This is a genomic window from Bradyrhizobium sp. 137, from assembly GCF_023074095.1.
Classification (GTDB): domain Bacteria; phylum Pseudomonadota; class Alphaproteobacteria; order Rhizobiales; family Xanthobacteraceae; genus Bradyrhizobium.
The window spans coordinates 1-55412 of sequence record NZ_JADPKU010000055.1 but is presented as its reverse complement, the minus strand read 5'-3'; the positions used below and the strand labels follow the sequence as shown (position 1 = coordinate 55412).

The 55412-nt window shown below is 65.2% G+C and carries 56 protein-coding genes, 1 tRNA gene and 1 riboswitch; of the genes, 35 read left to right on the top strand and 22 right to left on the bottom strand.

Annotated elements, in window-relative coordinates; translation table 11 throughout:
- Positions 1 to 227: 227 nt before the first annotated feature.
- Complete coding sequence (locus IVA78_RS16695) at positions 228 to 740, bottom strand: GcrA family cell cycle regulator (RefSeq protein ID WP_247281831.1); 513 nt, start codon at positions 738 to 740, stop codon at positions 228 to 230.
- A 468-nt stretch (positions 741 to 1208) separates the two neighbouring features.
- Between IVA78_RS16695 and IVA78_RS16690 the strand changes: the two genes are divergently transcribed.
- From IVA78_RS16690 to IVA78_RS16680, 3 genes are all read left to right on the top strand, one after another.
- Positions 1209 to 2417, top strand: coding sequence for an aspartate aminotransferase family protein (locus IVA78_RS16690; RefSeq protein ID WP_247466567.1), 1209 nt, complete (start codon positions 1209 to 1211; stop codon positions 2415 to 2417).
- Positions 2417 to 3340 carry an ornithine carbamoyltransferase gene (argF, locus tag IVA78_RS16685; protein WP_247281829.1) on the top strand — a complete coding sequence of 308 codons (924 nt, stop codon included), beginning with the start codon at positions 2417 to 2419 and terminating at the stop codon, positions 3338 to 3340. The genes IVA78_RS16690 and argF overlap by 1 nt, the downstream gene beginning before the upstream one ends.
- A gap of 155 nt (positions 3341 to 3495) precedes the next feature.
- Positions 3496 to 4503: an Hsp33 family molecular chaperone gene (locus tag IVA78_RS16680; RefSeq protein WP_247281828.1), complete on the top strand. Its 1008-nt coding sequence runs from the start codon at positions 3496 to 3498 to the stop codon at positions 4501 to 4503.
- Positions 4504 to 4690: 187 nt separating this feature from the next.
- On the opposite strand, the gene apaG is transcribed toward IVA78_RS16680, so the two are convergent.
- Entirely contained in the window at positions 4691 to 5083 is a 393-nt protein-coding gene (gene apaG, locus IVA78_RS16675) for a Co2+/Mg2+ efflux protein ApaG (protein ID WP_176945497.1), read from the bottom strand.
- A gap of 197 nt (positions 5084 to 5280) precedes the next feature.
- On the opposite strand from apaG, the gene IVA78_RS16670 reads away from it, so the two are divergent.
- Genes IVA78_RS16670 through IVA78_RS16660 form a run of 3 tightly spaced genes read left to right on the top strand, consistent with a single transcriptional unit; the run spans position 5281 to position 8312 of the window.
- Positions 5281 to 6537, top strand: a complete 1257-nt coding sequence (locus IVA78_RS16670) for an OpgC domain-containing protein (protein ID WP_247281827.1) — start codon at positions 5281 to 5283, stop codon at positions 6535 to 6537.
- Positions 6537 to 7316, top strand: a complete 780-nt coding sequence (locus tag IVA78_RS16665) for an SGNH/GDSL hydrolase family protein (RefSeq protein WP_247281826.1) — start codon at positions 6537 to 6539, stop codon at positions 7314 to 7316. The genes IVA78_RS16670 and IVA78_RS16665 overlap by 1 nt, the downstream gene beginning before the upstream one ends.
- 12 nt (positions 7317 to 7328) lie before the next feature.
- Complete coding sequence (locus IVA78_RS16660) at positions 7329 to 8312, top strand: SGNH/GDSL hydrolase family protein (protein WP_247281825.1); 984 nt, start codon at positions 7329 to 7331, stop codon at positions 8310 to 8312.
- A gap of 170 nt (positions 8313 to 8482) precedes the next feature.
- Here the strand turns inward: IVA78_RS16660 and IVA78_RS16655 are convergent, their stop codons facing one another.
- Positions 8483 to 9670, bottom strand: a complete 1188-nt coding sequence (locus tag IVA78_RS16655; RefSeq protein ID WP_247466564.1) for an O-succinylhomoserine sulfhydrylase — start codon at positions 9668 to 9670, stop codon at positions 8483 to 8485.
- A gap of 73 nt (positions 9671 to 9743) precedes the next feature.
- A riboswitch (SAM riboswitch) is annotated at positions 9744 to 9823 on the bottom strand.
- A gap of 110 nt (positions 9824 to 9933) precedes the next feature.
- Between IVA78_RS16655 and IVA78_RS16650 the strand changes: the two genes are divergently transcribed.
- From IVA78_RS16650 to IVA78_RS16635, 4 genes are all read left to right on the top strand, one after another.
- Complete coding sequence (locus IVA78_RS16650) at positions 9934 to 11040, top strand: 2'-deoxycytidine 5'-triphosphate deaminase (RefSeq protein ID WP_247281823.1); 1107 nt, start codon at positions 9934 to 9936, stop codon at positions 11038 to 11040.
- Positions 11041 to 11220: 180 nt separating this feature from the next.
- Complete coding sequence (locus tag IVA78_RS16645; RefSeq protein WP_247281822.1) at positions 11221 to 11634, top strand: PAS domain S-box protein; 414 nt, start codon at positions 11221 to 11223, stop codon at positions 11632 to 11634.
- Between the two features lie 104 nt (positions 11635 to 11738).
- Positions 11739 to 12791 (top strand): hypothetical protein, encoded by a 1053-nt coding sequence (locus IVA78_RS16640; protein ID WP_247281821.1) that lies wholly within the window; start codon positions 11739 to 11741, stop codon positions 12789 to 12791.
- A gap of 162 nt (positions 12792 to 12953) precedes the next feature.
- Positions 12954 to 14399 carry an MATE family efflux transporter gene (locus IVA78_RS16635; protein WP_247466561.1) on the top strand — a complete coding sequence of 482 codons (1446 nt, stop codon included), beginning with the start codon at positions 12954 to 12956 and terminating at the stop codon, positions 14397 to 14399.
- Here IVA78_RS16635 and IVA78_RS16630 read toward each other — a convergent pair.
- From IVA78_RS16630 to IVA78_RS16605, 6 genes are all read right to left on the bottom strand, one after another.
- On the bottom strand, positions 14396 to 14884 hold the full coding sequence (locus IVA78_RS16630; protein WP_247450598.1) for a hypothetical protein: 489 nt from the start codon (positions 14882 to 14884) through the stop codon (positions 14396 to 14398). The genes IVA78_RS16635 and IVA78_RS16630 overlap by 4 nt on opposite strands.
- A 99-nt stretch (positions 14885 to 14983) precedes the next feature.
- On the bottom strand, positions 14984 to 15385 hold the full coding sequence (locus tag IVA78_RS16625) for an SRPBCC family protein (RefSeq protein ID WP_247281818.1): 402 nt from the start codon (positions 15383 to 15385) through the stop codon (positions 14984 to 14986).
- 244 nt (positions 15386 to 15629) lie between these two features.
- Entirely contained in the window at positions 15630 to 15989 is a 360-nt protein-coding gene (locus IVA78_RS16620) for a VOC family protein (RefSeq protein WP_247281817.1), read from the bottom strand.
- Positions 15990 to 16097: 108 nt separating this feature from the next.
- Complete coding sequence (locus tag IVA78_RS16615) at positions 16098 to 16376, bottom strand: hypothetical protein (protein WP_247281816.1); 279 nt, start codon at positions 16374 to 16376, stop codon at positions 16098 to 16100.
- Between the two features lie 100 nt (positions 16377 to 16476).
- Positions 16477 to 17316: an AraC family transcriptional regulator gene (locus tag IVA78_RS16610; RefSeq protein ID WP_247281815.1), complete on the bottom strand. Its 840-nt coding sequence runs from the start codon at positions 17314 to 17316 to the stop codon at positions 16477 to 16479.
- Between the two features lie 9 nt (positions 17317 to 17325).
- A complete protein-coding gene (locus tag IVA78_RS16605; protein ID WP_247450657.1) occupies positions 17326 to 17904 on the bottom strand; it encodes a methylated-DNA--[protein]-cysteine S-methyltransferase in 579 nt (192 codons plus the stop codon).
- Between the two features lie 171 nt (positions 17905 to 18075).
- Here IVA78_RS16605 and IVA78_RS16600 point away from each other — a divergent pair.
- A tRNA-Gly gene (locus IVA78_RS16600) sits at positions 18076 to 18149 on the top strand.
- A gap of 4 nt (positions 18150 to 18153) precedes the next feature.
- On the opposite strand, the gene IVA78_RS16595 is transcribed toward IVA78_RS16600, so the two are convergent.
- Positions 18154 to 19146 carry an alpha/beta hydrolase gene (locus IVA78_RS16595; RefSeq protein WP_247281814.1) on the bottom strand — a complete coding sequence of 331 codons (993 nt, stop codon included), beginning with the start codon at positions 19144 to 19146 and terminating at the stop codon, positions 18154 to 18156.
- 176 nt (positions 19147 to 19322) lie between these two features.
- Here IVA78_RS16595 and IVA78_RS16590 point away from each other — a divergent pair, with 176 nt between their 5' ends.
- Together IVA78_RS16590 and IVA78_RS16585 are read left to right on the top strand one after the other, a co-directional pair.
- Entirely contained in the window at positions 19323 to 19904 is a 582-nt protein-coding gene (locus IVA78_RS16590; RefSeq protein ID WP_247281813.1) for an XRE family transcriptional regulator, read from the top strand.
- A 42-nt stretch (positions 19905 to 19946) separates the two neighbouring features.
- The gene (locus IVA78_RS16585) at positions 19947 to 20411 is read left to right on the top strand and encodes a GNAT family N-acetyltransferase (protein WP_247281812.1); all 465 of its coding nucleotides are present in this window, start codon (positions 19947 to 19949) and stop codon (positions 20409 to 20411) included.
- A gap of 55 nt (positions 20412 to 20466) precedes the next feature.
- Here IVA78_RS16585 and IVA78_RS16580 read toward each other — a convergent pair whose 3' ends face one another.
- Entirely contained in the window at positions 20467 to 20997 is a 531-nt protein-coding gene (locus IVA78_RS16580) for a DUF1003 domain-containing protein (protein ID WP_247281811.1), read from the bottom strand.
- Positions 20998 to 21106: 109 nt separating this feature from the next.
- On the opposite strand from IVA78_RS16580, the gene IVA78_RS16575 reads away from it, so the two are divergent.
- From IVA78_RS16575 to IVA78_RS16540, 8 genes are all read left to right on the top strand, one after another.
- Entirely contained in the window at positions 21107 to 22150 is a 1044-nt protein-coding gene (locus tag IVA78_RS16575; RefSeq protein WP_247281810.1) for a LacI family DNA-binding transcriptional regulator, read from the top strand.
- Positions 22151 to 22232: 82 nt separating this feature from the next.
- Positions 22233 to 23687 carry a xylulokinase gene (gene xylB / locus IVA78_RS16570; protein WP_247281809.1) on the top strand — a complete coding sequence of 485 codons (1455 nt, stop codon included), beginning with the start codon at positions 22233 to 22235 and terminating at the stop codon, positions 23685 to 23687.
- On the top strand, positions 23688 to 25010 hold the full coding sequence (gene xylA, locus IVA78_RS16565) for a xylose isomerase (protein ID WP_247281808.1): 1323 nt from the start codon (positions 23688 to 23690) through the stop codon (positions 25008 to 25010).
- Positions 25011 to 25022: 12 nt separating this feature from the next.
- Positions 25023 to 25781: an ATP-binding cassette domain-containing protein gene (locus IVA78_RS16560; RefSeq protein WP_247281807.1), complete on the top strand. Its 759-nt coding sequence runs from the start codon at positions 25023 to 25025 to the stop codon at positions 25779 to 25781.
- On the top strand, positions 25781 to 26863 hold the full coding sequence (locus IVA78_RS16555; protein WP_247281806.1) for an ABC transporter permease: 1083 nt from the start codon (positions 25781 to 25783) through the stop codon (positions 26861 to 26863). The genes IVA78_RS16560 and IVA78_RS16555 overlap by 1 nt, the downstream gene beginning before the upstream one ends.
- Before the next feature lie 95 nt (positions 26864 to 26958).
- The gene (locus IVA78_RS16550; RefSeq protein ID WP_247281805.1) at positions 26959 to 27891 is read left to right on the top strand and encodes a sugar-binding protein; all 933 of its coding nucleotides are present in this window, start codon (positions 26959 to 26961) and stop codon (positions 27889 to 27891) included.
- Between the two features lie 107 nt (positions 27892 to 27998).
- A complete protein-coding gene (locus IVA78_RS16545) occupies positions 27999 to 28976 on the top strand; it encodes an aldo/keto reductase (protein ID WP_247281804.1) in 978 nt (325 codons plus the stop codon).
- 3 nt (positions 28977 to 28979) lie between these two features.
- A complete protein-coding gene (locus tag IVA78_RS16540; protein WP_247281803.1) occupies positions 28980 to 29822 on the top strand; it encodes an amidohydrolase family protein in 843 nt (280 codons plus the stop codon).
- Positions 29823 to 30020: 198 nt separating this feature from the next.
- Here the strand turns inward: IVA78_RS16540 and IVA78_RS16535 are convergent, their stop codons facing one another.
- From IVA78_RS16535 to IVA78_RS16520, 4 genes are all read right to left on the bottom strand, one after another.
- Positions 30021 to 30386, bottom strand: a complete 366-nt coding sequence (locus IVA78_RS16535) for a nuclear transport factor 2 family protein (RefSeq protein WP_247281802.1) — start codon at positions 30384 to 30386, stop codon at positions 30021 to 30023.
- 110 nt (positions 30387 to 30496) lie between these two features.
- Positions 30497 to 30847: a RidA family protein gene (locus IVA78_RS16530; protein ID WP_027575148.1), complete on the bottom strand. Its 351-nt coding sequence runs from the start codon at positions 30845 to 30847 to the stop codon at positions 30497 to 30499.
- A 131-nt stretch (positions 30848 to 30978) separates the two neighbouring features.
- Positions 30979 to 31896: a PHB depolymerase family esterase gene (locus tag IVA78_RS16525; protein WP_247281801.1), complete on the bottom strand. Its 918-nt coding sequence runs from the start codon at positions 31894 to 31896 to the stop codon at positions 30979 to 30981.
- A gap of 3 nt (positions 31897 to 31899) precedes the next feature.
- Positions 31900 to 33558: an FAD-binding dehydrogenase gene (locus tag IVA78_RS16520; protein ID WP_247281800.1), complete on the bottom strand. Its 1659-nt coding sequence runs from the start codon at positions 33556 to 33558 to the stop codon at positions 31900 to 31902.
- 264 nt (positions 33559 to 33822) lie between these two features.
- On the opposite strand from IVA78_RS16520, the gene IVA78_RS16515 reads away from it, so the two are divergent.
- The 5 genes from IVA78_RS16515 to IVA78_RS16495 all read left to right on the top strand — a co-directional run bounded on the left by IVA78_RS16515 (position 33823) and on the right by IVA78_RS16495 (position 38312).
- Positions 33823 to 34293 (top strand): hypothetical protein, encoded by a 471-nt coding sequence (locus tag IVA78_RS16515; RefSeq protein ID WP_247281799.1) that lies wholly within the window; start codon positions 33823 to 33825, stop codon positions 34291 to 34293.
- A gap of 194 nt (positions 34294 to 34487) precedes the next feature.
- Positions 34488 to 34682, top strand: coding sequence for a hypothetical protein (locus IVA78_RS16510; RefSeq protein WP_346275304.1), 195 nt, complete (start codon positions 34488 to 34490; stop codon positions 34680 to 34682).
- Positions 34683 to 34705: 23 nt separating this feature from the next.
- Positions 34706 to 35296, top strand: coding sequence for an SCO family protein (locus tag IVA78_RS16505; protein ID WP_247281797.1), 591 nt, complete (start codon positions 34706 to 34708; stop codon positions 35294 to 35296).
- A 247-nt stretch (positions 35297 to 35543) separates the two neighbouring features.
- Positions 35544 to 36479, top strand: a complete 936-nt coding sequence (locus IVA78_RS16500) for a transporter substrate-binding domain-containing protein (RefSeq protein WP_247281796.1) — start codon at positions 35544 to 35546, stop codon at positions 36477 to 36479.
- A 192-nt stretch (positions 36480 to 36671) separates the two neighbouring features.
- Complete coding sequence (locus tag IVA78_RS16495) at positions 36672 to 38312, top strand: lysine--tRNA ligase (protein ID WP_247281795.1); 1641 nt, start codon at positions 36672 to 36674, stop codon at positions 38310 to 38312.
- 103 nt (positions 38313 to 38415) lie between these two features.
- On the opposite strand, the gene IVA78_RS16490 is transcribed toward IVA78_RS16495, so the two are convergent.
- Positions 38416 to 39069: a helix-turn-helix transcriptional regulator gene (locus IVA78_RS16490; protein ID WP_247281794.1), complete on the bottom strand. Its 654-nt coding sequence runs from the start codon at positions 39067 to 39069 to the stop codon at positions 38416 to 38418.
- 281 nt (positions 39070 to 39350) lie between these two features.
- Between IVA78_RS16490 and IVA78_RS16485 the strand changes: the two genes are divergently transcribed.
- Both IVA78_RS16485 and IVA78_RS16480 read left to right on the top strand, forming a co-directional pair.
- A complete protein-coding gene (locus tag IVA78_RS16485) occupies positions 39351 to 39695 on the top strand; it encodes a DUF952 domain-containing protein (protein WP_247281793.1) in 345 nt (114 codons plus the stop codon).
- Positions 39692 to 40789, top strand: coding sequence for a quinone-dependent dihydroorotate dehydrogenase (locus tag IVA78_RS16480; protein ID WP_247281792.1), 1098 nt, complete (start codon positions 39692 to 39694; stop codon positions 40787 to 40789). The genes IVA78_RS16485 and IVA78_RS16480 overlap by 4 nt, the downstream gene beginning before the upstream one ends.
- A 129-nt stretch (positions 40790 to 40918) precedes the next feature.
- Here IVA78_RS16480 and IVA78_RS16475 read toward each other — a convergent pair whose 3' ends face one another.
- The 5 genes from IVA78_RS16475 to IVA78_RS16455 form a co-directional block, all read right to left on the bottom strand.
- A complete protein-coding gene (locus IVA78_RS16475; protein WP_247281791.1) occupies positions 40919 to 42244 on the bottom strand; it encodes an MATE family efflux transporter in 1326 nt (441 codons plus the stop codon).
- A 1-nt stretch (position 42245) separates the two neighbouring features.
- On the bottom strand, positions 42246 to 42980 hold the full coding sequence (locus IVA78_RS16470) for an MBL fold metallo-hydrolase (protein ID WP_247281790.1): 735 nt from the start codon (positions 42978 to 42980) through the stop codon (positions 42246 to 42248).
- Between the two features lie 21 nt (positions 42981 to 43001).
- On the bottom strand, positions 43002 to 43307 hold the full coding sequence (locus tag IVA78_RS16465) for a DUF6460 domain-containing protein (RefSeq protein ID WP_247281789.1): 306 nt from the start codon (positions 43305 to 43307) through the stop codon (positions 43002 to 43004).
- Positions 43308 to 43534: 227 nt separating this feature from the next.
- On the bottom strand, positions 43535 to 45451 hold the full coding sequence (locus IVA78_RS16460; RefSeq protein ID WP_247281788.1) for a cisplatin damage response ATP-dependent DNA ligase: 1917 nt from the start codon (positions 45449 to 45451) through the stop codon (positions 43535 to 43537).
- Positions 45448 to 46485 carry a ligase-associated DNA damage response exonuclease gene (locus IVA78_RS16455; protein WP_247466744.1) on the bottom strand — a complete coding sequence of 346 codons (1038 nt, stop codon included), beginning with the start codon at positions 46483 to 46485 and terminating at the stop codon, positions 45448 to 45450. Before IVA78_RS16455 ends, IVA78_RS16460 begins: the two co-directional genes overlap by 4 nt.
- A gap of 199 nt (positions 46486 to 46684) precedes the next feature.
- Here IVA78_RS16455 and IVA78_RS16450 point away from each other — a divergent pair, with 199 nt between their 5' ends.
- The 4 genes from IVA78_RS16450 (at position 46685) to pdeM (ending at position 52495) form a co-directional block, all read left to right on the top strand.
- Positions 46685 to 47611, top strand: coding sequence for a methyltransferase domain-containing protein (locus IVA78_RS16450; RefSeq protein ID WP_247418602.1), 927 nt, complete (start codon positions 46685 to 46687; stop codon positions 47609 to 47611).
- A 114-nt stretch (positions 47612 to 47725) separates the two neighbouring features.
- Positions 47726 to 48955: an ABC transporter substrate-binding protein gene (locus tag IVA78_RS16445; RefSeq protein WP_247466555.1), complete on the top strand. Its 1230-nt coding sequence runs from the start codon at positions 47726 to 47728 to the stop codon at positions 48953 to 48955.
- Positions 48956 to 49184: 229 nt separating this feature from the next.
- Positions 49185 to 51770 (top strand): ligase-associated DNA damage response DEXH box helicase, encoded by a 2586-nt coding sequence (locus tag IVA78_RS16440; protein WP_247281785.1) that lies wholly within the window; start codon positions 49185 to 49187, stop codon positions 51768 to 51770.
- 53 nt (positions 51771 to 51823) lie between these two features.
- Entirely contained in the window at positions 51824 to 52495 is a 672-nt protein-coding gene (gene pdeM, locus IVA78_RS16435; RefSeq protein WP_247281784.1) for a ligase-associated DNA damage response endonuclease PdeM, read from the top strand.
- Here the strand turns inward: pdeM and IVA78_RS16430 are convergent.
- Positions 52492 to 53355 carry a LysR substrate-binding domain-containing protein gene (locus IVA78_RS16430; RefSeq protein WP_247281783.1) on the bottom strand — a complete coding sequence of 288 codons (864 nt, stop codon included), beginning with the start codon at positions 53353 to 53355 and terminating at the stop codon, positions 52492 to 52494. The genes pdeM and IVA78_RS16430 overlap by 4 nt on opposite strands.
- Positions 53356 to 53450: 95 nt before the next feature.
- Here IVA78_RS16430 and IVA78_RS16425 point away from each other — a divergent pair, with 95 nt between their 5' ends.
- The 3 genes from IVA78_RS16425 to IVA78_RS16415 all read left to right on the top strand — a co-directional run.
- Positions 53451 to 54362 carry a DMT family transporter gene (locus tag IVA78_RS16425; protein WP_247281782.1) on the top strand — a complete coding sequence of 304 codons (912 nt, stop codon included), beginning with the start codon at positions 53451 to 53453 and terminating at the stop codon, positions 54360 to 54362.
- Positions 54363 to 54374: 12 nt separating this feature from the next.
- Positions 54375 to 55148: an MBL fold metallo-hydrolase gene (locus IVA78_RS16420; RefSeq protein ID WP_247281781.1), complete on the top strand. Its 774-nt coding sequence runs from the start codon at positions 54375 to 54377 to the stop codon at positions 55146 to 55148.
- Between the two features lie 72 nt (positions 55149 to 55220).
- Positions 55221 to 55412 (top strand): hypothetical protein (locus IVA78_RS16415; protein WP_247466552.1); only part of this gene is annotated, 192 nt, incomplete at its 3' end.

Sequence of the window (55412 nt, the reverse complement as noted above, 5' to 3'; positions counted from 1 at the left end):
CGGACAAGCGTAGCTCCCGGCAACGCGCAGCGTTGTCCGGAGCGAAGCGCCGATCCGGACGCATAGCCACAGGACGTGGTTGTTGCGCGAAAAGGTAACTCCGAGTCCCCGTAACCACGGCTTGCGGTGGCTATCGGTCCCGGTCCGGCGCTTCGCTTGTCCGGGACGACGTCGGGTTTGTTGCGCCGTCACCGCGTGACGGCTGCCGGTTCGATCTCAGGAAATAATCACCGCGTGCTCGGCTTCGGTGCCGCCCGCCGGCGATCCGCTGCCGGCTGATAGGCGACGCGCGAGTGCTGGGCGCAGTAGGGCAGGCCTGACAGCGCCTTGCCGCCACAGAAGAAGAAGTCCGGGCTGGAGGGATCGCCGACCGGCCAGTGGCACGTCGCCTCGTTCAATTCCAGCAGCGACAGCCGCTGACTCATCGGCACCACGTTGTCGTAGGTGACCGGTTCGGCCTCCACCTCGACCTCGAAGGCCTGCGCCAGCGCGGTGTTGCCGCGCGAGATCGGCCGGGTCACCCGCATCATATGCTGCGCGGGCCGCGCCTTGCGCGGCCGCGGCGCTGCCGATGAAGGGCTCTTGGCGCGGCCCGACAGGCCGAGCCTGTGCACTTTGCCGATCACGGCATTGCGGGTCACATTGCCGAGCTCGGCCGCGATCTGGCTGGCCGAAAGTCCGGCCTCCCAGAGCTTTTTCAGCTGCTCGACGCGATCGTCGGACCAGGTCAAAACCGTCATTGCACCCTTTCCCTCGTTGCGCGCCGCCATCCTGGGGCCTCACAGCGAATGCTTAAGCCTTGAAAAACCCGTGCCGTCAGAATCCCTTAAGGCTCGCCGGGCGCGTGACTGACGCCCGAACGTTTACGCCGGTACATGAGGACTCTTGGGATCAGAACCGCTGCACGAGATGTCGTATCTGACAGTCCAAACGCTACAATATGGCGTGACTCCCGCGCAAGAGTCCGCCGACTCGCTTCCACATGTTCCGTGGTGAAAACCCCGCAAGATCGGCACCGCAAGACTACGGATTTCGCGTTTCGCGAGGCTTTCCGGGCGGCATTGACACCCGTCTTGCCAGGCATAAGATGGTGACGCGTGCCGCCCTTAAAAGGCGGCACGTTTCGTTTTCCGGACCGGTCAATGGTGCGCTGCGCAAGGCATGCCAGGCAGGTCTCAACGTCCAAATGCAACATCCACGTGATGGTCATGACCAACAGCGCCGCGCCGCATCTGCTTCCCGTTTTCGCCAGGGCGGACCTTGGCTTCGAGCGCGGCGAAGGCTGCTGGCTGATCGCGACCAATGGCGATCGCTATCTCGATTTCACCTCGGGCGTCGCCGTGAACGCGCTCGGCCACGCCCATCCTGCGTTGGTCAAGGCATTGCAGGAGCAGGCGACCAAGCTCTGGCACATGTCGAACCTGTTCCAGAGTCCCGATGGCGAACGGCTTGCAACGCGTTTGTGCAACGAAAGTTTCGCGGACTTCGTGTTCTTCTGCAATTCCGGCGCCGAAGCGTTGGAATGCGTGATCAAGGTCGTGCGGCGCTATCATGCCGCCAAAGGCCATCCCGATCGCTATCGCATGATCACCTTCGAAGGCGCCTTCCACGGCCGCACGCTGGCGACGTTGGCGGCGACGGGCTCGGCAAAATATCTTGAAGGTTTCGGCCCGCCCATGGATGGCTTCGACCAGGTCCCGCATGGCGATATCGAGGCCGTGAAGAAGGCGATCGGTCCGCAGACCGCCGGCATCCTGATCGAGCCGATCCAGGGCGAGGGCGGTGTGCGTTCGTCAACACCCGCCTTCCTCAAGGCGCTGCGTCAGCTCTGTGACGAGAAGGGCCTGTTGCTCGCGTTCGACGAGGTGCAGACCGGCATGGGCCGCACCGGCGATCTGTTCGCGCATCGCCGTCTCGGCGTCACCCCCGACGTGATGTCGCTGGCGAAAGCGCTCGGTGGCGGCTTCCCGATCGGCGCTTGTGTTGCCACCGCGGAAGCGGCCTCCGGCATGACGCCCGGCTCGCACGGCTCGACCTTCGGCGGCAATCCGCTCGCGATTTCCGCTGCGAACGCCGTGCTCGACGTCATGCTCGAGCCCGGCTTTTTCGATCACGTGCAGAGGATGTCGCTGCTGCTCAAGCAGAAGCTCGCCTCGGTGATCGATCGCTATCCTGATGTCGTCAGCGAAGTCCGTGGTGAGGGGCTCCTGATCGGCATCAAGGCGGTCGTGCCTTCGGGTGATCTCGTTACCGCCCTGCGCAACGAAAAGCTGCTCACCGTCGGCGCCGGCGACAATGTGGTGCGCTTCCTACCGCCTCTGATCGTCACCGAAGCCGAGATCGAGGACAGCGTCGGGCGGCTCGAGCGCGCCTGCGCGGCGATCTCGTGCAGTCAGACCAAGCGGGCGGCAAGCTGATGAGCAATTCGCCAAAGCACTTCCTCGACATCAACGAGCTCCCGCTGTCGGAGCTCAAGCGCATGCTCGCCGCATCCTCCGCCATGAAGGCGAAGCAGAAGGCGCATCAGCCGGTCAGGCCGCTCGAAGGCAAGACGCTGGCGATGATCTTCGAGCGCCCCTCGACGCGGACGCGGGTGTCGTTCGACGTCGCCATGCGCCAGCTCGGCGGCGAGCCCATCATGCTCACCGGCGCCGAAATGCAGCTCGGCCGGGGCGAGACCATCGCCGACACCGCGCGCGTGCTGTCGCGCTATGTCGACGCCATCATGATCCGCATCCTCAATCACGAGGCGCTGCTGGAGCTTGCGGCCCATGCGACCGTGCCCGTCATCAACGGCCTGACGCGCCGTTCGCACCCTTGCCAGGTGATGGCCGACCTCATGACCTATGAGGAGCATCGCGGCCCGATCGAGGGCAAGACGGTGGCCTGGACAGGCGACGACAACAACGTGCTGGCGTCCTGGGCCCACGCCGCCGAGCGCTTCAAGTTCCAGCTCAACGTCGCAACGCCGCCGGAGCTCGCGCCGAAAAAGGCGATGCGCGATTGGATCAAGATGACCAATGCGCCGATCGTGCTCGGCACCGATCCGGAAGCCGCCGTGAGGGGCGCCGACTGCGTCGTCACCGACACCTGGGTGTCGATGGGCGACAAGGAAGGCGAGCACCGCCACAACGTGCTCAAGCCCTACCAGGTCAATGCCAAGCTGATGTCGCTGGCCAAGCCCGACGCGCTGTTCATGCACTGCCTGCCTGCCCATCGCGGCGAGGAGGTCACGGATGAAGTGATCGACGGCCCGCAATCGGTCGTGTTCGACGAGGCCGAAAACCGCCTGCACGCGCAGAAGGGCATTCTGGCCTGGTGCTTTGACGCGGTGAAGTAGCGCAGCCTGGTGAAGGCGAAGTGGGTTTGGTTCGTCGTCCTGGCGAGAAGCCGGGACGACGCCGAACCAGCAGTATCGTGTGTGATCATAACTGCCTCGGGAACACTCCCTCGCGCCCCCTTCCATTTCCCACCTCCGACCCCAGATACACGGCCATGGTTTCCCAATCCCCTGACATGAAAACCGGGCCAGAAGGCCCGGTTCGCGCGCCATCACCGGTTCCGATCGATGACGCCGTGCTGCCCTACGAGGTCGACGCACTCGACGTGCGCGGCCGCTTGGTGCGGCTCGGTCCGGCGCTCGACGACATTCTCACCAAGCACGATTATCCCGCTCCCGTCGGCAAGCTGCTCGGCGAGGCCATCGTGCTGACGACGTTGCTCGGCTCGGCGCTGAAATTCGAGGGCCGCTTCATCCTCCAGGCCCAAACCGACGGTCCGGTGTCGTTCCTTGTCGTCGACTACATGGCGCCGGATCGCCTGCGCGCCTATGCGCGTTTCGATGCCGCGCGTCTCGGTAACGCCAAAGATTCCGGCACGCTGCTCGGCCGCGGTCATCTCGCCATGACCATCGACCAGGGCCCCGACATGAGCCGTTACCAGGGTCTGGTCGCGCTCGACGGTGGCAGCCTGGAAGAGGCCGCTCACGAATATTTCCTCCGCTCCGAGCAGATCCCGACGCGCGTGCGTCTTGCGGTCGGCGAGGAGTGGCGCAGTAGCGACGGCGGCAAGCATCGCTGGCGCGCCGGTGGCATGTTGATGCAGTTTCTGCCCAAGGCGCCGGAGCGCGCGCGGCAGGCGGACCTGCATCCCGGGGATGCGCCCGAAGGCAGCGAGGTGCACAGCGTCGCCGAAGACGACGCCTGGGTCGAGGCGCGCTCGCTGATCGAGACCGTCGAGGACGTCGAGCTGATCGATCCCGAGCTCTCCGGCGAGCGGCTGCTGTTTCGCCTCTTCCACGAGCGCGGCGTGCGCGTGTTCAATTCGCAGGTTCTGGAAGCGCGGTGCTCCTGCTCGCGCGATGCGGTTGCCTCGATGCTCAAGAGCTTCTCGCCCGACGATCGCGCCGCGATGGTCAAGGACGACAAGGTCGTCGTCACCTGCGAGTTCTGCTCGTCGGTCTACCAGTTCACGCCGCACGAGGCGGGCGTGGAGGACGCCTAGGCATCGCGCATAGCTAGGCTAGGAATGACGAGGCTGGGGAGGCTGCTCGCACATACTCGCTGTCATCGCCCGGCCGTGATCGGGCGATCCAATACTCCGAGACGACAGTGATTGAGCCAAACACTGATTGAACCGATAGGCCGCGGCTTGCTGGATTCTCCGCCTTCGCGGGGAATGACATCGGAGGCTAGTTCAACACCCGCTTGTTGTCCGGACTGTCCAGCGAGAACGTCGGCACGTCGATCTCGAAGCGCTCGCCGCTTTCGCTGACCATCTGGTAGCGGCCGGTCATGAAGCCGGAGGCGGTCGTGAGCGGCACGCCGGAGGTGTATTCGAAGCGCTCGCCGGGGGCCAGGATCGGCTGCTCACCGACGACGCCCTCGCCCTTCACCTCCTGCTGGCGGCCGGAGGCGTCGGTGATGATCCAGTGCCGCGTCTTCAGCTGCACGGTCTCGTCACCGGAATTGGTGATGACGATGGTGTAGGACCAGAAATAGCGGGAGCGGTCGGCCGACGACTGCTCCGGAACAAAGTTCGGCTCGACGGTCACTTCGATCTGGCGGGTCACGGCGCGGTACATGATGGCCCATCATAGCGAAATCCGCCCGGGGAACCAAACGCCGGAGACGGCTTTGGCGACATCGTCCCGCCAGAATTCGCGGGGAAGGGACTCCCAAGGGGGAGACAACCTTATGTGATCCGGCCGCTTTGCGAGACGACGGCCGGACCGGTAAACTCCATTGAACGTCGCGATTTGCGGAAGGGTTTTTGGCCCCGATGACCATTGCCGACCAAGTGACGGGATCGACGATCGCGGGAACCGCCGGTGCCAAACCCGCAGGGACCAAGCCGCGCGCCGCCGCGCCAGCCATTACGCTGCCGGCGATCGGCGAGCGCGAGCTCCGGCTCGATCTGTTCCGCGGCCTGGCGCTGTGGCTGATCTTCATCGACCATCTGCCAACCAGCCTGCTGACCTGGTTCACCATTCGCAATTACGGCTTCAGCGACGCCACCGAGATCTTCATCTTCATCTCCGGCTATACCGCCGCCTTCGTCTACGGCCGGGCAATGCTGGAGAGCGGCGCCGTCATCGCCACCGCGCGCATCCTGCGCCGCGTCTGGCAGATTTACGTCGCCCACGTCTTCCTGTTCACGATCTTCCTCGCCGAAATCTCCTATGTGGCGACCAGCTTCGAGAACCCGCTCTACACCGAAGAGATGGGCATCATGGATTTCCTCAAGCAGCCCGACGTCACCATCGTGCAGGCGCTGCTGCTGCGCTTCCGGCCCGTCAACATGGACGTGCTGCCGCTCTACATCGTGCTGATGCTGGCGCTGCCGTTGATCCTGTGGTCGATGAAGTGGAAGCCCGACGTCACGCTCGGCCTCTCGGTCGTGCTCTACGCCGTGACGTGGGAATACGACCTCTACTTCTCGGCCTATCCGAACGGCTTCTGGGCGTTCAATCCGCTGGCCTGGCAATTGCTTTTCGTCTTCGGTGCATGGTGTGCGCTCGGAGGCGCGCGGCGCATGTCGCGCATTCTGGCATCACCCGTGACGATGTGGATCTCGATCGCCTATCTCGCCGCGGCGTTCTACGTGACGCTGACCTGGTACGTGCCGCAGCTCGGCCACTTCATGCCGAAGCGGATCGAGCAGTGGATGTATCCGATCGACAAGACCGATCTCGACGTGCTGCGCTTCACACATTTCCTGGCGCTGGCCGCGCTCACCGTGCGCTTCCTGCCGCGGACCTGGCCGGGCCTGAAATCGCCCTGGCTGCGGCCGCTGATCCTATGCGGGCAGCATTCGCTCGAGATCTTCTGTCTCGGCGTCTTCCTGGCTTTCGCCGGCCATTTCATCCTGGCCGAAGTTTCCGGCGGGGCAGCCATGCATGCGTTGATTAGTCTCTCCGGAATCCTGATCATGTGGGGGGTGGCGTGGGTGATTTCGTGGTACAAGCGCGTGGCTGACAAGAGCGGTGCGAAAACCAAAAACGCCGTCGGCAACGCCGATCTGGCGGGAGGGGGCTGATGAAGGCGAAGGTTCTCCTGAGCCTGATCCTGCTATGCGGTGGCCTCGCCGCGGCCACGGCGCGCGCGGGCGATGCTGCGCCTGCTGCCTCGGCCGCGCCCCCGGCCTGCGAATTGCCGTCCTATCTGCTTACCAGCGAAAGCCAGCTTCCCAAAGTCGCCGATGCCATCAAGTCCGGCAAGCCGCTCGAGATTCTGGTCATCGGAAGCCGCTCGACCACGATTCCATCCTCGGAGAGCAGCTCATATCCGGCGCGCATGGAGACGATCCTCAAGGAGAAGCTGCCCGCGTCCGAAGTGGTGCACGTCTCCGTAGAAATACAGAGCAAGAAAACGGCAGGGGAGACCGCGTCCACTTTCATTAAGCTGATGGAAGCAAAAATGCCTACTTTGGTCATCTGGCAGACCGGGACCGTGGATGCTATCCGATCCATCGATCCCGACGATTTTCGCGGCGCGGTAACCGAAGGGGTTACCGCGTTGCAAAAGGCAGGGGCTGACGTCGTCTTGATGAATTTGCAGTACAGTCCGCGTACCGAAACCATGATCTCGGCGCAGCCTTTTCTCGATAATATGCGTGTGGTGGCGCAGGAGCACGACGTCCCACTGTTCGACCGTTTCGCGATCATGCGACAGTGGAATGATCAGGGCCAGTTCGACTTGTTCAACCCGTCCCGCGGGCCTGAACTGGCGAAACAGGTCCATGATTGCCTTGGCCGGGCGTTGGCACAGTTCGTGATTGATGCTGCCCATCTGGAGCCGGCCCAGCAGCAAAATTGAGGTCTAGCGTTAATGAGTTCTCTCCGCCCTTTTTGCCTGACGTCATGGCTGGCGCCCGCGGCGGCGGCGCTGCTGCTGCTGATGCCCGCTTCGCAGCCGCGCGCGCAGACGCAAGCCGCTCAGGCGACGCCCGCGCAGCCGGCTGATTCCGCTGCCGCACCGCCCTCCCAGACCACCGTCGCCGCGACGTCCCCCGAGCAGCGCGGCGTCACGGCGCGCGCCATCGACAAGGTGAAGGAAGTCGCAAAGTCCGCCGGCGACATCTTCAGCCGCGTGCCCTGCCTGCCGCCGAAGGGCGGCTCGAAGGCGATGGGCTCGCTGCCGCGTGTCGCAAGCAAGCTCGTCGCCGGCCAGCCCGTCGTCATCGTCGCGTTCGGCTCGTCGTCCACCGCAGGATTCGGTGCGAGCTCGCCGGAGTTCAATTATCCGAACCGTCTCGCCGCACAGCTGCGCCGGCACTATCCGACCGCTGACATCACCGTCATCAATGCCGGCGTCGGTGGCGAGGATGCGCCCGAGATGATGAAGCGCCTCCAGACGCAGGTCATCGACGTGCATCCGGATCTCGTGATCTGGCAGGTCGGCACCAACGCCGTGCTGCGCAATCTCGATCCCGCCGATACCGCAAAACTGGTCGAGGACGGCATCAGCCGCATCCAGGCCGCCGGTGGCGCCGACATCGTGCTGGTCGATCCGCAATATTCGCCGGCGGTCAACCAGCGCGCCGAGAGCGCCGGCAAGATGGTGAAGCTGCTCGGCAAGGTCGCCGAGCTCCGTCACGTTGGCATCTTCCCGCGCTTCGAGGTGATGCGCGACTGGCACGAGAAGCAGGCGATCCCGGTCGAGAGTTTCGTTATCGCCGACGGCCTGCACATGAACGATTGGGGCTACGCATGCTTCGCCCAACTCCTCGCCGATGACATCATCCGCTCCGTCGGCCAGATCAAGCTCGGTGTGAACGTGCCCGCGGATGTGCGCACGTATCGGCCGATGTAGGTTGCTTCACCCTCCCCTGGGAGGGGGAGGGTCGATCGCGCACAGGCGAGCGGGGTGGGTGATCTCTCCGCTCGGGCGTTGGATGCGGAAAGACCGTCACCCCACCCCGTCTCACATTTCGTTGCGCTCCATGTGAGCCGACCCTCCCCCTCCAGGGGAGGGTAAGAAGATCACGCCTTCTCCAGCGCCGCGGTCAGATCCTCGATCAGATCTTCCGCATGCTCGAGCCCGGCGGAGAAGCGGATGAAGCCTTCGCTGATGCCGAGCGCGGCGCGGTCTTCGGGCTTCAGACGCTGATGCGTCGTAGTGGCCGGATGCGTGACGAGGCTCTTGGCGTCGCCGAGATTGTTGGAGATCTTCGCCAGCTTCAACTCATTGAGCACGCGAAACGCCGCCTGCTTGCCGCCCTTCACCTCGAAGCCGACCAGCGTCGAGCCGCCACGCATCTGCTTCTTCACCAGCGCGGCCTGAGGATGATCGGCGCGGCCGGGATAGACCAGCCGCGAGATCTTGGGATGGCTCGCCAGCACCTCGGCAATGCGCGCTGCGGTGTCGGTCTGCGCGCGCACGCGCACGCCCAGCGTTTCCAGGCCCTTGAGCAGGACCCAGGCGTTGAACGGCGAGATCGACGGGCCGGTCTGGCGCATGAAATTGTGGATGTGCTCGGCGATGAAGGCTTCCGAGGACAGGATGATGCCGCCGAGACACCGCCCCTGGCCGTCGATATGCTTGGTCGCGGAATAGACCACGACGTCGGCCCCGAGCGCGAGCGGGCTCTGCCAGATCGGGGTTGCGAACACGTTGTCGACCACCAGTCGCGCGCCGCCCTTGTGCGCGATCTCGGCGATCGAGGGAATGTCGAGCACATCTAACGTCGGATTGGTCGGGCTCTCCAGGAAGAACGTCTTGGTGTTCGGCTTGAGAGCGCGCTGCCATTGGTCGAGGTCGAGGCCGTCGACCAGCGTGGTCTCGATGCCGTAGCGCGGCAGCAGATCCTGCACCACATAGAGGCACGAGCCGAACAGCGCGCGCGACGCCACCACATGATCGCCCGCCTTCAGGGGCGCCAGGATCGCAGTCGTCACCGCGGCCATGCCGGTGGCCGCCGAGCGAGCGGCTTCGGCGCCTTCGAGCTCGATCATGCGGCGCTCGAACATCGCGATGGTCGGATTGGAATAGCGCGAATAGATGAAGCCGGGGTCCTCGCCCTTGAACCGCGCCTCGCACTCCTCGGCGCTGTTGTAGACGTACCCTTGCGTCAGGAACAGCGCCTCCGACGTCTCGCCATATTGCGAGCGCAGGGTGCCGGAATGGACCAGGCGGGTTTCGGGACGGTAAGTGGCAGGCGACTTCGACATAGGACCTCCGACATGACCATTCGAGCAAAAATGGTCACAAAAAAACCGGCCTGGATATCTCCATGGGCCGGGATCACAGAGGTCCCCGGCCTGTTTAGCGACTTATTTAACGTGGCTGCAAGCCGGCCGGCTCAAATCACCACGGGATAAGTGATGCTCATATTCCGCAATGCCCTTTCCGTCAAGGCGTCCATCGGATAGCCGTAAAAGGCTAGTATTTCCCGTATCTCGGGATGCGTTTGCCCCTTGCTGAGGACCCCCGGTTGACGTTCACGGTCGCTGCCGACGCCAATGGTATCCTGCCTGACCGCATGATTGCGGCGATGGCAGAGGCGGGGCTGATCCTGCCCGCCTACGACTTCGTCGAAAGCCAGATCCAGCCGGCGAGCCTCGATCTGCGCCTCGGCGACATCGCCTATCGCGTCCGCGCCAGCTTCCTGCCCGGTCCCGGCGCCACCGTCGCCGAGCGCATCGACGAATTGAAGCTGCACGAGTTCAGCCTTGCCGACGGCGCGGTGCTCGAGACCAACTGCGTCTACATCGTGCCGCTGCTGGAGAGCCTCGCGCTGCCGCCGGAGATCGTCGCGGCCGCGAATCCCAAGAGCTCGACCGGCCGGCTCGACGTCTTCACCCGCGTGATCGCCGACGGGACCCGCCGCTTCGACATGATCGGCGCCGGTTATCACGGCCCGCTCTATGCCGAGATCAGCCCGAAGACGTTTCCGGTGCTGGTGCGCGAGGGCTCGCGCCTGTCCCAGGTACGCTTCCGCACCGGTGACGCCATCCTCAATGCCGACGAGCTCGATGGCTTGCATGCGACCGAGCGCCTCGTCGACATCGACGATGCCGATCTGTCCGGCGGCGTCGCTGTCTCGGTTGACCTCTCCGGCGAGAAGGCCAACGGCTTCGTCGGTTACCGCGCCAAGCGCCACACCGGCGTCGTCGACGTCGACCGCCGCTCCGGCTATGCGGTGGAAGATTTTTGGGAGCCGATGTCGGCCCGTCCCGACGGCAGCCTGATCCTCGATCCCGGCGAGTTCTACATCCTGGCCTCGAAAGAGGCCGTGCAGGTCCCGCCCGATTACGCCGCGGAGATGGTGCCGTTCGATCCCTTGGTCGGCGAATTCCGCGTGCATTATGCCGGTTTCTTCGATCCCGGCTTCGGCTATGCCGGTGCCGGCGGGCAAGGCGCGCGCGCCGTGCTGGAGGTGCGCTCGCGCGAGGTGCCCTTCATCCTCGAGCATGGCCAGATCGTCGGCCGCCTCGTCTACGAGAAGATGCTGGCGCGTCCCGATGCGATGTACGGCCAGCGCATCGGCTCGAACTACCAGGCGCAGGGGCTGAAGCTGAGCAAGCATTTCCGGGTCTAGCGCTAGCCCCACGCTCCGCTGTCATGCCCGGCTTGGCCGGGGCATCCAGTACTCTGCGGCGATAGTTCGTTGCAAGAAACTTCCGCAGCGGAGTACTGGATCGCCCGATCAAGTCGGGCGATGACACCGAGTATGTGTCAGGATGCGAGCCGAAGTCCGGGCTACATGCGAGGTGGTGTCATGACCAATCCATCCCAACTCGACGCGAGAATCATCGACGACGTCGCGGACGCGCTGATCTATTCGGATCGCTCCGGCACGATCATGCGCTGGAATCGGGCATCGGCCGCCTTGTTCGGTTTCTCCGCCGGGGAGGCGCTCGGCCAGAACCTCGATCTGATCATTCCCGAGCATCTGCGCGCCGCGCACTGGAAAGGCTTCGAGGCTGCGCTGGCCAGCGGCACGATGAAGCTCGCGGGCAAGCCGACGCTGACACGCGCGCTGCACAAGAGCGGGCGCAAGCTCTACATTGAGATGACCTTCGCGCTGGTACGGGATGCCGGCGGAGCCGTGCTCGGATCGGTCGCGATGGCGCGCGACGTGACGGAGCGCATCGAGCGCGAACGCGCGGCCAAGGCTGCGCAAAATTCGTGATGCGGAATTGACGGGCCGTCGTGCAGGGCGGTCTGCATGCGTGCCATGTTGCCTGTCACCGGGTGCAGTGACACATTCGATCAAAACAACGATCGGGAGCGAACATGACCGCCGCATCAGACACAGCGCAGCAAGCCCAACGGAAACGCTGGCGCGCGGTCGCCGATCTCTATCACGCCTACTTCACCGGCCTGATCCTCACCGTGGTCACGCGGCGCGGCACGGCGGATGCCGCTGAATTTGTCTTCCGCGTGTTCCGCCGCCAGCAGCAGGAGCGCTTCCTGCCGGGGCTGGAAAAGCTCGGCCTCCGTCATCTGCCGCCGGCGGTGGCTGCCGCGCAATATCACTATCTCTCGAACTGGATCGGCGGCGTGCATGTCGAATACATGTATGAGAGCGACACCAAGGCCTGGATCCGCTATCCGCCGCCGCGTTGGATCTGGAAGGGCACCGCGATCTGCGGCGTGCCGGGCGAAGTCAGCTGCGCGATGCTGCGTGGCTGGCACGCCAACAACGGCGTAGCCCTCGGCGATCTCCGCCTCGGCTTCGTCTGCACCAAGCAGAGCGTCGACGGCCAGGATGGGCTCGAAGGCTATTATCATCAATACGATCATCCGCTCGATCTTGACCAGCGCCTGGTGTTCGCGCGGCATCTGGAGGCCCCTACGTTCGATGCGAAGACCGCGCCGGCTTTGCCGGTGGCGAGCTGGCCGAAACCGCGGCTCGAAAAAGCCTATCGCAACTACGCAATGGAATATGTCCGCACCGCCGCGCCCGTGATGGTGCAGCTGTTCGGCCCCGAGGACGCCGGCTATCTCCTGCATCTCACCGGCAAGCTGATCGGCATGCAATATTTCGACGAGGTCGCGGCGGCGTTGGCGATGAGCCGCGGCGGTGCGGGCGAATTCGCATCGTTCCTGAGCGCGCTGTTTGCCGCGCAGGACGATGCGGCCGAGACCTCGCAATCCGAAGGCGCCTTTGCAATCCATCAGCAGAGCTGGAGGCTGATGGACGATGTCGCCGACTATCACCAAACCTGCGCCAAGGTGCTGGAAGGATTGTTCGAAGGCCTCGCTGCAGGATGCGGAAGAAACATAGGCGTGCGCATGCACACCGCGAAGGGCGGCCGCCCGCCGCTGGTCTGGACGATTGAATAGCGACGGTGACAAGCCGCCGCCGCAGGGCACGCCTGCACCTGACGCAGGAGGAATCGGCGCCCGCCATGCTAACAAGCCCTGCCGCGCCCTGCGCGCGAATAGATTGATTGGCACACCTGTTTATTGCCGCGCCGCAAATGGCGCTCGTGTCCGGGAGAAGACATGTCCGACATCGCCGAAATCCCGGTCGATGAACAGGAGCGCCCGCTGCCGCCGCCTCCGCGGCCGGTCAGGAGCGCGCTGACCGACGGTCCGATCCTGCGCACGCTGCTTGGGCTCGCTTGGCCGAACGTGATCGGGTTGTCGGCCGGCATGTGCGTGGTGATCGCCGAGACCTCCTATGTCGGCCGGCTCGGCGTCGAGGCGCTGGCCGCGATGGCGCTGGTGTTTCCGACCGTGATTCTGACCATGACGATGTCGGGCGGCGCCATGGGCGGCGCGGTGGCCTCCGCCATCGCGCGTGCGCTCGGCGCCGGGGATCGCGAGCGCGCCGGAACGCTCGCCGTGCACGCGATTCTGATCGGCATCAGCTTCGGTCTCGTCTTCATGCTGGGAATGCTGATCTTCGGGCCGCGCCTGCTGGAATTGCTCGGCGGCCGCGGCAATGTGCTGACCCACGCCATCGCCTACACGCAGGTGTTTTTCGGCGGCGCGGTGCTGCCCTGGCTGCTCAACACCCTGGCGGGCGTCCTGCGCGGTACCGGCAACATGAAGCTGCCGTCGCTGTTGATCCTCAACTCGGCGGTCTGGCAGATCGTGCTGGGGGGCACGCTGGGCCTTGGGCTCGGGCCGGTGCCGCAGCTCGGCATGCGCGGCGTCGCGGCCGGCGCGCTGATCGCCTATTGCATGAACATCGGCGCGATGGGCTGGTATCTGTTCTCCGGCCGCGCCCGAATCGTCCTGAAGCTGCGCGGCCTGCGCATCCAATGGGCGATGTTTTTCGACATCCTGAAGGTCGGCGCCATCGCCTGCTTCTCGCCGCTGCAATCGGTGCTGACGATCTCGATCTTCACTCACATGCTGGCGCAGTTCGGCACCGCGATTCTCGCCGGCTACGGTATCGGCGCGCGGCTGGAATTCCTGCTGACCTCGATCGCATTCTCGTTCGGCATCGCCTGTGTGCCGATGGTCGGGATGGCGATCGGGGCGGGCCGCATCGCGCGCGCCCGGCGCATCGCCTGGATCGCCAGTGCTGCGGCCTTCGTGGCGGTCGGCGCGCCGGCATGCCTCGTTGCGATCTTCCCCGATCTCTGGGTCAACATCTTCACCGACAGCGTGGCCGTGCGCGCGGCGAGCCATCAATATCTCTCGACGGTCGGACCGTTCTACGCCTTCTTCGGCCTTGCAACGACGATGTATTTCTCCTCGCAGGGCGCCGCCAAGGTGATCGGGCCGGTGCTGGCGCAGACCGCGCGATTGATCTACATCGCCGCTTGTGGCTGGTGGCTGTCGGCCCACGGCGCTACAGCGCAGAGCTTCTTCTGGCTCGCCGCAAGCTCGATGGTCGTGCTCGGCCTGCTGTCGTGCTCCAGCGTGGTGCTGACCCGCTGGGGACCGCGCAAGATGAAACCTGCGATCAGGCCAGCTCTGTCAGCTGCTGCCGACTAGCGATGCCTGTGGCGGCGATGGCCGCCGCCGGCATTGGCGAGCCGCATCAATTGCGGGATCATCGCCATCATGTCTCCGCCTCCGGCGCCGCCGAGCATGCCCATGACGTCGCGGCCGCCCATGCCGCCGAGCCCGGCCGGCATATAGCCGCCGCTCATCGGCGTGTAGCCGCCGTAGTTCGGCGCACCGAAGCCGCCGCCGAGATTGCCGCCGGACAGGCCGCCGCCCATCATGCCGCCGAGCCCGCCGCCGTTCTCCATCATGCGACTCATCATCGGGCCCATGGTCTGCATCAGCATGGCGAAGCGGCGCTTGCCCATCTTCGCCTTCATCATCTCCAGCATTGGCGCCATCTGGGCCATCATGTCCTCGCCATCGGCACCACCACCAAAACCCGCAAGCTGCGCCTTCGCCGGCGTGCTCGCGACGGAAAACAATAGCAGCACGGCGGCCGCCTGGCAGATCACCTTGTCCGCACCTCTCATGGCATGCTCCTCGCGTGCGTGGCTCCGCCGGGAAAGCGGAGCCAACCGGACGCACGTCGCATGGTTACGGCTGGCGAGGGCGGATCGCTGTGAGAAAGGTCACGCCGCGGCGGGCGGAAAAGCCCTGTGCAACGCGATCACGGCTTCGCTGGTCTGTCCCTGAACATAGGATGCAAGCTCGTTCGGCAACATGTCGATGGTCCAGACCAGGCGGCACCGCGTCTCGTCCTCGGCGATCACCTGCACGCAGGCGCTGTAGTGCTTCAGCCGCTCGTTGTTGATCGCATAGACCAGCCGTCGTCGCGCGTCGTCGCAATCGACCAGCACCTCGCGTGCCACCGAACCGTTGGCAAAGGTGACGATGCGCGCATCGCCGTCGAGGTTGCAGGCGGTGACGAAGCCCGGCACCAGCCGCTGATGCAGCGCGCCGAAGTCGCGCACCGCGTCCCAGACGTCGCGCGCGGAGGCGGGAAGGGGAATGTCATTGTGGATGGAGGCCATGGGGATTCCTATAATGTGGAGAGGCGGGCGATAGGGCCGTCATCTCAGGTGTCATCGCCCGACTTGATCGGGCGAACCAGTATTCCAGAGATCGACGTGATAGGATCGAGAAGCCGCGGCGTACGGGATGCCCGGTCCCGGCTTCGCCAAGGCTACGCCGGGGCCTCAAGGGTGCTCGGCCGCCGAAGCTTTAGCGAAGGCGGCAAGCCGGGGCATGACGGCTTGTAGCGAGGCGCGAGCACGCTCACGCACAAACCGCCTCGACATTGTTGCCATCAGGGTCGATCAAAAACGCCGCATAATAGGTCGGGCTGTAATCCTTGCGCGGCCCGGCGCCGCCATTGTCGCGACCGCCGTTCTTCAGGCCTTCGCTGTGGAACGCCTTGACCGCGTCGTGACCCTTGGCGCGAAACGCGATATGCGCGCCGTCGGCCCTGCGTCCCTTGTTGAGGTGCAGCCACAGCGCCGGCTCGCCCGTCGGCCCGAAGCCGGCATAGCCGTCGCCGCTCGAGCACAGGACATAGCCGAGCGGCGCCAGCACTGCTGTGTAGAAGCGCGTGGCGGCATCGAGGTCGGCAACGCGCAATCCGATGTGGTCGTACATGATCGTCTCCATTGCAGAAGCGCGCCGCTTGATGGCGCGCGCCGGAGACGAACCTAGTCAGTTGAGGGCAAGCTGCTCTTGGAGAATCTTGCTCTCCGCCCGTGCTAGCTAGATCGGGTAGCGCCATTTCAAGGCGCGGCGCAGCAGCAGGATTATTATGAACAGAACAACCACGATCAACCAATAGGCCCATGGAATCGTCCCCTCGTGCCCAAGATGAGCCATGTAAAGGGAGAGGCCGAGCAACGTCATGGTGAGCGCCGCGGTTGACCAGTACAGCGGTGATCGCGCCATACCGGTTGCGGCATATTCGTCCGCCTTCTCATGCGCACGCCTCATGCGGTAGTAGGCGAAGGCGCCGATGCCGATGATCAGGATCCATTCCACGTTGCGTCTCGCGGCACGCTTCGGTCGGACTTTATCGCGGTGCACGGGAGGCGATCTATTCCGCCGCGTCTGGTCAAGGAAGGCTTAGCGCTGAGCCCCATCAGTTCACAGCCAGTCTTTCGTCGAGAATCTTGCGCTGTCCCTTCGAGGCCTGCCGGAACTTGGTCGGCGAGACGCCCGCGGCGCGATGGAAGGTGCGGACGAAGTTGGAGAGATCGCCAAAGCCGACGTCATAGGCGATGTCGGTGACCGCGGTATCGTCCTCGGTGAGCAGCCGCGCGGCGTGTCGCAGGCGCGAGCGCACCAGATATTGATGCGGGGTGACACCGAGCACGGCCGAGAACAGCCGCAGGAAATGGAACGGGCTGAGGCCGGCCTGCTTTGCTGCCTGCTCGAGGTCGAGCTCGGCATGCGAATTGTCGTCGATCCACAGCGCGGCTTCCACCGCGCGGCGGCGGTCGCGCGCAGTGGGCCGCGCCGGCTTGCGCGCCTTGCCCGAGACGACCTCAATGAAGCGGCCGGCCAGGATTTGGCCAACCTCGTCGAGGCCGAGATCGCTGTTGCCATCTGCCGCCGTCTGGGCCAGCTCGCCCAGCACCATCAGTTCGGGCAGCGGCGACGTCGCGCCGACCTGCCAGACCTCGCGGCGTCCCCCGAGCGCGTCGACCAGATCTTCACTGAGGAAAAAGGACAGGCAGACGTCGCCGCACACGTGCTCATGCGTGCAGGTGTATTCCTCGCCGGGGGCGCCGACCAGCATCGAGCCCGCCACCAGTTCGAAGAAGCCGGCGCGGCAATGGCAGCCGAAGCTGCCGGAGCGGACGTAGGCGATGGAATGGCCGGTGCGGCATTCCGCAAATGGCGTGTCCTCCGGTCCCGCATCGCAGCGAAATTCGGAGACCGTCAGCGATGGCGTCGTCAGCAGCGTGGTCGCTTCCATGCCGCCTATCTAGGTAGGCGCGCGTGGCGGGGCAACCGGCAGCAGCACCTCGAACAGCGTCTTGCTGGCGATGGGATGGGCGCCCTCGAGCGCCAGCAGCCGTCGCTTGGAGATCACGCCGGCGTAGGGCGAGAGTCGGTCGGTGTAATTGCCGGCCTCCAGCACCCGGTGGCAGGGGACGATCAGCATGTAGGGATTTTTTGCGATCGCCTGCGCCACCGAATGCGCGGCACCGGAGGCGCCAAGCGCCTTCGCAACCTCGTGATAAGTGCGCGTGTCCCCGCGCGGAATGGTGCAGGCGTATTCGTAGACGCGCCGGTTGAAGGCGGGCACGCCGCCGGCGTCCAGGCTGACGTCGGAAAAATCGGGGTCGCTGCCCTGCAGCAGGCCCACGATGCCCTCGATTGCAAGCTCGGCGTTTTTGGACGGCCGTTGCTCACGCGCCTCGGGATGGACCGCAAAAATCCGGCGGCGGGTGTCGATCTCCCGCGCCTCCGGCAATTGCACCGCGACCACGCCGGTGCTGCTCCAGACGATGCCGCAGCGCCCTATGGCCGTGTCGAAGATCGCGTAACCACGCCCCACGATGCACACGCCCCACTCAGTGCACGTCTCCCCAGACACGAAATCATAACACCGCCACAATCCGGCGCACCTGGAATCTTGCCAAACCGTTAAGAAGCGTCAGGTTGCCTGCGCCAAAGCGCTTGGCTCGCGGCGCCGTCTCGGCTAATCAGGGGGTGCGCGAAGCACGCGTGCGCGGGCGTAGTTCAATGGTAGAACGGCAGCTTCCCAAGCTGCATACGAGGGTTCGATTCCCTTCGCCCGCTCCAAGCTTCAGTTCGGCAGGCTTCGCAGGAATTCGACGATCGCCGCGTTCACCTCCGCCGGCCGCTCCTGCTGCGTCCAATGTCCGCAGCCCGGCAGCATCTTGATCTCGCGTAGCTGCGGCACCCATTGTCTCATGTTGGCGAGATGCTCGGCGGCACCGGGGAAGGCAATGACCATGTCACGGTCGCCGGCGATGAAGAGTGAGGGCACGGTCACCTTCACCCCCTCGAAGGCCGCCATCAGCTCCCAGTTGCGATCGATGTTACGGTAATAGTTGAGCGGCCCGCGAAACCCGCTGCGGGCAAATTCGGCGCCGTAATGATCGAGGTCGGCGACGCTCAGCCATGAGGGCAGCGGCACCTGCACCTTCGGCAACATGCCATCCTTGCGCGAGACCATCCCGATGCCGACGGTCCTGCCGGCGCGCTCGGCATTGGCGCGGATCGCCGCCGCCCCTTCGCCGGAACCGCCGAAGAGCATGGCGCCGAGCGTAGCGCGCGGATCCCGTTCGAACTCCGCTTCGGCGACACCGGGCTCCTGAAAGTACAACTGATAGAACTGCGCATCCGCTGTCCGCGGCATGACGCTGGTCGGCCGCACGGGACTGCGCGGGCGATAGGGTACGCTGAGAATGGCAGCGGCGCGGAAGCGATCGGGACGCAGGCGCGCCGTGTGCCAGGCAATTGTCGCACCCCAATCATGCCCGACGATCACGGCGTCCTTCGCCTCGAACGCGTCGAGCACGCCGACGAGATCGCCGACCATGTGCAAGATCGTATACTGGTCGATGGCTTCGGGCCGGTCGCTCTTGCCATAGCCGCGCATGTCGGGCGCAACAGCGCGGTAGCCGGCCGCTGCCAGCGCCTCGAGCTGGTGGCGCCAGGAGTACCAGCCTTCCGGAAAGCCGTGGCAGAGCAGCACCATTGGCCCCTCGCCCTGCTCGGCGATGTTGAGGCTGATACCGTTGGCCTTGATCGTCCGCTGCGTCGGCTCGCCCATGTCGCCTCCCGGTCCTGCTTATGGGAAGCATCCTAATCGGGTGTCCCGGCTGCGCAAAGGTTCTAATATATTGGACTGGCGCTCCCGGCATTCGCCTCTCGCCCGGCTTAGGTTGGTCGAGGCGGCATGCGGTCCTTGCGCCGGGCAACGCTTGGATGAAGGCCGGGGCTAAAAAAATGGACCAGCAGAAACTCGATCGTGCGGTCGGCCGCCGCCTGAAGACGCTGCGGACCCAGGCCGGCATGACGTTGAACGAACTGGCAACTCGGTCCGGCGTCAGCCGGGCCATGATCGGGCGGGTGGAGCGGGCGCAGAGCAGTGCGACGGCTGCGCTGCTCGGAAAACTCTGCGCAGCGCTCGACGTGTCGCTCAGCGATGTGGTCGCACTGGCCGAGAAGCCGCCCGAGCGGCTGGTGCGACTTGCCGATCAGCCGCATTGGCGCGATCCCGAGAGCGGCTATCGAAGGCGCCACGCCTCGCCAACCGATGCGGCGAGCGGGATCGAGATCATCGTCGTCGACCTGCCGGCCGGCGCGCGGGTGCCGTACAGTCCCTGGGGCCGCAACGCCTTCACCCAACAATTATTGATGCTGGAGGGAGCCATCGCCGTGCATATCGACGCCAAGGCGGTGCGGTTGCACGAGGGCGATTGTCTGGATTTCGACGTGATGCGCGCGGTGATTTTCGAGAACGAGACCCGGCAGGATGCGCGCTACGTCATCATCACGCGGCGCGGCGCTTCCTACGGCAAGATGTGAGGGCACCGATGCGATCCGAGACCCTGGAGTGAGGCCCTGACGATGCACATCCGCCCCGGCGACACCTTTGATCCCCGTGTCATCGCGCTGCTCGATCATCACGTCACGGCGGCGCGGGCGCAGACCGCGCCCGGTAGCGCCCATGCACTTGATCTCTCGGGTCTTCGTGCACCCGACATCGGATTCTGGACCGGCTGGGACGGCGAGACACTGGTCGCCACCGGCGCGCTGAAGACGCTTTCGGCCGACCACGGCGAGGTGAAGTCGATGCACACGCTGCAGACCACACGCCGGCGCGGCTTCGGCGGCCAGATGCTCCGCCACATCATCAGTGAAGCCCGCATGCGCGGCATGACGCGGCTCAGCCTGGAAACCGGCTCCTGGGGTTATTTCAAACCCGCGCACGCCCTCTATCAGGCCCACGGCTTCGTCGCCTGCGGTCCATTCGAAGGCTATGTCGAGGATCCCAACAGCCTGTTCCTGACGCTGGATCTGACCACCAGCTGAGCCTGCCGACTGGCGCAAGGTGCATGCAGCCGACTGGCGCAAGGTGCATGCAGCCTCAACTTCTTCGCGTCTCCTCGATCTTGTCGAGCACGCGTTCGGGGGCGATGTCCCGGGCCGCTTCCTCCAGATCGCGCTTCGAGTCAGGTTTGACGTCGAGCCGCTCGGCGACCTGCGTGAGCAGGCGGGCAACCTTGGTCAGTTCATGCTCGGCGAGCAGGCTGATCTGGAGGTCGAGATCGGCGCGCTTGTCCGCGGCCGCGGTCATGCGGTTCTGCGAAATCAGCACGAAGGTGGAGAGGAAAATCGCTTCCACCGAGGCGATCATCGCGAGCACCACAAAACTTTCGTCCCAGACCGGGATCCCCGGCAGCCAATTCAGATTGGCGATGATCCAGAAACCAAATATGGCCAGGTGGAGATAAACGAACGGCATGCTGCCGGTGAAGGCCGTGATCGCGTCGGCGAGTTTTTCCTGGTTCGTGGCAGCCCGCTGCTCCCCACGGCGACGCGCGACGAGCGCCTGGATGTTGCGCTCGAGCGTCGGGCTCAGGCCCTCGCCGGGATCATGGGTGATGTCGTTACGCACGCGGCGGCAACGGCCGAGTGGAGGACCTGTTCCTGGGAGGGCGGAGCCAAACCCCATCATTCCTCAAAATGAGTTGCGCACCTCAAAACACCTCTGCTAGCCTTCAGCCATGGCCGAGACGCTCACCCCAACTGCGCTGACGCTGAAGGATATCGCCCGCGAGGCCGGCGTCAGCCTCGCCACGGTCGACCGCGTCCTCCACAACCGCCCGGGCGTCCGCCCGGACACGGTCCGGCGCGTCAAGGCGGCGATCGAGCGCAATTCGTTCCAGCCGCACGTTGCGGCCGCCGAGCTCGCCCGCAGCCGCGCCCGGCGCTTCGCCTTCGTGATGCCGTCGGGCTCGAACCCGTTCATGCAGCAGATCGAAGCCTATCTCGGCGAAATGTCGGCCTGGCTGTCGGCCCGCCGCCTCAGCGTCGAGATGGTGCCGACCGACGTGTTCGACCCCTCCGCGCTCGCAGGCACGCTGGAGGCGCTATCGGGCGATTACGATGGCATCGCCGTGGTGGCGCTGGATCATCCGAGTGTTCGCGCCGCCATCAATGATCTCGTCGATGCCGGCGCCAAGGTGGTGACGCTGGTCTCGGACGTGCCGTCCTCGCGCCGCCATCATTATGTCGGCATCGACAACATCGCTGCGGGTCGCACCGCCGGCGCGCTGGTCGGGCGGCTGGTCGGCCAGAGGTCCGGCAAGGTCGCGATCGTCGCGGGCTCGCAGGGCCTGCGCGACCACGCCGAGCGCATCTTCGGCTTCAACCAGGTGATGGCGACGGAATTCCCCGGTCTCAGCGTGCTGCCGGTGCTGGAAGGGCGCGACGAGGACGAGCGTTCGGAGCAAGTATTGGCGCGGCTGTTCGGCAGGCATGCTGACATTGTCGGGCTTTATAACGTCGGCGCCGGCACGCAAGGCGTAGCCAAGGCTTTGACCGATGCCGGCCGCGAAAAGCAGGTGGTGTTCGTCGGGCACGACGTCACCGCGTTGACACGGCGGCTGCTGTTGCAGGGCGTGATGCATGCGGCGATCTCGCAGAACCCTGGCCATGAGGCGCGTGCCGCCGTGCGCGTTCTGCTCGCGCTCGCCCGCGGCGAGCCGATCTTGCGCGAACAGGAGAAGATCAGGATCGACATCGTGATGCGGGACAATCTGCCCTAGTGGCAGCTGGATTTCAAAATGGTCTGCAGCGGTGAATGCGACGTCAAGCTCGCGCACCGCGACAGGCAAAAGGGAGGATGGCGTGTATCTCGGACTAGACATCGGCACATCCGGTGTGAAAGCGGTGCTCGTGAGCGAAGCCGGCGCGATTGTCGCGACGGCCGCGCGCGAGCTTGCGCTGTCGCACCCGGCGCCGCTGTGGTCCGAGCAGGATCCGGACGCCTGGGTCGATGCGGCGATCGGCGCGGTGGACGATCTCGCCGCCCGCCATCCGCGCGAGGTCGCGCGGGTCGCCGGCATCGGGCTGTCGGGCCAGATGCATGGCGCGACGCTGCTTGGCGAGGATGGGCGGCCGCTGCGTTCCGCGATTCTCTGGAACGACGGCCGCTCGCACGCCGAATGCGCCATGCTGGAGCGGCGCTGTCCGTCGTTGCACGCGATCGCCGGCAATCTCGCCATGCCTGGCTTCACCGCGCCGAAGCTGCTCTGGGTGGCGCGGCATGAGCCAAAGATCTTCGATCGCGTCGCAAAGGTGCTGCTGCCCAAGGCCTATGTCCGCTATCGCCTCACCGGCGAAATGGTCGAGGACATGTCGGACGCCGCCGGCACGCTGTGGCTGGATGTTGGTCTGCGCCGCTGGTCGGCACTGTTGCTGCATGCCACCGGGCTCGATCTGCATCACATGCCGCGCCTCGTCGAGGGCAGCGAGGTGAGCGCGGTGCTCGCGTCGGAATACGCGCAGCGCTGGGGCATGACTGCGGATGTCGTGGTCGCCGGCGGCGCCGGCGACAATGCGGCGAGCGCGATCGGGCTTGGCGCGATCGCGCCGGGCAATGCTTTCCTGTCGCTGGGCACCTCGGGCGTGGTCTTCCGCGTCACCGACCGCTTCGCGCCGGCGCCGGCTTCGGCCGTGCATGCCTTCTGCCATGCGCTGCCCGGCCTCTGGCATCAGATGGGGGTGATGCTGTCGGCCGCGGCCTCGCTCGCCTGGCTGTCTGGCGTGATGGAGACTCCGGCCGCAGCGCTCTTGGCACCGCTCGGCGAGCGCGTCGACGGGCCCAGCCCCGTCTCCTTCCTGCCGTATCTCGATGGCGAGCGTACGCCGCACAACGATGCTACCGCGAGCGGGGCCTTTGTGGGCTTGCGCGGTGCGACCGGGCGGGCGCAGATCGTCCAGGCCGTGCTCGAAGGCGTCGCCTTTGCCGCGCGCGACAATCTGGCCGCGCTGAGCTCAGCGAGTGGGCCGCTTGCTGAGCTCGATCTGGTCGGCGGTGGCTCGCGCTCGCCGCTGTGGGCGCAGATCTGCGCCGACGTGCTCGGCATTCCCGTTCATCGCGTTGAGGAAGGCGAAGTGGGCGCCGCGCTCGGCGTTGCGCGGCTCGGCCGTATCGCCGCGACCGGCGAGGACCCCGCAGAGGTCTGCAAACCCCCGCGGCGGCTCGCGAGCTTCACACCCCGCCCATCCGTCACTGCGGCCTATGACGAGGCCTATCTGCGCTGGCGGGCGCTTTATCCTGCATTGAAGGAGACTGCCTGAGTGAACGCGTCAGCCAAATTCTTCGAGGCCAGCACGCCTGTCGCCTTTGCCGGCAAAGATGCGGACAACACGCTCGCCTTCCGCTGGTACGACAAGGACCGCCTCGTGCATGGCCGCCGGCTGGAGGACCACTTACGATTTGCGGTCTGCTATTGGCATTCGTTCTGCTGGCCGGGCGCAGACCCCTTCGGCGGCGAGACCTTCCTGCGGCCCTGGCACGACGGTACCGATGCGATGGCGCTGGCGCGGGCCAAGGCCGATGTTGCCTTCGAGCTGTTCCGCCTGCTGGACGTGCCGTTCTTCACCTTCCACGACGTCGATGCAGCGCCGGAAGGCGCCTCGCTTAGCGAGTCCGTCGCCAATCTCAACGCGATTGCCGATCTGTTCGAGGCGAAGATGGCTTCCGCGAAGGTCCGCCTGCTCTGGGGCACAGCCAATCTGTTCACGCATCGTCGCTACATGGCGGGCGCCGCGACCAATCCGGACCCCGATATCTTCACCTATGCCGCCGGCCAGGTCCGCGCCGCGCTGGAGGTGACGCACCGGCTCGGCGGCCAGAATTACGTGCTATGGGGCGGGCGCGAGGGCTACGAGACGCTGCTCAACACCGATCTCAAGCGCGAGCTTGACCAGCTCGGCCGCTTCGTCTCGCTGGTGGTCGAGCACAAGCACAGAATAGGCTTCAAGGGACCGATCCTGATCGAGCCCAAGCCGAAGGAGCCGACCAAGCATCAATACGATTTCGACGTCGCCACCTGTTACGGCTTCCTCGAGCGCTACGATCTCCTGAACGACGTCAAGCTCAACATCGAGCAGAACCACGCCATCCTCGCCGGTCACTCCTTCCATCACGAGGTTGCGCTCGCCGAGGCGCTCGGCGTGTTCGGCTCGCTCGACGTCAACCGCGGCGACGATCTGCTCGGCTGGGACACCGACCAGTTCGCGATGAACGTGCCGGAGCTCGCCTTGGTGTTCCACGAGATCCTGAGCCACGGTGGCTTCACCGCGGGCGGGCTCAATTTTGATGCCAAAATCAGACGTCAGTCGATCGATCCCGACGATCTGATCCACGCCCATGTCGGCTCGATGGATGCCTGCGCGCGCGCCTTCCTCGCCGCTGCCGACATGCTCGACGCCGGCGTGCTCACCACACCGCTTGCCAAGCGCTACGAAGGATGGGCCGGGCCCGAGGGCCAGGCCATTCTCGGCGGCCAGCGTTCGCTCGCCGATCTCGCCGACCGTGCGCTCGGCCCCGGCTTCGACCCGCAGCCGCGCTCGGGTCGGCAGGAATATCTGGAATCCCTGGTCAACCGACATGTCTGAGGAAGGCCGCTGATGACAAGCGCTGAAGCAACGCCGGTGCTCGAGCTGACTGGCATCGGCAAGGAGTTCGGCGCGATCCGGGCGCTGCATGAGGTCGACATGCAGGTGTTCCCGGGCGAGGTCGTCGGCCTGATGGGCGACAACGGCGCCGGTAAGTCGACGCTGGTCAAGATCATCGCCGGCAATTTCCGCCCCAGCCATGGCGAGATCCGCTTTGCCGGCAATGCGGTCCATTTCAGCCGACCGCTCGATGCCCGCACCGTCGGCATCGAGGTCGTCTACCAGGATCTCGCACTCGCCGACAATCTGACCGCCGCTGCCAACGTCTTCCTCGGCCGCGAGCTGAAGCGCACATTCGGACCCATTGCGTTGCTCGACCACAAGGCGATGGCGGCGCGGGCGCTGGAGCTGTTCGGCGAATTGCGCTCGGAGACCCGCCCCGATGATCTCGTCAAGCAAATGTCGGGCGGCCAGCGCCAGGCGGTCGCGATCGCGCGGACGCGGCTCTCCAATGCGCGGCTGGTGATGATGGATGAGCCGACGGCCGCGATTTCGGTCCGCCAGGTCGAGCAGGTGCTCGGCCTGATCCACCGGCTGAAGGAGCAGGGTGTCGCCGTGATGCTGATCTCGCACCGCATGCCCGACGTGTTCGCGGTGTGCGACCGCGTGGTCGTCATGCGCCGCGGCGAGAAGCGCGCCGACAAGCCGATCCACCAGACTTCGCCCGAGGAGGTCACCGCCCTGATCACCGGCGCGAAGGAGGCGGCGTGATGGCCATGCCCCTGGAATCTCCGATCAGCTTCACCAATGTCGGCCGGATCAGATGGTGGCAGCGCGGCATCTTCGCGTCACAGACCGGCTATGTCCTGCTCGCGCTGGCGGTGTTGCTGGTGATCATGCATTTCGCCAGCCCGTACTTCTTCACCGAAGGCAACATGCAGAACGTGGCGAAGAACTTTTCCTTCATCGCCATTGCCACGCTGGGCGTGACCTTCGTGATCATCACCGGCGGCATCGACCTCTCGGTCGGCTCGATGATGTGTTTCTCCGCCATGATCACCTCGATGGTGATGACCGAATTGTCGGCACCCGGCTCGCCGGCAGGCGCGCTGTTCGTGCACATGGCGGCCGACGGCAAGACCGTGCTCGCCAAGGTGCCAGGGCTGATCCTGCTGGTCTCGATCCTCGCCGGCCTCGGCGTCGCGCTGGTCGCCGGGCTCGTCAACGGCTTCTGCATCGCCGTGCTCGGTCTGTCGCCGTTCGTGACCACGCTCGGCATGCTCTCGATCGTACGCGGGCTCGGCTACGTCGTCTCCAACGGCCGTGGCAGTTTTCCGGGCGGACCGGATGCAGATTATTTCTATGCGCTCACCTCCGGCGACGTGCTCGGCGTGCCCGTGCCTTTCATCTATCTGGTGATCCTCGCGCTGGCGATGGCCGTGGTGCTGCACCATACCTCGTTCGGACGCCACGTCTTCGCGCTCGGTGGCAACGAGAAGGCGGCCGAGCTCACCGGCATTCCGGTGGTGCGGGTGAAGATCGAGGTCTACGTGATCTGCGCGCTCGCCGCGGGGCTCCAGGGCATCATCATCTCCGGCTGGCTTGGATCGGCGCCGGCCAACATGGCGACGTCCTACGAGCTCAACGTGATTGCGGCGGCCGTGATCGGTGGCGCCAATCTCGCCGGCGGCATCGGCGGTCCGTTGGGGGCCATCGTCGGCTGCGTGCTGCTGGAGGTGATCCGCAACGGCCTCGTGCTGGCGCAAGTCAGCTCCTACTGGCAGCAGACGCTGGTGGGCGTGATCATCATCCTGGCCGTGCTGGTCGATCGCATCCGATCGCGGATGATCTGACGTGACGTCGTTCCGGGGAGGCAACGAAAATGCCGCCTGTCCGCTTCCCGGACGAATCTGGAAAGGATGGGCGCAAGAGAAGGGTGGAGGAGACAATGAGGAAACTTCTTCTTGCCGGCATCACTGTTGCCATGATGGCAACGCCGGCGTTCGCTGCGAACTACCGCTTCGTCATCGTGCCCAAGGCGATGAACAATCCGTTCTTCGACTTCGCGCGCGACGGTTGCCTGAAGCGCGCCAAGGAGCTCGGCAACATCGAATGCATTTACAAGGGGCCGGTCGAGCACGAGCCGGCGACGCAAGCCCAGATCATCCAGGACTTCATCACGCAGAAGGTCGACGGTCTCGCCATCTCGGTCGCCGACGTCGCGGCCATGACCAAGTCGATCGAGGCGGCGACCGCGGCCGGCATCCCCGTCATCACCTTCGATGCCGATGCACCGGGCTCCAAGCGCATTGCCTATATCGGCACCAACAACAAGGAGTTCGGTGTCGCGCTCGGCAAGCAATTGCTGAAAATGCGGCCCGACGGCGGCAAATATGCGATGGTTTCGGGCGGTCCCGGCGCCAAGAACCTCGCCGAGCGCGTCGACGGCGTGCGCGAGGCGCTGAAGGGCTCGAAATGGACCGAAGTTGCGGGCTCGCCCACCTTCTGCAACGACGATCCCGCGCTCGCGGTCCAGCAGATGACCGACATGCGCACCGCAACGCCCGATCTCGCCGCCATCGTTCCCATCGGCGGCTGGCCGATGTTCGCTCCTGAAGGCTTCAAGGCCTTCGCCTCCAGGAACAAGAAGGACATCGACTCCGGCAAGTTCACCCTGGTGGTCGCCGATACGCTCAAGATGCAGCTTGAGCTCCTGCGCGACGGCTATGCCAATGCGCTGGTCGGCCAGCGTCCGTTCGAGATGGGCGAGAAGGCGATGGACACGCTGCTCGCCATCAAGAAGGGCGAGAAGGTGCCGGAGATCGTCTACACCGGTCTCGATCTCGTGACCAAGGACAACGTTGCACAGATGTTGAAGTAGGAGCGCCGCCAGCCCCGCGCTCCTGCGTGCCTCCCCCGCTTGCGGTTTCCGCGAGCGGGGGAGATGATTTGCGCCGCTGGAAGGACGACTCCTGGAAGGCAATGGAAATGAAACGGTCGCGCCTCGGCTCTCTCGACGTCACCTCGATCGGCCTCGGCTCCGCCCCGCTCGGCGGATTGTTCGCACCCGTCAGCGACGCCGATGCGCAAGCGACGGTCGCGCGTGCCTGGTCGCTCGGAATCCGCTTCTTCGACACCGCGCCGCTTTACGGCTTTGGCCTGGCCGAGCGGCGGCTCGGCGCGTTCCTGCGGCAGCAGCCGCGTGAATCCTATGCGATCTCGACCAAGGTCGGGCGTCTTTTGCGCGCGCCCGAGGGCGCCGCCGCCGAGGACGAGCACTACAAGGGCACGCCGCGTGAGCGGCCGGTGTTCGATTTCAGCCATGACGGCGTGATGCGCTCGGTGGAGGAAAGCCTCGCCAGGCTCGGGCTCGATCGCATCGACGTCCTGCTCGTGCATGATGCCGACGACCACTATGACGATGCCGTCACCGGTGCCTTCCGCGCGCTGCAGCGCCTGCGCGAGGACGGCACGGTCAAGGCGATCGGCGCCGGCATGAACCAGTCGGAAATGCTGGTCCGCTTTGCCGACGCCGTGCCGGTTGACTGCTTCCTGCTCGCCGGCCGCTACACGCTGCTCGACCAGGGCGCGCTGGATGCGCTATTTCCGGCCTGCCAGGCCAGGAACATCGGCATCCTGCTCGGCGGCGTCTACAACAGCGGCATCTTGGCCAATCCGCACACGAGCGCGAAGTTCAATTATCAGGATGCTGACGCGGCGCTTGTCGCGCGTGCGCTGGAACTCGACGCGCTCTGTCACGAGCACGGCACCGAGCTAAAGGCCGCAGCGCTGCAGTTCTGCATGGCCCACCCGGCCGTGACGGTCACGGTGATGGGCGCGCGCAATGCTGCGGAGGCGGCCGAGAACATCGCGATGTCGGAGGCGGCGGTGCCGCAGGCCTTCTGGCAGGAGCTGCGCGCGCAAAACCTCGTCGATGCGCGGGCGCCGCTGCCGGGCGGAGCGTGAGCCATGATCATCGACGGTCACCAGCATTTCTGGGATCCGGCGCGTGCCGACTATCCCTGGATGGACGCGGACGAGCTCACACCGATCCGCCGCGCCTTCGGCCCTGGCGATCTTGCGCCATTGCTGAAGGCAAACGGCATCGATGCGAGCATTCTGGTGCAGTGCCGCTCCGCGCTGGAGGAGACCGAGGAGTTCCTGCGCATCGCGCATGCGACGCCCTCTGTCATCGGTGTCGTTGGCTGGGCTGATCTGACGGACGGGGCGCTTGACGAAACGCTCGATCGATTGCGCGCTGCGCCCGGTGGGGACAAGCTGGTGGGCATTCGTCACCAGGTCCACGATGAAGCCGATCCGGATTGGTTACTCCGCGAAGACGTCCAGCGCGGCCTCACCGCGGTGTTTGCCCGCGATCTCACCTACGACTTCCTCGTCCGCACCCGCGAGTTGCCGGTTGCGATCGCGACCGCGCAGGCCTTCCCGCAAGCGCGCTTCGTGCTCGACCACGCCGCCAAGCCGCCGATCGCCGATGGCGCAAGCGACGAATGGGCCGATGGCATCGCGGCGCTCGCTGCTTGCGGCAATGTCTGGTGCAAGATTTCGGGCTTGGCGACGGAAGCAGTCTGGAGCGATTGGAATGCGGAGCGTCTGTTTCCGTTCGTTCAGCATGCCGCGACATGCTTTGGCGAGGATCGGCTGATCTTCGGCTCGGACTGGCCGGTGTGTCTGCTTGCGGGGAGCTACGGCGAGATCAAGGATGCGCTGGAGGCGTGCCTGGTGAGGCTGGGCGCACACGTGCGCGAGAAGGCGTTCGGTGTGAATGCGAAGGCTGCGTATCGGTTGGCTTGACTGTTCAGTCGAGGGTTGCACTCTTTCCCTCTCCCCTTGTGGGAGAGGGTGGCTCGCCGCGTAGCGGCGAGACGGGCGAGGGGTATCTCTCCGCGCACGACCCTCAAGCAGCAAGGATCGCGGAAGCAACCCCTCATCCGGCGCTTCGCGCCACCTTCTCCCACAAGGGGAGAAGGAAGAAAGCAGCGTGCCCGCCCTTCACGCGCCCGCTGGCACCTGATCCAGAAATCCCGTCACGCTCCTGATCCGGCCCTCCTTTAGCACGGCAAAATCCGTTCCCTTGATCGGGCTGTCGACGCCGTCAGGACCAAGTCCCCACGAGAAGCGCACATGGTCGCCGTAGCCGTTGGGCTCGCCGATCAGCTTGAAGGTGAAATCGGGAAAGCGCTGCTGCACGCCTGCGATCAGCGCGTGGATCCCGTCCTGGCCGTCGCCCTTCATCAGGGGATCGACATAGCTCGCATCCGCTGTCCAGTTTTGGCTGAGCAGTTCGCGCCGGCGGCCGGCGGCGCGTTCGTTCCAGAGCTCGATGTAGCGGCAGGCGATGGTGTTGGGATCGGTCATGATGTTCTCCTTCGACAGTGCCGTGTTGGCTGACCGTAACTATCGAAGGAATGCGCGCGCCGATCGATTACCTCGGAGGTCATCGGCGCACGCATAATCTCATGCAGGCGTCACTTCGCCGCGGTCACCATGATCTCTACGGTGTATTGCGGCGCCGCCAGCTTGGCTTCGACGGTGGCGCGGGCCGGCGTGTTGCCAGGCGAGACCCAGGCGTCCCACACCGCGTTCATCTCGCCGAACGTTTTCATGTCGGTGATGTAGATCGTGGCCGAGAGCAGCTTCGATTTGTCGGTGCCGGCCTTGGCGAGGTGGCCGTCGATGGTCGCCAGGATGTCCTGGGTCTGCTTCGTCACGCTTTCGCCGGCAGCCTTGTTCGCGACGACACCGGCGAGATAGACGGTGTTGCCGTGCACGACGACCTGGCTCATGCGCGGGCCGGTTTCAAAACGCTGAATGCTCATTTGGGATCTCCTGGTGGAAGGGCGGCCCTGTCTAGCCCAGCGATTCGCGCTGTGCCAGCCCAGGCACGCATGCGTTGCCAGGCGCGCATGCCTTGCCAGACACGCATGCGCTGCCTGCGGCGATGCGCCGCTCAGCGAAACTGGCTGAAGAAAGCCCAGATCGTCTCGGCGCCGTCGATGTCACTGTTCTGTGGCCCGAGCAGGCCGGTCGCGACCTTCGGGAAACGCGCGTCAGGTGCAAATCCGGGCATGCGATGGCCGCCTCGATTGACGCGATAGAGCACGACGTCGTGTCCGGCCGGGCAACGTGAGGAAATCCGCGTCACGGTGGATTGGTCGGTGGGACTTCTGTCGGGCAGGTCGGCTTCGGTCAACTCATCCGCGTCGCAGCCATTGAGCTTGCGCCAGAACGCCAGCGTCTCGTCGGTCGACCAGAACCCGTCTGCGGCATAATAGCCCGATCCGCGTCCACCTTCATAGGGCACCAGCGGGTCGGCCGTGCCGTTCATGATCAGAATCGGCAGCGGCCGGGACGGATGGCACGTGACAGCAGCCTCGTCGGTGAGATTCATGATCACGCTCGCAGCTGCCGCGAGCAGATCGGCGCGGGCGCAAGCCAGCGTCATCGCCATGGCGCCGCCGTTGGAGATGCCGGTCACGTAGACACGCTTTGCATCGGCGGTGCCGTCGGCCACCAGCTTCTCGATAAGTTTTGCGATGAACGCGACGTCATCGGTGCCCTCGGGTGGACCGCGGAGCGCGGGTCCCGCCTTGGTCCTCGCATCGGCCCAGGCGTGGTTGAGTCCGTCCGGAAAGACAACGGCGAGGCCCTCGCGCCTGGCAAGCTGCGGCCACGCCGTCCGCGCGACCATGTCGGCACCGCGCTGGGTCTTGCCATGCAACACGACGACTAGCGGCGCAGGCTTTTTCGCCGGCAGCTGCGCGGTGTAGGAGCGCTTCACGCCGTTGACGTCAACCGTATCGGCAGACGCCGCCGTGACGGCGGTGAGGGCCACGAGGAACGCCCCGATATGCATCCACCGCCGCATGATCTAGCCCACCGCCTTCGCCGCGGAGCGGCCGGCATTGCGCCCGGAGAACAGGCAGCCGCCGAGGAAGGTGCCCTCCAGCGAGCGGTAGCCGTGCACGCCGCCGCCGCCGAAGCCGGCGGCTTCGCCGACCGCATAAAGGCCGGGAATGACGCTGCCGTCCTCACCGAACACGCGCGACTCGAGATCGGTCTCGAAGCCGCCCAGCGTCTTGCGGGTGAGGATGTTGAGCTTCACCGCGATCAGCGGTCCATGCGCGGGATCCAGAATTCTGTGCGGGGAGGCGGTACGGATCAGCTTGTCGCCGATATAGCGGCGCGCATTGTGGATGTTCATCACCTGCGCATCCTTGACGTAAGGATTGGCGATCTCTCGGTCGCGCGCTTCGATCTGCATCCTGATGTGCTCGAGCCTGACGAGGTCGCTGCCGGCAAGCTCGTTCATGGCCGCAACGAGCTCATCGAGCTTGTCGCGCACGATGAAGTCGACACCGTGGCTTTTGAACGCCTCCACCGGCCCCGGCGCGCCTTTGTTGGTGGCGCGGCGCAAGGTCATGCGCCAGCTCTTGCCGGTGAGGTCGGGGTTCTGCTCCGAGCCCGACAGCGCAAATTCCTTGTTGATGATGCTCTGCGTCAGGATGAACCAGGAATAATCATAGCCCGTCGACATGATGTATTTGAGCTGGCCGAGCGTGTCGGAGCCCGGGAATAGCGGCGCCGGCAGCCGCGTGCCCGTGGCGTCGAACCACATCGAGGACGGGCCGGGCAGGATGCGGATGCCGTGGCGCGGCCAGATGGGTGACCAGTTCTGGATGCCCTCGACGTAATGCCACATGCGGTCGCGATTGATCAGCCGCGCGCCAGCCTTCTCCGTGATGCCGATCATGCGGCCGTCGACATGCTCGGGCACGCCCGAGATCATGAATTTCGGCGGCTCGCCGAGCCGCTTCGGCCAGTTCTGCCGCACCAGCTCATGATTGCCGCCGATGCCGCCGGAGGCGACGATCACCGCTTGCGCCTTCAGCGAGAACTCGCCGACGGCGTTGCGTGACGAGCTCTTGCCCCGCTCGATCGTATCGGGGGCGAGAACGGCGCCGCTGACGCCATCCACCGTGCCGTTGGTGATGGAGAGCGCATCGACGCGATGGCGGAACCGAAAGCTCAGCCGGGCGCTTTGGGCGGCTTCGCGCGCGCGGCGCTCGAATGGTTCGACGATGCCGGGGCCGGTGCCCCAAGTGACGTGGAAGCGCGGCACCGAATTACCATGGCCCATTGCATCGTAGCCGCCGCGCTCGGCCCAGCCCACCACGGGGAAGATGCGATGGCCCATCGCCCGCAGCCAGCCGCGCTTCTCGCCGGCCGCGAACCCCACATAGGCCTCGGCCCATTGCCGCGGCCAGAAGTCCTCGTCGCGGTCGAAGCCGGCGGCGCCGATCCAGTCCTGGAGCGCGAGCTCGTAGGAGTCCTTGATGCCAAGTCGGCGCTGCTCCGGCGAATCGACCAGGAACAACCCGCCGAACGACCAGAACGCCTGGCCGCCGAGCGACTGTTCGCCCTCCTGGTCGACCACGATGACGCGCTTGCCCGCGTCCGCAATCTCCGTTGCGGCCACCAGTCCGGATAGTCCGGCGCCGACGACGATGACGTCCGTCTCTTCAATCATGTGTCTCCCCCTCCTCGGGTTCCCCCTGTAGTTGTCCGGATTGAAGCCAGCGGTTGCAACTGAGATCAAGGGTGTGGCCGGTAAGACATCATTAACTTGTTCCACTTTGGGATAGAGACCAGCCGAGTGCAGCGCGGACGCAACACTGGATTTGAATTTGTTTTGAGCAAGCCGGCGTGCCTAGACAAAACCGCAGACTCGACCGACGCTAGCCGTGCATCACCACCTGACACGCAGATTCGAATACGACTGGGGCGGGGGACAATGAAGGTTCTGACGGGGTTGCTTGCGGCGATTCTGCTGATCGCCGGCATGGGGGCTTCTCACGCGGTGGTTCGAATTGCGGATGACCGCGGCGGCAGGATCGGAACCTACGTCGACAAATACCAGGGCCTGCGGCAATCAGGCGAAACCGTCATCATCGACGGCCTCTGCGCGTCCGCCTGCACCATCGTGCTCGGCGCCATCCCACGCGACCGGATCTGCGTGACCTCGCACGCAACGCTCGGCTTCCATGCGGCGTGGGATTTCGGCAGCAACGGCCGCGCCATCACCAATCCAGAAGCTACCCAGATGCTCTATGCGATGTATCCCTCGCAGGTGAAGCGCTGGATCGCGCAGCGCGGCGGCCTCACCCCGCACATGCTCTTCCTGAGGGGCAAACAGCTCCAGGCCATGTACAAGCCCTGCTACCTGGACGCGCAAGCCTCGACCAACAAGCCATCATCAAGGTAGGCCCAACCCCTCCAGTTTTGGCAAACTTGCACCACGATTGAGGTGCTCTCCCGCTTGGCTTGCGGGAGTGGCGACCCTGCGACAAGCTCGCGCTGCTACACGCTTATCGTGATCTCTGCCCCACCCCTGCGCTTGCCGGGTCCCGCGTCAGCGCCTATTTGAAAGGCAGGGAACCCTTCGCCCCGATCATGACCATGGTTCAACCACTGCACCCGGTCCATCCAGTATCGGACAATTCGCCCAATGCCGGCCGGATGCCGTCCGTGCTGCTGTGGGTGGGCGCGGGTCTCGGCGCGCTCGTCGTGGTCGCCGCCCTCACGCTCTGGTTTCACTACGGCACCCAGGTGTTCTTCGAAATGATCAGGACCGGTTTCACCGCCTGCTTCTGATCTCGACAGGAAGTGTTCCGCCAATGAGCTCCATCGCCCGTCCGCTGGTGATCGCAACCGCCTTCGCCGCAAGCCTCATTGTCGGGCTCCTGATCATGTTCTGGGCCATGGGCGGGATGAGCAAGGTGGCGCAGCCGGCCACGATCGGCGGTCCGTTCCAGCTCACCGATCAGAACGGCAAGACCGTCACCGACAAGAACCTGAAGGGCAAGCCGACCCTGATCTTCTTCGGCTACACCCATTGCCCCGACGTCTGCCCGACCTCGCTGTTCGAGATCTCGGAAGTGCTGCGCGCGATGGGCAAGGATGCCGACAAGGTCAATGCCATCTTCATCTCGGTCGACCCCGAGCGCGACACGCCGGCGGCGATGAAGGACTATCTGTCGAGCTTCGATCCGCATCTCGAGGGCCTCTCCGGCGATCCCGCCGAGATCGCCAAGGTGATCACGTCCTACCGTGTCTACGCCAAGAAGGTCCCGACCAAGGACGGCGACTACACCATGGACCACACCGCGCTGATCTATCTGATGGACCGCGACGGCCGCTTCGTCTCGCCGTTCAATTTGAAGCGGACGCCGGACGAGGCGGCGGCAGAGCTGAAGCGGTATCTCTAAGAAGAGCGCGATCGCACCGCGAGCTCACCCTCCTACCTGGCCTGCGGGAGAGGTGCAGCGGAGGCGGGGGTGATAGCTCTTTGCTCCGAGGGATTTCTTGGTTGTTGAAACACCCTCTCCTCCGCCTTCCCCCCCGGCACGGGGGGAGGGAGCGCACCGTCACCTTGTCCGCATTCAGCGCTCGCGTTCCGGGCCGAATGGTCTATAAGGCCCTCCGATCCCACCGATATCAGTTCATTTCCGGCCGATGGCACCATCGCAACAGGCGAAATCGTCGAAATCTGCCCGTAGCTTGCTGCGCCGGCTGGCCATCGGCGGGTGCCTGCTCGCGGGCCTATCCGGCGCGAATGCCCAGACACCAGCCAAGCGGCCGCCCACTGCGCCCCCGGCCACGCCGCAAACCGTGCCCCAGGCCGCCCCCCAGGCCGTGCCCGGTTTTTGGGATCCGCGGCGCCGTCCGGAGCGGCCGGACCTGTCACGCCTGACCGTAATCCGTTTCCTGACCGAGACCGACTATCCGCCGTTCAACTTCACCGGCGCCGACGGCAATCCGGCCGGCTTCAACGTCGACCTCGCCCGCGCATTGTGCGACGAGATCAAGGTGACCTGCACGGTGCAGATGCGCCGCTTCGAGACGCTGGTCGACGCGCTCACCTCCAACCGCGGCGATGCCATTATCGCCTCGATGGCGGTAAGCCCGCAGCTCCGCGCCCGCGTCGATTTCACCGATCCCTATTACCGGGTGCCGGCGCGTTTCGTCTCGCGCAAGGACGCGGTGATGCCGGAAATCCGGCCCGAATATCTCGAAGGCAAGAAGGTCGGCGTCATCGCCGGCTCCGCGCACGAAGCTTATCTCAAGGCGATGTTCACCGACGCCGAACTGCACGCCTATCCCAATGACGATGCGCTCCGCAGCGCTTTACGCAAGGGCGAGGTCGATTTCATCTTCGGCGACGCCATCTCGCTCGCGTTCTGGATCAACGGCACCGATTCCGGCGATTGCTGCGCTTTCTCCGGCGGCCCCTTCGTCGAGAGCCGCTTCTTCGGCGAGGGCATCGGCATCGCCGTGCGCAAGGGCAACGACGTGCTGCGCCAGGCCCTGAACTGGGCCCTGTTCCGCGTCTGGGAAAAAGGCCGCTACACCGATCTGTGGCTGCGGTATTTTTCGGTGAGCCCGTTTTAGGTTCTTCGCTGCTCTCAGATCCTCATCCTGAGGGCTTGCGTAGCAAGCCTCTCGAAGGATGAAGGCCCCACTGATGGCCTCGCCCTTCGAGACGCGCGCGAACAGCGCGCTCCTCAGGGTGAGGGTCTGACACTCGCCCACAAAATTGCATTCTGCCCGGAAATCGCTATTTTCCGCGGCCCGGAGGCCCTGATGTCCGTTATCGATCTTGCCGCGAGCCCGAGCGACCTGCGTGCGCTCGCCGAACAATCCAACGCCTGGCCGTTTGAGCAGGCGAAGGCGATCGTCGCGCGGCTGAAGAAAAGCCCGAAGGACGAGGTGCTGTTCGAGACCGGCTACGGTCCCTCCGGCTTGCCGCATATCGGCACGTTCGGCGAGGTCGCGCGCACCTCGATGGTGCGCCATGCTTTCCGCGTGCTGACCGAGGACAAGATCAAGACGCGCCTGCTCGCCTTCTCCGACGACATGGATGGCCTGCGCAAGGTGCCTGACAACGTGCAGAACCGGGCGCCGCTGGAAGCCAATCTCGGCAAGCCGCTCACGCGCGTCCCCGATCCCTTCGGCACGCATGACAGCTTTGGTGCGCACAACAATGCGCGCCTGCGCGCCTTCCTCGACCATTTCGGTTTCGACTACGAGTTCGCGAGCTCGACCGATTACTACACATCGGGCCGCTTCGATGCGACGTTGCTTAAGATGCTGGCCGCCTACGACAAGATCATGGCGATCATCCTGCCGACGCTCGGGCCCGACCGCCGCGCCACCTATTCGCCATTCCTGCCGATCAGCAAGACGACAGGCGTGGTGCTGCAAGTGCCGATGATCCGGCGCGATGTCGCGGCCGGCACGGTGACCTATGTCGATCCTGACACCAACCAGGAAGTCGAAACGCCGGTCACCGGCGGCAACGTCAAGTGTCAGTGGAAGGCCGATTGGGCGATGCGCTGGGTCGCGCTCGGCGTCGACTACGAGATGGCCGGCAAGGACCTCATCGACTCCGTGAAGCTGTCCGGCGCGATTGCCAGGGCGCTTGGCGCCACGCCGCCGGAAGGCTTCAACTACGAGCTGTTCCTCGACGAGAAGGGCCAGAAGATCTCGAAGTCGAAGGGCAACGGCCTCACCATAGACGAATGGCTACGCTACGCCTCGCCGGAATCGCTGTCGCTGTTCATGTACCGTGAGCCGAAGGCGGCCAAGCGGCTCTATTTCGACGTCATCCCGCGCAATGTCGACGATTACCAGCAATTCATCGACGGCTTTGCCAAGCAGGATGCCAAGCAGCAGCTCGGCAATCCGGTCTGGCACATTCATAACGGCCATCCGCCGAAAGGCGACATGCCCGTCACCTTCCAGCTCCTCTTGACGCTGGTGTCGTCGTCGAACGCGGAGAATGCCGAGACCTTGTGGGGTTTTATTGGCCGCTACCGTCCCGGCGTGAGCCCGCAGACGCATCCGAAGCTCGATGCCATGGTCGGCTATGCCATCAACTACTACCGCGACTTCGTCGCGCCCACGAAGCAATTTCGCGAGCCGACTGATAGCGAGCGTGCCGCGCTACAGGACCTGCGCGATGCGCTGTCGCAACTGCCGGAGGACGCCTCGGCCGAGGACATTCAGAACGTCGTCTACGAGGTCGGCCGCCGCGAGCCGTTCCTCGATCAGGTCAAGAAGGGCAAGGACGGCCGTCCCGGCGTCACGCTCGACTGGTTCAACATGCTTTACCAGGTGCTGCTCGGTCAGGAGAAGGGCCCGCGCTTCGGCTCCTTCGTCGCGGTCTACGGCATCCAGAACGCGGTCAACATGATCGACGGCGCGCTGGCGCGGAGTGCGTAGGACGTAGTCCCGATTGCTTGTACTTGACCTTGCCGAGGGCCACGGCGAAACGCGCGGCGCGGGTGATGTCATCGCCTGGTTCACCACGCCAGGCGGGGCGCAATCACTGGCTCGCCCAGACGATCCGCGCCATCCAGGCGACATCACTCACCGCGATCGCCCGCTCCGCCTGTGATGCATCGAACGGCTGCAAGTCCAGCGCCTTTGCCGTGCGGCGCTTCAGCGTCGCGACCGCCATCTCGCCCGCTTTGGTCCTCACCACCACGCGATCGCCTTTGCGGATCGGCGTGCCGCGCGAGACCAGGATGACGTCGCCGTCGCGATAGGCTGGTTGGAGCGCATCGCCGGAAATCTCCAGCGCAAAGGCGTGGCCGTTCTCGGCGGTGGGAAGCGCGATTTCGGTCCAGCCCTTGCCGGATGGAAGGCCCGATTCGTCGAAAGCGCCGCTCGCACCGGCGAGTGCGAAGCTGAGCAGCGGCACCGAGTGAGGCTCGCCGGCGTCCTCGTCGATCAGCCTGGCAAAGCTGTCAATCGAGGCGCCGGCCGCCGCCAACGCCTTCGCGATCGATTCCGTCGAGGGCCAACGCTCGCGGCCGTCGGAGGTGACGCGTTTGGACCTGTTGAAGGTGGTGGGATCGAGCCCCGCGCGCTTGGCAAGGCCGGATGGCGAAAGCCCGGCGCGCGCCGCCAGCCGATCCAGCGCGACCCAGATCTGGTCGTGAGTCAGCATCCTCTGCGCTTTGGCCTGTTTGACCATCGAAGCAACTCAGGAAAACTGTCCTCAAATCAAACCGGTTTTCCGTTTTTCGCGCAAGGGGTGGTGGGCAGAAGCTTTTTCAAGCCAAGTGGGCACCGGTTCGCGTCAAGAAAACGCGTCAAAACAAGAGTCTAGAGGCCCGTTCCGATTTCATCGGAACGGAAAGGCTCTAGGTCTTGAGTTCAGAAGGGGCCGCCTTTACGGTCGCGGCCGGGTTTTGAGGACCCGCGAGAGACGAAAAATCCCAAAAAACTCAAAGAGCAAACAGGACTGCGGTAGCGGTGGTCAAGATCTACAAAATCTGTCCGGCCTCGGCCTGGCGCGAGGCGGAACGGCAGGGTGTCTACCGTGGCAGCGCGGACGATGCGCGCGACGGTTTCATCCATTTCTCGACCGCCACCCAGGTTCCCGAGACCCTGCGCAAGCACTATGTCGGGCAGCGCGCGCTGTTCCTGGTGGAGGTCGACGGCGATGCGCTCGGCAGCGAATTGCGCTGGGAGCGATCGCGCAATGACGAGCTGTTTCCGCACCTTTATGGCGAGCTCGATCTCGGCGCGGTGATCGCTGTGATGAACCTCAACTTGCGTTCCGACGGCGGTCACGATGTTCCGGAGCTTGCCCCGTGATCCGCGCTTTCGACGCGTTTTCGCTGCCGGTGCTGCGCTGGCTCGACCCGGAGGATGCGCATCGGCTCGCGATCCAGGGTCTGCGCTTCTTGCCACCCGTCAAGCCGCGCCTTGATGATCCCAAGCTCGCGGTGCGCGCCTTCGGGCTCAACTTCCCCAATCCGATCGGCATGGCCGCGGGCTTCGACAAAAGCGCCGAGGTGCCGGATGCGTTGCTGCGGCTCGGCTTCGGCTTCGTCGAGATCGGCTCGGTGACGCCGAAGCCGCAAAGCGGCAACCCGCGGCCGCGGCTGTTCCGGCTGGAGCGCGACGAGGCCGTCATCAACCGCATGGGCTTCAACAATGACGGCGCGGACGTCGCCTTGCGCCGGCTCGCGGCGCGCGCAGCGCACGGCGGCATCGTCGGCGTCAATGTCGGCGCCAACAAGGATTCACCCGATCGCGTCGGCGACTACGTCAAGCTGATCGAGACCTTTGCGCCGGTTGCGAGCTATTTCACCGTCAACGTCTCCTCCCCGAACACACCGGGTCTGCGCAATTTGCAGGAAGGCGCACTGCTCGACGATCTTCTCGCACGCGTGATCGACGCGCGGGAACGGGTGCGCCAGAAGGCGGGCGACACGCCGGTGCTGCTCAAGATCGCGCCTGATCTCAGCCTTGCTCAGCTCGACGATGTCGTGCAGGTGGCGCGCTCGCGCCGGGTCGACGGCATGATCGTGTCGAACACGACGATCGCGCGACCGACCACGCTGCGCGAGGAGATGCGCGCCAGGGAGCAGGGCGGTCTGTCCGGACGACCACTATTCCGCCTGTCGACGCGCATGGTCGCGGAGACCTATGTGCGCGTCGAGGGCGCATTTCCCCTGATCGGCGTTGGTGGCGTCGATTCGGGCGGGGCCGCGCTGACCAAGATCCGCGCCGGTGCCAGCTTGATCCAGCTCTATTCGTCGCTGGTCTACAAAGGACTCGGCCTCGTCGACGAGATCAAGCGCGACCTGACCTCGACGCTGCTCCGCACCGGGCGGGATTCGCTCTCCGAGATCGTCGGCGCGGATGCGGCGACGCTCACGGCGGAAGATTGGCCGGGGATGTAAGGTGGACTCCGCGCCGCCTTGGGCGGTGCGGTGCTGATCGGGGCCCACAAGCCACGGGGTCCCGGCTCTGCGCAGCAGCGTTTCACGCTGCAGCGCGTCCGGGACACGAACATCTCGGGTACGATCTTTCTACGGCTTCGAAAACGTCGCCCTGAACTGCGCCGGATAGCGCGCGGCCTGCAAGCCGCCGCGCGAGACGTAGGAGGCCAGCAGGGCGCTCCACAGTCCGGCATTGCCGAACGATTGCAGCGCCCACCAGGTGCCGAGGAAGATCGCGAGCGAGGCCAGCATCAAATTGCGCATCTCGCGCGCCCAGGTCGCGCCGATGTAGATGCCGTCGAAGCCGAAGGCGAAGACGCCGGGTAGGGGCGCGAGTACAACGAACGGCAGGAAGTCGCGCGCGGTACGGCGGACGTCTTCGCTCGCCGTCATGAAATCGATCAGGGCCGGCCCGAACAGCGCAAACAGCACCGCGACGACGATTGCAAAGCCGAGTCCCCACAGCAGCACCAGCCGGGTCGAATCGGCAAATCCCTTGGCATCGCGTGCGCCAAGGCTGCGGCCGCAGAGCTGCTGGGCCGCGTTGGCGAGACCGTCGAGGAAGAAGGCGCTGACCAGCAGGAAGTTGTTGAGCACGGAGTTGGCGGCCAGCATGACGTCGCCGGCCTGTGCGCCCTTGGCGGTGAAGAACAGGAACACGGCGATCAGCGCCGCGGTGCGGATCAGGATGTCCGAATTCACCGCCAGCATCCGCAGGAGCTTCTCGCGGTCGAGCAGCGTAGCGTACGGGACGGCGAAGCCGCCGCCGGCATAATAGCGGCAGACGATCACGCCAAGGGCGAACCCGACGGCTTCCGACAACAGCGCGGCGCTCGCGGCGCCGGCGATGCCGGTGTCGTAGACCAGCACCAGCAGGATCGTCGCCGCCATGTTGACGAGGTTGATGACGACCTGAAGCAACAGAGCCGAATTGGCGCGGGCCTGGCCGATCAGCCAGCCGAGGATGACGTAGTTGGCGAGCGCGAACGGCGACGACCAGATCCGGATCTTGAAGTACGTCTTCGCGGCCTGCGTCACGCCCTCGCTGCCGCCCATGAGGTCGAACAGCATCGCGGCGAGCGGCAGTTGCAGTGCGATCAGCGCGGCGCCGATCAGGCCAGCAACGATGAAACCGCGCGCCAGGATCGCGGTCGGCTCGCGCGTATCACCAGCGCCCAGCGATTGCGCGGTGAAGGCGAGCGTGCTCATGCGCAGGAAGCCGAACAGCCAGAACAGGCAGTCGAAAATCACTGACGCGATCGCGACGCCGCCGAGCAGCGCCGCATCGTCGAGCCGTCCGATCGCTGTGGTCGAGACCACGCCGATCAGCGGCGTGGTGAGGTTCGCGACCATCGCAGGCCCGGCGATGGCGAACACCTGGCGGGAACCGATCCTGGGATGAACGGGCGCGTGCATGTCAGAACACGAGCGCCATGCCGTCTTCGGCGGCGAGATGCTCGATGTCGTCCAGGCGCGACAGCATGTCCTCGCTCATATGGGTGAGGACGAGGCGCTTTGCGCCGATCGCGGGCAGATGCTGTTCCAAGGTCTTCAGGCTGAGATGGTTCTTGACCGCCTTCTCGTACATATAGGCTTCGGCAATGAAAAGATCCGCGCCATGCGCCAGCGGAATGAGCGTCTCCGTCCATTCGGTATCGGCGCTGTAGGCGAGCGTGCGGCCCTCAGCCTCGACGCGATAGGCCAGGAATGGCCCGCCGGATTGGCCGTGCACGACCGGGTAGGGCGTCACTGTCACTGCGTCGAAGCTCTGGCTTTGCTGAGGCGCGAGTTCGACGACGGAGAGCTCGAAACCTTGTTTTGTCTTCGAGGAGTGCTCGAACAGCGCTTCCATCACCTGCGTTAGTCGCATCTCGATGCCTTGCGGGCCCGCAATCGTCAGCGGCCGCGTCCGCCGCGAGAATTGGGCGTCGAGCAGGAAGAATGGCAGCCCGGCGAAATGATCGCCGTGGAAATGTGTGATGAGAATGAGATCGATGTCATTGCGCTCGATCTCCAGCCGTTTCAGGGCCGGCAGAGCCGACGCGCCGCAATCGATCAGGAAATTGGTCTCGCGCCCCGAGATGTGGAAGCAGGTGTTGAGCCTGCCACCGGAGCCGAAGGCGTCACCGCAGCCGACAAAGCGTAGTTGCATCGGCTGCGGGCCCCTAAATCCTTACCTGCCGCGCGGCGCGCCGAACACGCGCGACAGCAGCCAGATCGGAATAACGATGACCGCGCCCAGCAGGAAGTAGCGCCACAGCCAGTTCACGGCATCGAAGCCGAGATCCCACAGCCGCTGGAATAACAGGCGGATGCTGTAGATGATATTCCAGGGATCGAAGCCGATCGCGGCCAGCACGACGCCGACCAGGATCGAGAGCAGGACCAGCCGAAACGCGACCGCCAGCGGCGTGCCGCCGAGAAAGCGGTTCAGGCCATCGCTGCGGCCAGCCGGCAAATCTCTGACGTCGTGGGCCATCGCAAGAAACTCCTCAACGGGGATTCGCCCCGATTATAGGTCACCGCGGGGCACATGGGGAACCCGCAACGGTGCGTCAATCAGCTTACCGCATTTTAATTCGGGCAGCGCCAGGGCCACGATTTGGGCGCGCCGCCCGCCGCGGGCGCGGTGCAAACCTCTCCCGCTTGCGGGAGAGGGAGCGCACCTCTGCCTGGGCGAGAAACGAGCCTCGACTCAGCGCGCTTTCACGCCTCGATCTCCGCCGCCTCCGCCTTCAGCATCCTTTCCAGCGTTTCCAGCCGATCGGCCTCGCGCGGCGGCTTGTCCCAGCGCAAGCGGCTAATGCGGGGAAAACGCATGGCGACGCCGGATTTGTGTCGCGGCGAGCGCTGGAGCCCTTCGAAAGCGACCTCCAGCACCAGCCCCTTGTCCGGCTCGTGCACGACATGGCGGACGGGGCCGAATTTCTCGGTGGTGTTGCGGCGGACGAAGCGGTCGATCTGCAACAGCTCCTCGTCGGTGAAGCCGAAATAGGCTTTCCCGACCGGCACCAACTCGTCGCCGCCATCGCCTGCGGTCCAGACGCCAAACGTGTAGTCGGAATAATAAGACGAGCGCTTGCCATGACCGCGCTGCGCGTACATCAGCACGGCATCGATGATGTGCGGGTCGCGCTTCCACTTCCACCATTGTCCCTTCGGCCGCCCCGGCATATAGGGCGCATCGCGCCGCTTCAGCATCACGCCTTCGACCGCGTCCGCATCTTCGCCCGCACCGGCGCTGGCAGGATCGGCGCGCGCAGCGGTCAGCGCCTCCCAGCTTGCGAACGGGATGGTGGGCGACAGGTCGATGCGGGGATCGTCAAGCTTTGCGATGAAGGTCTCCAGCCGCTCACGCCGTTCCGCGAACGGCAGCTCGCGCAGATCGTTCTCGTCGTCGCCCAGCAAATCGTAGGCGCGCAAGTGGATCGGAAATTCCTTGATCAGCTTCGGCGAGACCACCTTGCGGTTCAGCCGCTGTTGCAGGACGTTGAAACTCTGCACGCGGCCCTCACGCAGGATCAGCAGCTCGCCGTCGATGGCGCCGGGCAAGCGCAGCGCCGGCACGAGGTCGGGAAAGCTTCCCGTGATGTCCTCGCCGGTGCGCGAGTAGAGCCGCGCCGTGATGTGGCCGCGATCATCGCGCCCTGCCACCGCCTGCACGCGGATGCCGTCCCATTTCCATTCGGCGATGTAATCGGCGGGATCGAGTGCGGCGAAATCCATGTCCTCGATCGCATGCGCCAACATCACGGGCCGAAACGGCGCCGGATCGCGATTGACGGGCTTTTCGGCGCGCCCCTCGAGCCACGCGAAGAGGTCGAGATACGGCGGGGCGAGCCCCGGCCAGATCAGCTCGATCTCGTGCGGATCCTTGTCGCCGAGCGCCGCTACCGCGGTCTTGGCAAGACGCGCGGAGATGCCGATGCGAAGCCCACCGGTGACGAGCTTCAGCAGCGCCCAGCGGCCGGTCTCATCGAGCTCGTCAAGCCAGCGTTCGAGTTGCCTTGGCAGCTCGGTCTTGCCGAGCGTTCGCAGTGTGGTGACGACTTCGGTGAGGGATGGGGGTGGCGGGCTGTTGTGGTTGCTTGGGTGAGAGGACACATTGGTATCGCGCCCGCGGTACCCCCCTTCCTGACCCTCCCCCACAAGGGGGGAGGGAACGGTGAGGCTCGTGTGTCCCTCACGCTTGGACTGTTTTGCGATGGTTACTGAAGCATCAGGTGATTGCGCAGTACTCCGCTGCGCTCCCTCCCCCCTCTCGTCCGTCGAAGCTCGAAGAGCGAAGGCGGATGTGGGGGAGGGCTGGGGAGAGGGGTAGCCCGGAAAGGATTCGTTATTACCATGCGCCTGCTTTGGCCACATCAGCGCCACCGTCTCCGAGAGATCGCCGACATAATCGTAGCTCAACCCGAACAGCACCGGGTCGGTGCGCGCGGCGATGAGATCGCGGATCAGGGCCGGCTTGGCGTGCTTGAAGCTCAGCGCGCCGGTCAGCGCGGCCAGCGCGTAGCCGCGGTCGGGATCGCCGACCTCGCGGAAATAGCCGGTGATCAGCCGCAGCTTGTTGTTGCGGCCGGGCTCGTAGGCGAGACGGTCCAGAAGCTCGGCGAAGCGGTTCATGCCTCCGCCTCGCCCTCAATTGGCGTCTCGCTCTCCTCCTCGTCGCCATAGCCGACGAGATCAAGCGGCCGCGCCTTCAAGCCCTTGCTTTGGCACCAATGCACCAGCGCGTCTTCCTGGCCGTGGGTGACCCAGATCTCGCCGGCACCTGTCGCACCGATCGTGGCGGTGAGGCCGTCCCAGTCGGCATGGTCGGAGATCACCAGCGGCAGCTCGACGCCGCGCTGCCGCGCTCGGGCGCGCACGCGCATCCACCCGGAGGCGAAGGCGGTAAGAGGATCGGGGAAGCGCCGTGTCCAGAGATCGGATGTTGCCGACGGCGGTGCCAGCGTAATCGTGCCGGCGAGCGCCGCTTTCTTCACGCCTTTCGCGGGCCTGAGCTCGCCGAGTTCGATGCCGCGGCTCTGATAGTAATGCGTGATCGTCTCCATCGCACCATGCAGGTAGATCGGCGCGTCGTAGCCGGCCTGGCGCAAGAGTGCGATCACGCGCTGGGCCTTGCCAAGCGAATAGGCGCCGACGAGATGCGCGCGCTCCGGAAACAGGGCGACGGAGGCGAGCAACTTCTTCACCTCGTCGGCGGCATCGCCATGACGGAATACCGGCAGCCCGAAGGTCGCCTCGGTAATGAAAACGTCGCAGGGCACGAGCTCGAACGGCGTGCAGGTCGGATCGGGTGCGTCCTTGTAATCGCCGGAGGCGACGATGCAGGTGTCTTTGCAGCTCACCGCAATCTGTGCCGAGCCCAAGACGTGTCCGGCCGGGTGAAACTTGACGGTGACGTCGCCGAGCCGGACCTCCTCGCCATAGCGGATCGCTTGCGTCGAGCCTGCAAAATGCTCGCCATAGCGCAGCCGCATCATGTCCAGCGTTTCCTGCGTCGCCAGCACCGCGCCATGGCCGGCGCGGGCATGATCGGAATGGCCGTGGGTGATCACCGCCCGCTCAACCGGGCGCACGGGGTCGATATGGAAGCCGCCGGGCTTGCAGCACAGGCCGGCAGCAACTGGCAGCAGGATGTCTTGCGGGCGCATGGAGACGATATAGGAGGCAGGCGCCCCGAATTCACCTGTCATGCGCGGGCTTGCCGTCTCCGTTAGGCTTCGCCGGCCCGGCGGTGTAAAAAGCCCGCCGAAGCCAATGGGCGGAGGCTTGACCCGCGCATCCATCCACTTAAACAGTCGTTTTTTGATGGATTGCCGGGTCAGCCCGGCAATGACGAGCCGAGTTCCTATGCCGCTGCGCTTGTTCCTGACCTCCGGCGATCTCATGGCCGACCGCCGCTTCGAGTTCGCGCGCGACCTCCAACTCAAGGGCGATCTGCCCGCGGCCGCGGACCTGCTGGAGCAGGCGATCGAGCTCGCGCCGAACTTCACCTCGGCCTGGTTCACGCTCGGCGAAGTCCGTCAGCAGCTCGGAGAGCGCGACAAGGCCATCGCGGCGTTTCGTGAAGCGCTCAGGTCCGATCCCGAGGATCAGCACGGCGCCGGCCTGCATCTGATGCGGCTCGGTGATGCCGAGATGGCGGAGATGCCGAAGGCCTATGTGCAGGCCCTGTTCGATCAATATGCGCCGCGCTTCGAGCACACGCTAATCAACGATCTCGGCTACCGCGCCCCGAGCCTGATCTTCAAGGCGGTGCTGGCCTCACGCGCGGCAGCCAAGAAGCCCGCCTTCTTCAAGCGCACCATCGATCTCGGCTGCGGCACCGGGCTCGCGGCCGCCGCCTTCGCCAAGCAGGTCGATCATTTCGTGGGCATCGATCTGTCGCCCGGCATGATCAAGCAGGCGCGCGCCACCAATCTCTATGCCGAGCTCGAAGTCGCCGACATGATCGAAGGTCTGCGCGACAAGAGTGATGCGAGCGCGAACCTCGTGGTTGCCGCGGATGCCTTCGTCTATCTCTCTGATCTTGCGCCGGTGCTCACCGAGGCCAAGCGCGTGCTCGCAGCCGGCGGCGTGCTGGCCTTCACGCTGGAGACGCATGACGGCAGCGGCATCGTGCTCGGCGAAGGCCTGCGCTACGCCCATTCCGCGGAATATGTGCGCGCCGCCATCGCGAAAGCCGGGCTCAAGCTGCTGACACTGGAGCCGGCCTCGCCGCGCAACGAGAACAACGAGCCGGTGCGCGGCCTCGTCGCCGTTGCCGAGAAAACTTGAGTCTAGGCGCTAATCGCCTGGCAATTTGAGCGTCATTGCGTCGCAAAGCTGCGACTTCCCACTTGCGAGCCGTGCGGCGGTGCCAGCACAATGCGCGCACAGGGAGAAACAAACATGACCAAGAATCCATCGCGGCGCGACTTCAGCGCCGCCGCGCTCGCCACAATTGCCGCATCCACTTTGCCTGCGCCTTATGTCTGGGCCGCGGAGAAGAAATACGATGCGGGGGCCAGCGACACCGAGATCAAGATCGGGCAGACCGTGCCGCATTCCGGCCCCGGCTCGCTCTACGGCGTGCTCGGCCGCATTGGCGAGGCATATTTCCAGATGCTGAACGAGAAGGGCGGCATCAACGCGCGCAAGATCAAGTTCCTCACCATGGACGATGCCTACAGCGCCCCGAAATGCGTCGAGGCGACGCGGCGCCTGGTCGAGCAGGAGGAGGTGCTGGCGCTCTACGGCTCGCTCGGCACCGCACCGCAGACCGCCGTGCACAAATACCTGAACTCCAAGGGCGTGCCGCAGCTCCTGCTCAACACCGGGGCGTCGAAGTGGAATAACCCGAAAGAGTTCAAATGGACCATGGCGGGCCTGCCGCTCTACCCGACCGAGGCGCGCATACTGGCCCGGCACGTCGTCAGCGTGAAGCCGAACGCCAAGATCGGCATCCTCTACCAGAACGACGATTTCGGCCGCGACTTCCTGGGTCCCTTCAAGAAGGTGCTGGCCGATGCCGGCGGCACCGCGCAGGTGATCATGGAGCAGACCTACGATCTCACCGAGCCGACGGTCGATTCCCAGCTCATCAACCTCTCGAAGTCGGGCGCCGATGTCTTCTACAACATCTCCACCGGCAAGGCGTCGTCGCAGTCGATTCGGAAAGTAGCCGAGCTCGGCTGGAAACCGCTGCAGCTGCTGTCGGCCGGCTCGACCGGCCGCTCCATCCTCAGCGCCGCGGGCCTCGAGAACGCCACCGGCATCGTTGCCATCCGCTACAACAAGGAGGTCGGCCTGCCGAAATGGGAGAAGGACCCCGACGTGATGGCGTTCGAGGAGCTGCGCAAGAAATACACACCGGCGATCGATCCCGACAACACCATCGCCTTCGCCGGCTACGGCCAGGCGGTGACCATGGGCGAGATCCTGCGCCGCTGCGGCGACGAGCTCACCCGCGCCAACGTGCTGAAGCAGGCATCAAACCTCAACGGTTTCCACTCGCCCTATTTCCTCGACGGCGTCACCTACAGCTACACGCCCGAGAATTACACGCCAATGAAGACGCTGTTCATCTCGACGTTCACCGGCAAGGACTGGGACATCTCCGACAAGCCGATGTCGGAGTAGGGAAGCTCTTCCTTCTCCCCTTGCGGGAGAAGGTGGCGCGAAGCGCCGGATGAGGGGTTTTTATCCGCGCCTCCAAACGAGAGTTAGATTCGTGGGGAGAGACCCCTCATCCGTCTCGCCGTTGCGCGGCGATCCACCCTCTCCCACAAGGGGACAGGGACAGTGGCGTCGGCTATTCGGCCGCTTCAACCCCTCGACGAACCCGCGCGCACGGCTTACTTCTTATGCCGTGCCGCCCCGCATCCTCAAATCCCCGGCCGAGACGCCTGCGCTGCTGCCGGACCGCTTCAACGCGTGGTTCGCAGCCCGCGGCTGGTCGCCGCGCGCCCATCAATTGGCGCTCTTGGAGAAGGCACGCGAGGACCGCTCGGCGCTGCTGATCGCGCCGACCGGCGCCGGCAAGACGCTGGCGGGATTTCTGCCGACGCTGGTGGAGCTGTCTTCTGATGCAGCTCGGCGGGAGGCTAGCGCGAAGAAGAGCCTCGTCTCCACCGGACGCAGCCTGCAGCGCAGCGGCGGTCTCCACACGCTCTACATCTCGCCGCTGAAAGCGCTCGCCGTCGACATCGCGCGCAATCTGGAGCGGCCGATCGCCGAGATGGCGCTGCCGATCAAGGTCGAGACTCGCACCGGCGACACGCCGGTGTCGCGCCGGCAGCGGCAGCGGCGCTACCCGCCGGACGTTCTGCTGACCACGCCCGAGCAGCTTGCGCTGTTGCTGTCCTCCGACGACGCGCCATTCCTGTTCTCCTCCTTGAAGCGCATCGTGCTCGACGAGCTGCATGCGCTGGTGACGTCGAAGCGTGGCGATTTGCTCTCACTCGGGCTGGCGCGGCTATGGCGGCTGGCGCCGCAGCTGCGTGCGATCGGCCTGTCGGCGACCGTCGCCGAGCCGGAGCAGCTCGCGCGCTTCCTGGTGCCGCAGCCCGAAGGCAGGGAAGCTGCGGCCGACATCGTCATCGCCGGTGGCGCCGCGCCGCCTTTGGTCGAGATGCTGGATACGCGCGAGCGATTGCCCTGGGCCGGTCACAGCGCGCGCCACGCGCTCCCTGAGATCTACGAGCTGATCAAGGCGAACAAGACCACGCTGGTATTCGTCAACACCCGCAGCCAGGCCGAGATGCTGTTCCAGAATCTCTGGAGCATGAACGATGACGGCCTCGCCATCGCCCTGCATCACGGCTCGCTGGACGTCGCCCAGCGCCGCAAGGTCGAGGACGCGATGTCGACGGGCAGGCTGCGTGGCGTGGTCTGCACCTCCTCGCTCGACCTCGGCGTCGACTGGGGCGACGTCGATCTCGTCGTCAATATCGGCGCACCCAAGGGATCCTCGCGCCTGATGCAGCGCATCGGCCGCGCCAACCACCGCCTCGACGAAGCCTCGCGCGCGGTGCTGGTGCCCGCCAACCGCTTCGAGGTGCTGGAGTGCCGCGTCGCCATCGATGCCATCGCGGAGAATGCGCAGGACACGCCGCCGCTGCGCACGGGCGCGCTCGATGTGCTCGCCCAGCACGTGCTCGGCTGCGCCTGCGGCGAGCCGTTCCTCTCGCACGAGCTCTACGGCGAGGTTCGCACCGCCGCGCCCTACGCAAACCTGTCGCGGCAGGATTTCGACGACGTGGTCGATTTCGTCGCCTCCGGCGGCTATGCGCTGAAGACCTATGAGCGCTTCGCCCGTATCAAGCAGGACAAGGAAGGACGCTGGCGCGTCGCCAACCCAAAAGTGCGGCAGAGCTACCGCATGAATGTCGGCACTATCGTCGAGGACGACATGCTGAAGGTGCGGCTAGTGCGCTCGCGCGGCGGTGAAGGAAAAGCAGGCGGCTCGACCGGGGTGATCGCGCGCGGCGGCAGGCTGCTTGGCGAGATCGAGGAAGCCTTCATCGAGGGCTTGAGCCCCGGCGACACTTTCGTGTTCAGCGGCGAGGTGGTCCGCTACGAGACCCTGGTCGAGGACCAGGTCTATGTCTCGCGCGCGCATGACAAGGATCCGAAGGTGCCGTCCTATATGGGCGGCAAATTCCCGCTCTCGACCTATCTCGCCGAGCGCGTGCGCCGGCTGCTCGATGATGGGCGCGCATGGGGTGGCTTGCCCGAGCAGGTGCGCGATTGGCTGTCGCTGCAAAAGGATGTCTCCCGCGTGCCCGCGGTGCGCGAGCTCCTGGTCGAGAGCTTTCCACGCGCCAACAAGCATTATCTCGTCTGTTATCCGTTCGAGGGCCGTCTCGCGCACCAGACCCTCGGCATGCTGCTGACGCGTCGTCTCGAACGCGCCCGCGCCCGGCCGCTCGGCTTCGTTGCCAACGAATATGCGATCGCGGTCTGGGCGCTTGGCGATATGTCGTTCATGATCCGGGACGGCCGGATCGATCTCGATGCCCTGTTCGACCCCGACATGCTCGGCGACGATCTCGAAGCCTGGCTCGCCGAATCGGCGCTCATGAAGCGCACCTTCCGCAATTGCGCGATCATCTCCGGCCTGATCGCGCGACGCCATACCGGCGAAGAGAAAAGCCGGCGCCAGGTGCTGTTCTCCACCGATCTGGTCTACGACGTGCTGCGCAAGCACCAGGCCGATCACGTGCTCTTGCGCGCCGCCCGCGCCGATGCCGCCACCGGCCTGCTCGACCTGCGCCGTCTCAGCGACATGCTGATGCGTATTCAGGGCCGGATCACGCTTCGGGAACTCGACCGCGTTTCCCCGCTCGCCGTCCCCGTGATGCTGGAAATCGGCCGCGAGTCAGTTTATGGCGAAGCTGGCGACGAGCTGTTGGCGGAAGCCGCCGACGAGCTGGTCAAAGAGGCCATGGGATAAGAGCAGGTTCGGACGTGACGGCAGGCGCGCAGGTTTCAGGAGATGTCGAGGACATGCGCGTTTCGAAGGTTACCATCAGCGGTGTGACGTTCGCGGCCGACCTCGCCGGTGCATTGTTCTGGGAAGAGCAGCGCCTGCTCGTCGTCTCCGACCTGCATCTGGAAAAAGCCTCCAGCTTCGCCACCCGCGGCGTGCTGCTGCCGCCCTACGACACGCTGGCGACGCTAAGCCGCCTTGCTGCTGTCATCTCCCGCCATGATCCACGCATCGTCATCGCGCTCGGCGACAGCTTTCACGACCGCACCGCGCATGAGCGTTTGTCGGCGGAAGATCGCGACGCTGTCGCCGCACTCCAGACCGGCCGCGACTGGATCTGGATCTCGGGCAATCACGATCCCATGCTGCCGCGTGATCTCGGCGGCACCGCCGCCGACGAAGTCTTGGTTGGCCCGATCGCCTTCCGCCACGAGCCGACCGGCGCAAGCGGCGAGATTGCCGGCCATCTGCATCCGAAGGCCCGCGTTTCCACGCGCGGCCGCTCGATGGAGCGCCGCTGCTTTGCCAGTGACGGGATGCGGGCCGTGATGCCGGCCTTCGGCGCCTATACTGGCGGCCTCAGCATCCGCGATGCCGCCTTCGCAAAGGTCTTTCCGACCAACGGCTTTGTCGCCCATCTGCTCGGCGACCGCCGCGTCCACGCGATCGCCGCGTCGCGGTGTTATTAGGCCGCCTTCGCCTGCACATCATCGCAGAACTCGGCGAGCCGATCGGCCAGCCGCAGCGTTGCGGGGCTGGCGCCGGGCGCGGCCATCAATGCCACCTCCGTGCGGTTGATCGGCGCAAAGCCATCCTTGGCGGTCAGCACGCGGTGGTCGGACTGGATGGCCATCTCCGACAGGATGCTCAGCCCCATGCCGGCGGCGACCGCGGCCTGGATGCCGGCGAGACTGGATGACGTGTAGGCGGTGTGCCAGGCGCGGCCCGCGCTTTCCAGCGCGTGAATGGCGCCGGCGCGATAGATGCAGCCGAGCGGAAACCCGATCAGCGGCACCGAGGGCACGTTGACGTCGACCGGATGGCTCTTGCTGGTGACCCAGTGCACCCGCTCGGGCCACACCGCGATGGCGTCCTTCGCGCCGGCCTCGCGCTTGTACAGCGCAAGATCGAGTTCGCCGCGTTCGAGATCACGGGCCAGATGCTTGCTCTGGTCGGCGCGGACGTCGAGCCGCAGGCGCGGATGCGAGCGCGAGAACGCACCGAGCAGTTTCGCCAGTCGGTATGCCGCGAAATCCTCGGGAATGCCGAGCCGGATCGCGCCTTCGCCCTCGGGCTGGCGCAGCACGTCGCGCGCCTCCTCGGCCAGCGAGAGCAGCCGCCGCGCATAGGACAGCAGCCGCTCGCCGGCCTCTGTGGGGCGGACATCTTTGCCGTCGCGGTGCAGCAACGCCTGGCCGACGTCCTCCTCCAGCCGCTTGATCTGCTGGCTCACGGTCGACTGCGTGCGGTGAACGCGCTCGCCGGCGCGGGTGAAGCCGCCGGCCTCGATCACCGAGACGAAGCTGCGCAGCAGCTCGAGATCGAGCATCGCCGCCTCCATTCGAAAATCCACTGAATGGAAGTTAATCATTTAATTTCCAAATGGCAAGCTGCCTTCCTAGATCGAGGGCTCAGGAGAATGTCATGTCGCTCGCCCCATCGATCGCCGTCCCCCGCAGCCGTTTCAATCCGCTGCCGCTCTATATCGGCCTGTTCTGCCTGCTCTGGAGCTACGCCTTCATCGCCGGCAAGATCGGCGTCACCTATTGCCCGCCACTGATCCTGCTCGCCGCGCGCTTCTCGCTGGCCGGCGTTCTGATCCTGGGCGCGACCTGGATTCGAGGCGACGGCTGGTCCCTGTCCTGGCGCGACGCCGCGATCTTCGCCGTGCTCGGCATCGCCAACAACGCCCTCTATCTCGGGCTCGGCTATACCGGCCTGCAATCGGTCTCCGCGGGCCTCGGCGGGCTGATCGTCTCGGCCAATCCGGTGTTCACGGCTGCGCTTGCGGCGCTGCTGCTCGGCGAAGGCACGACCTGGCGCAAGGCGGCGGGCCTGCTGCTCGGCGTCATCGGTGTCACCTTCATCGTGTGGCACCGTTTGTCGGTCGGCACCGACAGCCTGCACGGCATCCTGTTCACGCTGGCCTCACTGGCCTCGATCGTAGCCGGCACCATCCTGTTCAAGCTGCTGGCGCCGAAGGGCTCGTTGTGGATCGGCAACGGCATCCAGAATCTCGCCGCCGGCATCGTGCTGGCGCCGGTCGCGCTCACCTTCGCCGACGTTCACGCGATCGTGGTCACCCCGAGCCTGATCGGCGCCTTTGCCTTCCTCGTGCTCGGCGGCTCGATCCTCGCCTACCTGCTCTGGTTTCATCTCCTGAAAGTGTGTGGCGCCACCGCCGCCAGCGCCTATCATTTCCTGATGCCGCCACTGGGCATGCTGTTCGCGTTTCTCGTGCTCGGCGAGCATGTCGAGGCCCGCGATTTGCTCGGGATCATTCCAGTCGCGCTCGGTATCTATCTGGTGACGCGTCCGGCAAAGCTCGTCTCGTAACAGGAGTTCATCATGCCCGTTTCCATCACCCTGATCGGCGGCCCCACTGCGCTGATCGAGATCGACGGCTTTCGCCTGCTCACCGACCCCACCTTCGACGCGCCCGGTGCCTATCAACTGCCGCATGTGAAGCTGGAGAAGACGATCGGACCTGCCGTCAGGCCTGACGCAATCGGTCCGATCGACGCCGTGTTGCTGAGCCACGATCAGCACTCCGACAATCTCGACAATTCCGGCCGGGAGCTTCTCGGCAAGGTCAAGCGCGTGCTGACGACCGAAGCCGGCGCAAAGCGCCTCGGCGGCCATGTCGAGGGCCTTGCGCCCTGGAGCGCCGCGCATCTCAGGGACGGCGACGGCAATGCGCTGACCATCACCGCGACGCCCGCGCGCCATGGCCCGGCCGGCATCGAGCCCTTGTCCGGCGACGTCATCGGCTTCGTGGTGTCGTCGAGCCGGAAGGACACGCGGCCGGTCTATATCAGCGGCGACACCACCTGGTTCGACGGCGTCGCCGAAGTCGCGCGCCGCTTCAAATGCGGTGTGGTGCTGCCCTTCGCAGGCGCGGCGCAAACGCGCGGGCCGTTCCATCTCACCATGGACACCAACGACACCATCGAGACCGCGCGTGCCTTTCCCGATGCGACGATCGTGCCGCTGCACACCGAAGGCTGGGCTCATTTCCGCCAGAGCAGCGAGGATCTGCGCAAGACCTTCGACGTGCTCGGCTTCGGGACGCGCTTGCGCCTGCTGGAGCCAGGCGTGCCGACGGTGATCGAGGCGCCGTGATGTCGCCACGTCGTCATTGCTGTGCATGTTCACTAATTCGCTGATTGGATCGCTCCAGCGGAGGACGATCCGATGCGCGACAACAGCTATGACCGGACGATTGAGCGCAACTATCTGCAGAAGTGGCGTTTTCTGATCCCGGAGTATGAGGCGGTGAAGGCTGGACGATCGCCATTGTTCAACCGGGTCGGCGACTTCTATCGGCACCACGGGACCTGCTCGCAGACCTTCCGCAAGTATTACAATCGCTATCTGCAGAGCGGC

Excerpts from the sequence above, each read along its gene's own strand:
- IVA78_RS16640 (WP_247281821.1), top strand. The coding sequence starts at position 11,739 with ATGACCGCCGCATCAGACACAGCGCAGCAAGCCCAACGGAAACGCTGG.
- IVA78_RS16585 (WP_247281812.1), top strand. The coding sequence starts at position 19,947 with ATGCACATCCGCCCCGGCGACACCTTTGATCCCCGTGTCATCGCGCTG.
- IVA78_RS16510 (WP_346275304.1), top strand. The coding sequence starts at position 34,488 with ATGGTTCAACCACTGCACCCGGTCCATCCAGTATCGGACAATTCGCCC.
- IVA78_RS16660 (WP_247281825.1), top strand. The coding sequence starts at position 7,329 with ATGAGTTCTCTCCGCCCTTTTTGCCTGACGTCATGGCTGGCGCCCGCG.
- IVA78_RS16540 (WP_247281803.1), top strand. The coding sequence starts at position 28,980 with ATGATCATCGACGGTCACCAGCATTTCTGGGATCCGGCGCGTGCCGAC.
- IVA78_RS16595 (WP_247281814.1), bottom strand. The coding sequence starts at position 19,146 with ATGGGCGAGCCGACGCAGCGGACGATCAAGGCCAACGGTATCAGCCTC.
- IVA78_RS16680 (WP_247281828.1), top strand. The coding sequence starts at position 3,496 with ATGGTTTCCCAATCCCCTGACATGAAAACCGGGCCAGAAGGCCCGGTT.
- IVA78_RS16515 (WP_247281799.1), top strand. The coding sequence starts at position 33,823 with ATGAAGGTTCTGACGGGGTTGCTTGCGGCGATTCTGCTGATCGCCGGC.
- IVA78_RS16555 (WP_247281806.1), top strand. The coding sequence starts at position 25,781 with ATGGCCATGCCCCTGGAATCTCCGATCAGCTTCACCAATGTCGGCCGG.
- IVA78_RS16645 (WP_247281822.1), top strand. The coding sequence starts at position 11,221 with ATGACCAATCCATCCCAACTCGACGCGAGAATCATCGACGACGTCGCG.
- IVA78_RS16430 (WP_247281783.1), bottom strand. The coding sequence starts at position 53,355 with ATGCTCGATCTCGAGCTGCTGCGCAGCTTCGTCTCGGTGATCGAGGCC.
- IVA78_RS16625 (WP_247281818.1), bottom strand. The coding sequence starts at position 15,385 with ATGGCCTCCATCCACAATGACATTCCCCTTCCCGCCTCCGCGCGCGAC.
- IVA78_RS16575 (WP_247281810.1), top strand. The coding sequence starts at position 21,107 with ATGGCCGAGACGCTCACCCCAACTGCGCTGACGCTGAAGGATATCGCC.
- IVA78_RS16560 (WP_247281807.1), top strand. The coding sequence starts at position 25,023 with ATGACAAGCGCTGAAGCAACGCCGGTGCTCGAGCTGACTGGCATCGGC.
- IVA78_RS16610 (WP_247281815.1), bottom strand. The coding sequence starts at position 17,316 with ATGGAAGCGACCACGCTGCTGACGACGCCATCGCTGACGGTCTCCGAA.
- IVA78_RS16635 (WP_247466561.1), top strand. The coding sequence starts at position 12,954 with ATGTCCGACATCGCCGAAATCCCGGTCGATGAACAGGAGCGCCCGCTG.
- IVA78_RS16525 (WP_247281801.1), bottom strand. The coding sequence starts at position 31,896 with ATGCGGCGGTGGATGCATATCGGGGCGTTCCTCGTGGCCCTCACCGCC.
- IVA78_RS16690 (WP_247466567.1), top strand. The coding sequence starts at position 1,209 with ATGACCAACAGCGCCGCGCCGCATCTGCTTCCCGTTTTCGCCAGGGCG.
- IVA78_RS16665 (WP_247281826.1), top strand. The coding sequence starts at position 6,537 with ATGAAGGCGAAGGTTCTCCTGAGCCTGATCCTGCTATGCGGTGGCCTC.
- IVA78_RS16550 (WP_247281805.1), top strand. The coding sequence starts at position 26,959 with ATGAGGAAACTTCTTCTTGCCGGCATCACTGTTGCCATGATGGCAACG.
- IVA78_RS16500 (WP_247281796.1), top strand. The coding sequence starts at position 35,544 with ATGGCACCATCGCAACAGGCGAAATCGTCGAAATCTGCCCGTAGCTTG.
- IVA78_RS16445 (WP_247466555.1), top strand. The coding sequence starts at position 47,726 with ATGACCAAGAATCCATCGCGGCGCGACTTCAGCGCCGCCGCGCTCGCC.
- IVA78_RS16495 (WP_247281795.1), top strand. The coding sequence starts at position 36,672 with ATGTCCGTTATCGATCTTGCCGCGAGCCCGAGCGACCTGCGTGCGCTC.
- IVA78_RS16455 (WP_247466744.1), bottom strand. The coding sequence starts at position 46,485 with ATGCGCCCGCAAGACATCCTGCTGCCAGTTGCTGCCGGCCTGTGCTGC.
- argF (WP_247281829.1), top strand. The coding sequence starts at position 2,417 with ATGAGCAATTCGCCAAAGCACTTCCTCGACATCAACGAGCTCCCGCTG.
- IVA78_RS16620 (WP_247281817.1), bottom strand. The coding sequence starts at position 15,989 with ATGTACGACCACATCGGATTGCGCGTTGCCGACCTCGATGCCGCCACG.
- IVA78_RS16530 (WP_027575148.1), bottom strand. The coding sequence starts at position 30,847 with ATGAGCATTCAGCGTTTTGAAACCGGCCCGCGCATGAGCCAGGTCGTC.
- IVA78_RS16695 (WP_247281831.1), bottom strand. The coding sequence starts at position 740 with ATGACGGTTTTGACCTGGTCCGACGATCGCGTCGAGCAGCTGAAAAAG.
- IVA78_RS16545 (WP_247281804.1), top strand. The coding sequence starts at position 27,999 with ATGAAACGGTCGCGCCTCGGCTCTCTCGACGTCACCTCGATCGGCCTC.
- IVA78_RS16670 (WP_247281827.1), top strand. The coding sequence starts at position 5,281 with ATGACCATTGCCGACCAAGTGACGGGATCGACGATCGCGGGAACCGCC.
- IVA78_RS16590 (WP_247281813.1), top strand. The coding sequence starts at position 19,323 with ATGGACCAGCAGAAACTCGATCGTGCGGTCGGCCGCCGCCTGAAGACG.
- IVA78_RS16505 (WP_247281797.1), top strand. The coding sequence starts at position 34,706 with ATGAGCTCCATCGCCCGTCCGCTGGTGATCGCAACCGCCTTCGCCGCA.
- IVA78_RS16420 (WP_247281781.1), top strand. The coding sequence starts at position 54,375 with ATGCCCGTTTCCATCACCCTGATCGGCGGCCCCACTGCGCTGATCGAG.
- IVA78_RS16490 (WP_247281794.1), bottom strand. The coding sequence starts at position 39,069 with ATGGTCAAACAGGCCAAAGCGCAGAGGATGCTGACTCACGACCAGATC.
- pdeM (WP_247281784.1), top strand. The coding sequence starts at position 51,824 with ATGCGCGTTTCGAAGGTTACCATCAGCGGTGTGACGTTCGCGGCCGAC.
- IVA78_RS16460 (WP_247281788.1), bottom strand. The coding sequence starts at position 45,451 with ATGAACCGCTTCGCCGAGCTTCTGGACCGTCTCGCCTACGAGCCCGGC.
- IVA78_RS16655 (WP_247466564.1), bottom strand. The coding sequence starts at position 9,670 with ATGTCGAAGTCGCCTGCCACTTACCGTCCCGAAACCCGCCTGGTCCAT.
- IVA78_RS16450 (WP_247418602.1), top strand. The coding sequence starts at position 46,685 with ATGCCGCTGCGCTTGTTCCTGACCTCCGGCGATCTCATGGCCGACCGC.
- IVA78_RS16475 (WP_247281791.1), bottom strand. The coding sequence starts at position 42,244 with ATGCACGCGCCCGTTCATCCCAGGATCGGTTCCCGCCAGGTGTTCGCC.
- IVA78_RS16425 (WP_247281782.1), top strand. The coding sequence starts at position 53,451 with ATGTCGCTCGCCCCATCGATCGCCGTCCCCCGCAGCCGTTTCAATCCG.
- IVA78_RS16535 (WP_247281802.1), bottom strand. The coding sequence starts at position 30,386 with ATGACCGATCCCAACACCATCGCCTGCCGCTACATCGAGCTCTGGAAC.
- IVA78_RS16520 (WP_247281800.1), bottom strand. The coding sequence starts at position 33,558 with ATGATTGAAGAGACGGACGTCATCGTCGTCGGCGCCGGACTATCCGGA.
- apaG (WP_176945497.1), bottom strand. The coding sequence starts at position 5,083 with ATGTACCGCGCCGTGACCCGCCAGATCGAAGTGACCGTCGAGCCGAAC.
- IVA78_RS16465 (WP_247281789.1), bottom strand. The coding sequence starts at position 43,307 with ATGGCCCACGACGTCAGAGATTTGCCGGCTGGCCGCAGCGATGGCCTG.
- IVA78_RS16470 (WP_247281790.1), bottom strand. The coding sequence starts at position 42,980 with ATGCAACTACGCTTTGTCGGCTGCGGTGACGCCTTCGGCTCCGGTGGC.
- IVA78_RS16630 (WP_247450598.1), bottom strand. The coding sequence starts at position 14,884 with ATGAGAGGTGCGGACAAGGTGATCTGCCAGGCGGCCGCCGTGCTGCTA.